We start from the raw sequence: 57,671 nt of genomic DNA, 5'->3' as shown, positions 1-57,671 counted from the left end.
AAAACGGCGGGCTGGCAGCTTTTCTAAAGATTTTTTGACTATTGCTTGCAAAGGTTCGGGGATGGCGTCGGGAAATTGCAAGCGTTGATTCAGGTGTGCCCACCTCAAGTCTCCGGGGGTTCCCCCGAAAGGGCGGTAGCCCATTAGCAATTCAAACAGCAGAATGCCTACTGCATATATATCTGACATCGGGGAAAAAAGACCGTAAAACCGCTCAGGGGCCATGTAAGCGGGGGAACCTACGGTAGCGTCGGGAGAAAGTTCTTGGTGGAGGCGAGTGGTACCAATTTCTGGCAGCCGACGCGCGATGCCAAAGTCAGAAAGCCGGGGCGACCAACCTTTTGCTCCTAAAGTTAGGAGGATATTTTCGGGTTTGATGTCGCAGTGAACTACGCCTCGGCGGTGGGCGTAGTCTAAGCCGGCTAAAACTTCCATGACTAGCTGTAAACCTTCGAGCAGACGCAAGGGGCGGTCTTGTTTGAGTAGGTTGCGGAGGGTTCCTCCCTCGCAGTAGTCCATAACCAAGTACCTGCCTGTAGCTGTGTGTTCTAGAGCTCGGCAGGTAACAATGTTCGGGTGCTGCAAGGTGATCAGAAACCACAATTCTCGCAAGAATTCGCTAGTTGGGGCTTTTTGATGACTAAGTTCTTTGAGAGCGACCAGTTGGCTGGTGAGGCGGGAGTCCTGGGCTGGAGCTTCTCGAACGCTGGCACAAAAGACTCGACCAAATTGTCCTTGTCCGACTAGCCCTAAAATGCGGTACTTAGAATGTTGCATCGGTCTAATTATAGAAAAAGCTTGAGCTAGTATTAAAATATGTAAATAATTCTGACAAAAATTCAAATTTTTGAATCGGTCGCCAGGTACAGCCTATGTTATCTCAGGTTCATTCTCAGCCTCCTTGAGAGCGATCGCACACTCGCACCTACTAAAATCCTTGAGCTTCGGAATCACTATCAATCTTGCCGGATGCCGGTATCTGATCGGGAACTACCTGTGGCTGCTATTTTAGTCGATCGCGACTATTACAGTTTTTTCAATGCCATCCAGAAAGTATCTAAGGTTTTAGCTTTTCAAGGCTAAGCTGGGGAATCGGGGCGAGGGAACAGCGATATGACCAAAACAGAAGTGCGGTTATGCCATAGGGGTTAGAGAGCCAGAAGCCGATGCTTTCGTCAAGGCATCTTAACCTTTTTGAGTGTTAGCCAAATTTTTTTGCGCTTTGAATAAGTTGATCGTAACTTGCTAAATACTGAAGTTGACAGGAGTAAACATCAATATGGTTAAAATTATTAAACTAGATCCCATTGCGGAGGAAATAGCAGTCGAAACCCGATCAAATATCCTGTCTGCCTTACTTTCCAAAGACTTAGACGTTCTCAAGGAATGCGGGGGGCGGGGAATGTGCGCTACCTGCCATGTTTACATTAAAGAAGGCATGGAAGGCTTGTCGGACATGAACCGCCGCGAGAGAAGAACGTTGGAAGTCATTACTACGGCTAAAGCCAATTCGCGACTTGCTTGTCAGGCTCAAATTATGGGTGAGGGTGTGGTTGTACAGTTGCCTGCGGGGATGTACATTAATGCGATTGAAAATGTCGAAGCTTTGATCGGTCGCCGGGCCCAGCAAGATTTATTACACCCAATTACGGGTCAAGTAGTTGTAGAATCGGGAAAGTTAATTACTCGTTCTATCGTTACACAGCTTAATGAAACCCGCTTTCAAGTAGGACAGTATTTAGTTCGGACTAAAGAAGCTTAAAACTGATATGTTTGTATTTTAGTAGTAGAGAAAAATCTATGTTGAGCCAACTTGCGCGTTTGAGCACGGAAACAGATGGACGCTACGCCAGTGCAGAAGAACTCCAATTTTTGAAAGACTACTTTCAGTCTTTGAATCACCGGATGAGTGCTTATAAAAAAATTCAAGCCTCTGAAACAGAAATTATGCGGCAAGTGGAAGCACAAATGCTGTCTCTAGACCCTAATTTATTTCGCCGGGGGGCTAACGATATGACTGAAAAGTGCCGTGGAGATATTGTGCGGGTGTTGAGGCATTCGGCTGCAGCACTGTTGATTAATGATACTGAACGGTTGCGCGATCGGCTACTACTTTGGTTGCAAACTATTTTAGGCGCTGTTCAAGTTAGAAATAGTGCAACCGTGACCTATGATGTGATGAAAAAAGTCCTTAAACAATATCTCACGGTGGAAGAAAGGAACCTATTTTTTCCGATTCTGGACATTAACCGCACATTGCTGGGCAAATAATCAAGGGGGTTGACCAGTTAACGCCAATAAACTGTGCCGTTAGGAAGAGTGGCTCCAATCAACTTCGCTCCCGTCAAATCCGCCTCAGTGAGAATCGCTCCCCGGAGGTTGGCTCCTGTCAAGTCAGCTTTCTGCAAGTTGGCTTTACTCAGGTTAGCTTTGGTCAAGTTAATTTCATGCAGGCAAGAATTAGACAGGTCGGCATTGATCAGGTAGGCTAGACTCAAGTTGGCTTTGCTGAGGTTTGCCCCGCTTAAGTTAGCTTCCATTAGATAAGCACCGCTCAAGTTGGCTTCGTTCAAGAATGCCTCTGCCATATTAATTCCAGTTAAAAGTTTGCCGCTCAAGTTTACACCGCTGAGGTCTGCCCCGCTGAGGTTAATACCGCTTAAATGGCTGCCATTTAAAGTGATGTTTCTCAGGTAGGTTTTGCTGAGGTCTGCTTTGCACAAATTGGCTCTATCCAAGCAAGCTTCGCTAAGGTCTGATCCGATCAAGCACGCGCCGTTTAAATAGGCTTGAGTGAGGTTAGTTCGCCTAAGATTTGCTTTCAACAGGTTGGCTTTGCTGAGGTTAGCACGGGTTAAGTTGGCTCCGGCTAGGTTGGCTTTGGATAATTCGGCTCCGGTGAGCTGTGCTTCGGTCAAGTCTGCCTCTTTCAAACTCGCTAGACTTAAGTAAGCATCTTTGAAGTTGGCTCCGTTGAGATTGGCTTTAATCAGATAGGCTTTACTGAGATTGGCCTCGGTGAGAACGGCTTTGGTGAGGTTAGCGGCGCTCATATCTGCACCTATGAGATTAGCATTGGGAAGATTTGCTCCGGTCAGGTTTGCCCAATTCAGATGAGAGCCGGCTAGGTTGGCGCCGGTGAGATTAGCACCGATGAGATTAGCTCCGCTCAGACTGGCTGCCATGAGGTTGGCGCCGGTGAGATTGGCTCCGCTGAGGTCAGCTTTGCTGAGATTGGCTCGGCTCAGATGGGCTTTGGTGAGGTCGGCCCCGCTGAGGTTAGCGCCGATTAAGTAGGGTCGTTGCTGGTGTTGGTTGAGGTTTGCCAAAATTAGAGTTGGGGCATCGCTGGAACGGTATAAATCGATCGGACTCAACACAATGCCGCGCAGATTTGCCAGTCTAAAATCTCTTTCGCCGGCTGCATATCGAGTTAGAAGTTCATTGGCGTCCATTAAGTTCTAGCAAAATGTTTGAGGTTTTGATGGCTTTTAAATTTTATGAGTTTCTAGAGTAAGTTATGAAGTTTCTAGCTGCTAGTTCTCATCAGGTTTTATTTGAATTGCTAAAACCTTATTTTTTAACTCACGAGCTTTTTTATAATTTAACTCACAGTTTTGATGATACGGTCGATAATATGGCTGCCCAAAAATCGATTTGACAGCTATTAGCAACAAACTAATAGCTGTCAAATAAGTCAGTTTTTTTGAAAAAGTTGACTGAGAATAGCTTCATGGTCTTTTCCTTCTTCGACCATAGAATCTGCTGGTTGGAGGCGCTCGCGCAGCCCTAAAATAAAGCGGTTGCAGTCCGAACCCAATGATTCGCAGGATGTTTGCAGGCAGTGAAGTTCTCGACCCGTAAGCTGACTAAAGAAAGAACTTAAAATACCTGCTTCTAAAAAACAGGCTGGTCGCTTAGACTTGGGGGCTGTTTTAGCAAAAAGAGAGTTGGCAATTTTTACTATTAAAAATCCCTGTTCGGAATAGCTGGGATCTAGATCAAATGTTCCCCATCCATGAGTTTTCCAACACTGCTGCAAGGACTGAAGAAATTCTACCATTTCCATTTCAGAAACTGGCTGACCGTAGTATTCGCTGACTTCTTCGCAAAAACGCACGTAGAAGTTTTTACCCCACCAGCGACCGCAGTTGAAAAGCACGAGGCGGGAGGCTTGACCTGTTTCTTTTTCTAAGCCAATATAAATAGCTTGAATCAGTGTTTCTGGGAGTGCTAAGAGCCGATCGCCCCGGCGGTTTTCGAGGAGACCGAGTTCGAGGTCGCCTCGGACGTAGGCATCGCTGGCAAAGTAGTTTCCCGGTAGTCGGGGCTGTTTGAGTAAGTCGGCAATATTAATCATCGGGAATTGGGAATTGGGAATCGGGAATTGGAAATTGGAAATTGGGAAGAAAGCTGATTATTTATTACCTTGGTCAATAATAATTGACTGTGCTTGGTCAAAAAATGGTTGCAATATAGCCCGGGCTTGCTCGGAAAGCAATTCTTTTAAACGAGTTTGCAGCAGATTGCAAACAGTTGCTTCGATTTTTTGAGTTTGGTGGGCTGCGACTATGCCGGAAAGCCAGTCTACAAGGCGCTGTTCGAGAAAATTTTGATCGTTTAGCAGCATAGCCATAGCGCAGTACCGCAAGACTAACACCCAATGTTTGAGCGATCGTTCTAAGGTTTCTTGTTTTTCGTCGGGGAATGTTTCTTGTAGTTTGTTGGCTACTGGTTGGAAGATGCTTGCTTCCTTCTCTCGCAAAAATTCGTAAATTTTTAAGCGCTGGACAAGGGTTACAGCTTGACGCTTAAAAGCCATGAGTTCTTCGCCTTTTAAAAAGCGGTTTTCTGCCTGATCCAGCAGCGCCTCAATCTCAGGGTGCATGATTTTAATTAAGTGGTAATCGGTAATTGATAAAAGGAAGGAAGTTCGGCAACGAGCTATGTACGGGATTTAACGGGTTTAACTAATGGATTTTGAGGGATGAGGAAAGATGGGTGAGGGAAGATGGATGAGGGATTGCCCTATTTTTTATTTTCCATTTGGCACACAGATTAAAACAGGTCAAATAGGTCATCAATGGTGACTTCTGCTTGTTCAGAAATAGAAATTACTGGCAAGGGTGGCGGTAGGGGTAGGGCACCTACTTCCGGAATTCCTTCCCAAGAAATAGCTTGAAAAAAGTCTGCTACTGGCTGGGTTAAACTCAGAAGTTGACCGGGAGTCGAGCCATTTGGGGTTTCTAAAGATTTTCCCAGCCAATTATAGTGACCAAAGAATTCTTGGACAGATTGGTCCAACCATGAAGTTTGACTTTTCATCTTTCTTCCTGCCTGGAGAAATCCACCATCGCACTTTCATCGCGAAATTGGTGGGAGGAAAGGCAGGGCAGGGGATGTGCCTTTCCAGGTTGTTTACCGCAATATTTCACCGTGTTGCAGTCGATTTTGAATATCGCGGGCGTTCGCACCTTCGTTGAGCCAGAATGCTGCTGCATCAATTTTATCTGGGTTGCCAAGCAGGAACTTGCAATAGGTTTCTCCCATTGAGTAACATTGGAGTTCTATGCAGCTCAGAGGCTTTTTGACTAAAGAGCCGAAGAAACCGGCGAACAAACCGGCGTATAGGTGACAAACCGGTTTGCCTACGTCGCCCAAAGTGCGAGCAACTGCTGAGTCAAAGAGGTTGATGAAGATGCAGCCGTGTTTGCGATCGCTCATGTCTACTTCCCAGCGACCCCAACCTTGAGCCGTGAAAGGCCACCACCAAGTTTCTAGCAGAAACATGAGATTTGACTGGCGAATGTTCTGGCTGTATTCGGCACTAAACCATTTTTGAAAAAATTCGGAATCTTGGAGTCCCCACTGGCAACCAATAGTATACATGATGACAGAGGACGCGGGGCCGACTTCTTCTTCGAGCCCCTCCACCAAACCGATAATGAAGTCTTCGCTGGTAAAAATGTTGCGTGACTCATTCCAGTCGTCAATTGTACCCATCTGGCGATCGAAGGCAAAAAAATCCTGAAACCTATAGTGGCTGTGAGTTTTAGGATGATTTTGCTTCAGTAACGATTCGCTGTGGGGGGAGATTTCTTTTTTGGCGGTAGAGACCATTGGCGGGTTATTCCTTTTTGGTGTAGTTTGGTGAAATTAGAGTCAAATAGAAGGGCCTGTGTATCCAATTTAACTTTATTTTTCTAAAGGCAGGCAGAGGATATAATTTTTTACTGCAATATAAAAATTAAAAATTCTAGGATGCTAAATTGGGGGGCTTGTTGGGAGTTCTGCCTGCGGTCAACTGCTCTCTGAGTGCTGACGAAAGTGGGTATAACCTTAAACGGGTATGTGTTATCGTTTTGTGCAAGCTGTCCACTATATATATAGGGCATATGGGGATGAAAAATCACGCTTGTATTGCAATAGGCATCAATCAATATCAGTTACTCCAGCCTTTGAGTTATGCCCAAGAGGATGCAGAGGCGCTGTACGGTTTTTTGACTGAGGAGGCGGGTTTTGCACCGGATGGATGTCTGCTGATGACCGATAGCTCGCCGTCGCTGTGGGGTCAATCTACCTATCCAAATCGGGAAAATATTCTGAGATTGACCCAAAGCCTGTGCGCGGAACATGTGCAACAGGGAGATTTACTCTGGTGTTTTTTTAGCGGCTACGGTGTCAGCTATGAAGGTAAGGATTATTTGATGCCGGTTGACGGCAATCCGGCTGACATTCAGGGTACAGGGATTCCGGTAGAGTTGCTGTTGAATACTCTGAAAAACGCTCCTACGGAAACGGTGTTGGTGCTGGTTGATATGAACCGCAGCCAGATTGTGAAAGCGGGGGAAACGATCGGCTCTCAAACGGTCGAGCTGGCGCGGGAACTGGAAATCCCGACGGTGCTTTCTTGCCGCCCTAATCAAGTTTCGCGGGAAACTTCGGCTTTGCGTCAGGGGTTTTTTACGACGGCGCTTTTGGAGGGGCTACGCTCGGGACAGTGCATGACTATTAAGGGTTTAGACCGTTTTTTGAGCGATCGACTGCCGGAGCTGTGTGACCACCATTTGCGTCCGAAACAAGAACCTTTGATGGTGGTGAATCCTCCAGGAAAGGCTAATTTGGTGATTTTGCCCGATGCTTCAGGGGTACCAACTGCTGCGTTGGCAGGACGCAACGGCAATATGGCGGTTGGTACGGCTGATGGGTTCGATCGCCCGCAAATGGCGATGGCTACGGCTCGAATGGATGTGCCTCCGGCAGTTCGTAACGCTCAGGATTCGTCGGTTGAGATGCCACCTGTGTCGCCACCAAATGCTGTGGGCCCGGCTGATGGGGGGGGCGATCGACCGAACTTGCAAAAGCCGGAGGATGAGCATAACGGGGGGTCGGATAAGTCATTTTTGCAGCAGCTAGTTTTATGGAGTTCAGCTACGGCTTTGGTGCTGCTGTTGGGTGTTTTTGTGACGAACAAATCAATTTTTGTTGGTCAGCAGGAAGGAGATCCTCGATCGCCTGCTAAAAATGCCGAAAACTCTGGATCTCAAAAATTTACTGGTACTGGGGGATCGCAGAACCAACCGCGGGCGCTGCAAGCGGGGACTGGAACCAAGCAGCCACCATCCAGCCAGCAGGTGTGGGCTGAGGCGAAAACTTTCCTCAAAGATGGTTCGGCTTCTAGTTTTAATAGAGCGGTGGTTAAGGCTCGAACGATTCCGGCTAGCGATCCGCTCTACCCGCAGGCTCAGCAGGATATTGAGCGCTGGAGTTTAACGATTTTGGATATAGCTAACGGGCGGGCTGCTCGGGGCGATTTCCAGGGGGCGATCGGCGCGGCTAAATTGATGCCGGATGTCAATCAGCCTGTTTACAATCAGTCGAAACAGGCGATCGCTCAGTGGGAGGAGCTATCCAAAGACCAGGATGTAAATATTGCTTTGCTATCGGCTGCTAAGCGTCAAATTAAGCGGGGGGTTGCCTCTTCTTACAGTAAAGGCATCCAGCAAGCTAATAAAATTGAACCCGGTCAGCCGAAGTATGCAGAAGCTCAACAGTTAATTGGAGAGTGGAGCGAAAGTATTCTCAAAATTGCTCAGTTGCGCGGCTCTCAAGGAAAGCTGAAAGAGGCAGTTGAAGCTGCTTCGCTGGTGCCGTCGGGTACTAAGAGTTATCAGCCGGCTCAGAAGGAGATCGCCAATTGGAAAACTAAGCTCCAACGCCAGCAGAAAAAAGGTTGATTTAGTTGATAATTTCTCGGTTTCCCACCGGGAAATTATTTTAGCGACTGGCCGAAGTAGGTCGATCGATCGCTCGATACCTTTTGATACTGCCAAAAGAGATCTACACATCGATAATTTAAAACCAATAATTTTATTCACCATTTCCCCTCCGCAGCTTCTGCGCTAGGGGATTTTATATGCTGCCTGGTAGGTTAGTTTTTGTAGAGCAAAAGATATTGTATGAGCTGTTAATGGGGGGTTGCATAATAGCGTGATGATTTTAAGTTTTTTTGCGATCAACCCATGATCCCGAAGGCGTGTATTTTCAGAGCAGGCGAGACGCCTAACCCTAGTCCCCACAAGGTCTCAAATTGTGCAACCAGGTTAATTAATATTTTAAATTCACGTCCAAAGTTCCCTAAATCTGCACCTGCACCGTCACAAATGAGTTGTCATTAACAATAAGCATTGGTGTTAAAATGTTTACTAAGAATCATGAATAAAGCCTAAATAAGTTAAGTTAAAATTAACTAAAACAGTTAATTTTTGAATTCTATTCGGTATGTTTATTACCTAAGTTTATAGTTTATTTTAACTTAAATCATCATCAAATTTAACTATATCGAATTGCTATCTCAGGCAAGTGGCTAAGGCAAAATCGCTTTAAACAATTGGGTATGCAGAGTTAAAAATTTTTATCCCTCTTCGTGGGCTATTAGGAGCGATCGACGGATGGAAGACTGTTTAAACTTGTACTGTTTTTAAATTATGAACAGTGACATATCTGTTATGAAATATACAAAAGGAGCCGTTACTGGCAATTCTGGCGGAGGAGCGATCGCCCCCAATGAATTCAGGAAACAGATTCACCGCCACAGAGTACAAATTATCTGGATTCGCAAGCTGCGAGTCTTCGTTAGCCCGGAGATGATAAAGCTGCCTTAATTAACACAAATAAGGGCTTTGCACGAAAATCAAAAAAATATTTTCTTGAGAAACAAGAATAAAAACTTGCTCGCTTATTGTAGCCGCGGTAACAACACGTATGCCTGAAGTTATAGTCCACAGCCAAGTCTACGGGATGATCTAAATCAATAGGGTGATGTGGCAGTGTGGGGGTGTTAAGAGGGGCGCTCGAAGAGGAATGTTCCCGGAGCGATCGCTTCCCAATCGGGGAGTCTAAAACCTAGGAAGGCAAGGAGTTGGAGACAATGCTGAACTTTTTGAGTTCAGGAAAGTAGCGTTAGCACTAAACTCTGCCGTATTGTGGAAATCGAGCCAAATTTGTAACAGTTCTTAACTATAAATAATTCTGCCAAAACTGCTAGCATAGTGACACTTTTGCTAGCAAAAACAGATAAAGTAAATAAAGTTGGCTAGCTCTAGACCCCGCGATCCCCAGGATGGGGATGTTGAATCAATTTGATTCATACCAACTGGTTTTAGAGTTACAATCGGAATCAAAGCTTCGCTATTTAACTGAGTTCTTTACTTACTTTTACTTTCAGCTATGAACGTGGATTTTATCAAAGCCCAAGTCAGGTTGCTACAGGGTGCAAGTTCATCGGAGCGAGAAACCCTTATTAAAAACATCGGCGTCTGTGCTGGCGTGATCCGACCGGGAGAGTACGTGACGCCGCAACGGAAGCACGCTATCACTCTCTGGCTGCAAACAAATGCGGTTCGCCTCCGGCTTCCCCAACTTCCTCTGGACTTATCAGGCCAAAAGCCTTAACAGGGAAGTCATCAAGAGGTAGGGACAGAATCAAAGAAATTAGTCAATCTTACCTAAAAGTGCGTTTTTATTGAGCTGTACAGGATCAATGAAACACGATTAAGATTGAAAAAATGTTTGTAGGGAAAGTTGGGCTCGAAAACACGCCTGTGGAAAAGAAGCGGCCGACCGCCTTGCTAGAAACAGGAAGTGAACGTCAAACCTGCTCTAAAAGTAGATTTGAGTAAGTTTCACAGAAAGGATTATTCTGCACAACTATAACCTGGGTTATTTGCTTTTAGATTTGAGATTCACGATTTAGCTCGTACTGGATAAATTTGCTATTTGTGGATCGCCTGAAAAATTATCCTATTCAATAGGTATAACTAATTACAGGGGCAGTCATTGAACTGCCCTTACTTTTGAACCCCGATGCGAAACTGCTGGAAGTTACAATAAAAACATCTACTTGCAGATAGAGTTTAGGCGAACTCTCATGTAAGCTGCTGCGGATCTATATTATTTGGTATGTTCGAGAGAAGCGGAGAGGGGGAGAGGAGTTGACGAGCTTTAATAGGGAATTAATATCATCAAACAGAACGAGTTATAGCAATCCTTGCAGGAGTCGTACAAAGATGTAGGGATAGTGCCTTTCTTTGCCTACCCCGGCCTCATGGGGGCAACCATGGGGGGGTTGGCCCCTACAAGAATTACATAAAGGATTTAGGATGGCTATATTACAATTCACTTGCTTTCTAATATATTTTTCCACAAAAATACTGTGAGCAAAAAACAAAAATTTCCTTATTTAGTTGGTTCCCGATGGACTTCACACCAAAAAACTTGGGGGTGGCGACACTTTCAAGTCGTCAACCGAAAAAACGAAGGTAAATGGGTATTTGCAGAAATGGTGGCGGCTTGCGATCCAAATGTCCGTTTTTGGCTGAACGCCGCACAGCTCAAAGACAGATCCCTGTGGCAAGCTGGATGGCAGTCTACGCAAGAATTAGAGGAACTAGAAACTGCCGACTAAAAGACAGGGTTGTGGGGTAGAGTGAGGGGAACTTCCGCCGCCTCCTGCTATCGTTCCGATCCAAACCAATACGGAGTGAAACTTTGCAGGTTTTGAAAAATCTTTTACATGACTACAAGTTCGGAAACCCTTATGTGGCAGCGTTTTTGCTTAAGTAAGTCGGTTGAATGCGTTTTGTAGGGTAGTGTACTTTTTTCTCTACTAAGGCGATAAGTTAAATTGACTAAGGTCGATCGTCCCATATTTCCAGCGGCACAGGGCGCAACCTTCCCGCTACTTCTACACTCGGCCAATTCGGATCGAAAGTCAAATTTTCCAACGTTCCATCGCTGTGAATTACAAATGTATCCTCAATTTTTGCTCCCGACAAACTCGGATTCCAAGCCACAGCCATATTTTCTGCCAAAATATCTGAAGTTGCCGGATTCGCCACAATTTCCCGCGCCAAATATCCGGTAGTTCCGCCTTGATGATGTTCCGCAATTGCTTGAGGATATCCGTGTTCTTCGTAAGCAGTTTTAAGCGTATCATAAACCGCATTCAGCGTTACTCCCGGTCGGCAAAAATTTAGCGCGGCTGCTTCAATTTCTCTGACTTTTCGGTGTAACTCGGAATGCTTTTCTCCAAGAAAATCGAAACAGACAAATCTGGTTAAATTTGCATACAAACCCCATCCCCTAGCGCAAAATACTAACATTGCTTGTCGTCCAATTTGTTCGGCGGTTGCTGTGGCGTGGCGGTACAGTGGCAAACGCCTTTCTCCAGCAACTAAGGTAAGTGCTGGATGCAAACCTCTCGCCCACAAAGCCTCTGCACCGGCTCCCGCTAGCTGATATTCTGTCCATGTTGGTTTGGCTGCGGAAAGTACCTCTGTCATCGCTTCGCTGGCTAAACGCCCGACTCGCCGGTATCGCTCTAATTCGCTTGACATCATTGTGTGTTTGCGGGATTGTAAAGATGCGATTATTGGTGTTTCTTGGGAAGAAGGTCGATCGCTCATGACGTTACCGCCACCAGTAATTTCTTTAACAAAAGCTTCGCGCTGTGCAACATCAGCCCAAGGATATATGTACATTTTAAAGTTGGCTGGCAACTCCTCGTCCTGCAAGCGTTGAGCTTCGATTTCGTCAGTGAGAACCCAAGCTGTTTCAGCGGTGATTAAAAGTTCTGCCACTCCGGTTTCTGCGGTTAGCAATACTGTATGGGAACCGCCGGCTGTGGCCCAGGCAAACCAATCAGTGCCTCGCAAGCGAAGGGATCTCGCTTTTGTTTCGGTTAAGGCTTTGCGGATGAATTCGAGTTTTAGATCGACTTCTTGATTTAATGAGTTTATCATTAGCTTTATTGCATATAAATTGTATTTTTTGGGCGGGCGGGACGCCCACCCCACAATAATTGAATCAAACTTTACTTGAAAATTTAAATGCGTTTCAGCTTATATTGACAGATACGGCTTGCAGTTCTTTAGCTTTTTCTTCGGGTAAAGCGTCGTTGGCAAACATTCCGGCGGCGAGTTCGGTTCCTGCGAGGTATTTTAGGCGATCGCTCGATCGATAGGGCGGATAAAATTGGGCGTGCAAATGCGCTTCTGGATGGGGTTTCCCATCTGTGGGCCCTTGAAACCAAGCCATCAAATAAGGGAACGGGCGATGCCACAAACCGTCATATTTGAGGGTGACTGTTTTTAAGGCTTTTGCGAGTGATTGACGCTGTTTTTGGGTCAAATCGATAAATGTAGCAGCGGGGGCGATCGGGGCAATCCACACTTCGTAAGGGTAGCGAGCACAAGCGGGGACAAAGGCGATCGCCTCTTCGTCTAAATAAATAATTCGCTGTTTGTCGGAAATCTCTTTTTGAATCAAATCTTGCAGCAAACCGCTACTATTTTTTTGATAGTAAACCGATTGACATTCTAACATCCGTGCCGGCACCGGTGGCACGAACGGATAAGCGTAAATTTGACCGTGGGGATGGTGCAAAGTTACTCCGACTTCGACGCCGCGATTTTCAAAGGGCAAGACGTATTCAATTTCGGGATTGCTGCCGATAACTGAAGTGCGATCTGCCCATACTTCTAACAGCAATTCTAAGTGAGATAATTCTAAAGAGCCGAGGGAAGCTAGCGGATCTTGAGTAAAAACAACGACTTCGCAAATGCCTTTAGCTGGCAAAGTTTCTACAATATTTGCCGGTGCGTTTTTGGCTTGCAAAGTCATCGAGGGAAAGCGGTTGTCAAACACTGCTACATCGTAATCTCCCGGCGGCAATTCTGTCGGAAACTTAGGGTTAATTGTAGCTGCCAGCGGGTTGTATTCCGGCGGCGGCATGAAAGTTCTTCCCTGACGGTGGCTGGCGTATGCTACCCATTCCCCCCGCAAAGGATGCCAGCGAAAGTGGGGGTTGGCCTCTACGGGTTCATTGCTGGGACTTACGGCCGCGATACCTTCTGGGATTGGGTAGCGGCTGTACAGTGTGAGTGGGCGGCCGTCTGGTTTTAGCAATGTTTGGGCGTACATTTTTTGTAGGGGCGGGCGATCGCGTTTAATATATGTTAGGAGTATAACTTCGTGCTTTGAGAATCCGCCCCTATCTAAAGTCGCAAATTATGTTAACAAGTTTAGTTTGCAGTACCAATGTCAGCCTACCCTGTGCTATTGTGGAACCGGCCGGAGAGCCAGGATCTGGATTCAATTTAAATGCGTAGCAGCTTACGATCGCAATTCTCAATTACCCAGTATATTTATTGATCGACTATTCGATCGAGCTTTTCCTTAACCAACAAGTCTAACAACGATCGCAACACAAACAAGCCACCGAATCCCGAAACCGCAAAAGCTGCGATCGCCCCCGTTTGATATCCGCCCACCAACAGCACTGCACCCGACAAAAACACAAAACCAGTCAGACAAGCGAAAATTAGAGCTTTTAGGGCTAAATTCATGCGTTTCAAGGCTCTTTCGCTCTCGATATTTCGAACTCTTATTTGCAACTCGCCATCTTCTATCCGTTTCTCTAAACGTTTGAAAAAAACTTCCGCTTTACTTGGCTGCTGCAACTTATATTTAATAAAACTTCGCGCTTGCCTTGCCAATTCTCCGATCGCATTTCCTCGCCCCTTGCTCACCGCAATACTTTTGACAAAAGGCTGAGCGGATGCTAGGAAATTATAGTCAGGGTCGAGAGTTCTAGCAATGCCGTCGAGAGTCGTCACCGACTTGATAATAAACATCATTTCTGCAGGCAAGCGAAACGGTTGCTGCTCGAACATGATATAAAGTTCGTTCTTAATTTCATTAAAAGCTTGAAAGTCGATCGGCTTATCAATAAACTTATCCAACAGAAAAGCAATCAACCTGCGTACCGGCATCATATCCGGCATCGGCTCAACCAAGCCGATCTTAATTAAAGTATTGATTACCTCGTCAGTATCCTTTCTCATCACAGCAAAAAAAGTCTTAACCATTTGGTCTTTAGCCAGAGACTTCACCTCAGCCATCATCCCAAAATCGTAAAAAATCAAGCTACCATCTTCTGTCACCGCCAAATTTCCCGGATGCGGGTCAGCTTGAAAAAAACCGTCAATTAACAACTGTTTCAAATAACAGCAAATTCCAAGTTGATTGAGCTTCACAATATCGACTCCAATCGCCTCTAAACTAATGCGGTCGTCCACCTTAATCCCTGGTGCATATTCTAGAGTTAGCACTTTTTTAGTAGTGTATTGCCAGTAGACTTTCGGGACAATAATCTGAGGATATTCTCGAAAATTATGGCTAAAGCGATCGGAATTTTTACCTTCTTGCAGGTAGTCAATTTCTTGATATAAAATCTTAAAAAACTCGTGATAAATAGATTCTAGGTCATATTTGCGCGTCGCAGGCAGATAGCGATCGCAAAAACGCATCACTTGGCGCACCGCCTTTACATCCAAATCAAATAAACTTTCCAAACCCGGACGCTGCACCTTTACAATCACATCTTCCCCGGTGTGCAGCCTTGCTTTGTGCACCTGTCCCAGACTCGCAGCAGCGATGGGCGACGGGTCAAAATCGCGGTACAAAGCATAAATATCCTTGCCTAACTCTGATTCTACAAGAGCGATCGCCTCTTCCGAACTAAACTGAGGAACCCGATCCTGCAACTGTTCGAGTTCCTTCACATACTCGAGCGGCAACAAATCCGCCCGAGTCGAGAGAGACTGCCCGATTTTAATAAAAGTCGGGCCTAAATTCAGCAAAGTATTGACCAACCAATGAGCGCGAATTCTTCTTGTATGAGGCGAATTATTTTGCAGCAGTGCGTCCCACCACAAAAAAAACATAAACTTTCCCGCCGCTGCAAAAATGTCTATTTGCCGTGCCAGTGGCGAATATTTAGAACGTTGCCAACGCAGGGTTTTAGGTGCTGCTTTTGTGAGCATAATATTGGCGATCAAATTCCATGCACCATGACAATTTTTAGGGAACAATCCAGGACGCAGAAACCCGCTGGTACGAAAATACGGGTTGCAGGCTTTTGAAACAGTTAAAAAACTCAGTTTTTTTGGTCTATCTTGCGTAATATCATATCCGACTATACAATTATAATTAAGTTCCTAGTAAGTAATACAAGTCCTGATTAATTCATAAATATAGGACAGTCGTACTCACTACAAACAGGCGCTAATTACGGGCCAATAACCAGACATAATATAAGTCCTGTGGAAAATCAGCAATCGAGAACCGGCAATTTAGACGGCAACTAGATCAACAATTCAAAACAGAGGACTTGGTAGTGTTTACGACATTTCCAAATCTCTCTTTTCTGGCAAGTCTTCTAATTTTGCCTGTTCGCTGCCAATTCCCAACAACTTCTCAACCGAACTATTCTTCTACATTACAGAGTGCCACTGCAAATTGCGGCAGAGTCAAAGTAAAAGATGTGCGCCACAAAGTGTCAGCTTCTGAACTTTCGACCGGACAGCTTGATACATCAATAGTACCATTCAAGTGCTGCACTAAACACTTTACCAGCGCCAGACCCAAACCCGTACCGGCGATAGCTTGGTCAGTAATGCCAGTGCCACGGCGGAACTTATCAAAGATGTGGGGCAAATCAGCAGCAGAAATGCCACGCCCGAAATTAGAAATGCTCAGGACAATATAGCCGGCTGCCTCAGACGCCTCCAAAACTACCGCCGTTCCAGAAGCAGAGTATTTTCCAGCATTCGTCAGCAGTTCCAGCAGTACCCGATTGAGAATGTCCAGATCAGTTTCCCAGCAAGGGGTCAACTTGGGCAAATCCACCTTAAGAGTCAATTGCTTATCCGCCCACTGTTTTTCAAAATCCCCAGCTAAATCTTGAAACAAACGGTTGAGATCGATTTTGATTAGAGAAATCGGGACTTGCTGAGGCTCAAACTGCTTGAGGGCCAGCAAATCGTTAACCAGAGCAGTTTCCTTAGAACACTGCTGTTCTAGAATGTCGAGATACTTAGTCCGATTCGCTGACGGCTGTTCAGCTTGTTTGAGCATCAGAATCGCCAGCTTCATGATTGTTAAAGGGGTACGCAACTCGTGACTCAGAGTGCTGAGAAACTCGTCTTTAATCAGCTTCAATTTCCGCATTTGCTCTAGCTGATTGGCAGATTGTTCGTACAGTTTCCCCTGCACGTCGAGGCTTTGCTGCAACTGAGAGGTTCTGTCGAAGACTAAGGTTTGCAATTCCTTAAGCGTTTGAGTTTGGATAATCATCTTGCTCACTTGAGCGCTGATTGATTCGAGAACTTCTAATTCTTCCGGGTTCCAATTGCGCGGCTTCGAGTGCTGCAAAACCAAGAAACCCAAAACAGTTTCCTGGTAGCTACGGCCCGTGAGGGGAACCAGCAGCAAGCCGCGAATGTCTTGGAGTTTCAAAATTTCTGTGGCCGCTTCTTGTTCTTTGCCGATTAATGCGCCTGCATCAGCGAGGGCGAGGGGTTTGGGTGCGCTGTGGAATGCTTGGTGGCACAAATTAGATTCTGACAGCCAAAAAGCGGGATAGTTATTTGGTTGTGAGTTGGGGATTTTGGATGGGGGATTAGCAGTTTTATCTTTGTTTTTTGTTTTGGATGTTGAGCTTTTTTTTCCGGTAGCGCTTTTTGCTATTGGCTGTTTCTTTGGATTTTTTTTTGCAACGGATTCGCAAACTAATTCGATTTTCGCTTTGGGAGTTTGATTGGGGGAGCGAGTTGTAAATAGAGGATCTGTATATTTCAATAGCAGGATTTGGCCTCTATCTACTTCCAGGGTATCGACGGTATTTTCAATAACTTGCTGCAATATTCGATCGACTTCTGAATTTGTGTCGATCGAGGCAGCAACTGACCTGAGTAGATTTTTGTATTTAGCTTGTCGCTGTAACTGTTTGTTTAAGCTGGCAATTTCTTGAGTTTTTTGAATGTGAGAAATCGCGCTGCCGATCGCGTCTGATGCTGCTTCAAGGCGCTGCCGATCGGCTACCGACCACTCGTGAGGTTGCGACTTACCAACAATCATCATCCCATTTACAGCCCCTCCAAATCGCGCAGGCCCTGCCAGAATTGCCCGAAAAGGCAGCGCAGTCACAGGGGAATTGGGCGATGAAGCTGCCGGAATATCAAGATAGTCGGATATCGCCACTATCTCGCCGTCTGCTAGGACGTTTGCCCAAACAGGATGTTCGAGTGATATGCTAGGCGGTTTTAATCTAGGGGTTTTGGGGTGTTCCGGTGTTTCGGTGGAATCGGCAACACCGGCAACATAGGGGAAATCGCTGCTATTTTGCCAGTAAGCATTCGGATGTACTACTTTTTGGTCAACCACAGCAGTAACTAAACAGAAATCTGCCCCCCATGCAACCCCCAAAGTATTGGCTATTTGCAGCAGGAGGAGTTCTCGATCAAAGCTGGTGGCGAGAATTTGGCAAATTTGTCGCCCAAGAAGGGCAGGATCGACCTGGAACTGCATAAGACGATCCAGAAATTTTTGGACTGATACTGGTTCTGCGATTTGCGGAAAATACAAAGTGCAAGACTCTGACGGCGATCGGTCGATCGAAGTAAAGTCTTGATTTCCCTGGCGATCGATCATGGCAACCAAGCCTTTATTCTAAGATGTTTGAGCCGGCTCCCGCTGCCAATCTAGAACCTTTCCATAACTGTCGGCTTGACCGTTGTTATGAGCCTGCTTTCTGTGTTTGTGCAGCCGGTCGGCGGGTCGCTCGATATGTAAAAATATACCCAGATCTGACCGAGTTCTATTTTCCTGTTTTCTACCCTTTGATCTGTACGGGAGGAACTTTAGCATCCTTTACCGGATGATTATCAACCCCATTCCCGCTAATTTTGACGGCTATTAGTAGTATGAAGGTTTTCTAGAGACCGCTTAGTGACACCCATCTCCTCACCCTGTGATGTTTCCTCTTTAAGTTTGTGATCTTAACAAATTTTTATTTTGATACAAATCGGCCGATCGAGTAATGCCGATCGCAAAAATTCAAAATCCCCAAATTATCACTCATAACTATAGCTGAGAGTTTCCGAGTTTTGACTCAAAAACTCATTTTTCACAACACCGAGAGCAGCGCGGCAAACTCTAGGCTTAAATTTATCAGACTTACCTGCTTACTTATTTTGTGCTTCCTGTTGGGCTTTATCGCTATTTTGGCGGTAAAGTGCCGTCCGGTTCTGAGCCGTTGTGTAGCGGGGATGCTTGGAAGGCACGGCGGCCATCAAATCGGAAGCTTGCTGCCACTTAGCAGCTACGACTAACCAATCCTGGCGAGATTGAGCGGTTTTGCCTTGGGTGGCTGCTTGTTCGGCTACTCGCACTGCTTGGGCAAAAGAGTCAACAGCAGAATTAACAGTCTCCTTAGAAATTTTCAAAGCAGGTTTTGCCTCCGAGGAAGGGGCAGTTGCTACGGCTTGGGTGGTGGCTTGTTTGCTGTTTGGCACTTGGGAATTAAGTCCTTTGTAGATGGCAGTTGCTGCTGCAAGCAACAGCACGGTCAAGCTGATGCCGCCGACGATACCGCGCTGAAATTGCCGCGGTTGCTGCATCGATCGAGGTATAGCCATTCTCGGCAAACCCCGCTTGCCTGCCACAGCTTGTCGTTCGTGATGCTTGCTCAGAGCTAAACGCTTGAACAAATTCGGCTTTCGGAGTTTAATTTCTTGAGACCACAAAAGTTGATTATCTGGATCGCGGCTAATTTCTTCCAGCCACAGCAGTTGGTGTTCTCGGACAAGCCGGCTGTTGATGTTGACTCGGCGAATATTGTGGGGCGAAATGCGTTCCAAAATTTCTCGGACTCGATCGACCAAACTAGACTCTTCGAGCAGTTGGGGCGTTGCAGCTTCGCACAGCAGTTGCAGCACGCCGTCTGCAAACACGGCTCTGGCCCTCACCCCTACCTGTGCCAGTTCGTCATTAAGGATTTGAATAATCGATGCAACCGAGCCCTCGCGAGCTTGTCGAGCAATGTCATCTATTGGATTTGCCATAAAACTATCTTGACGCTTAGCAATTGTTAATTGTTAACCCAAAGTCTCGGATCTAATTTTTACTCATACAGGTTATCACTGACACTGCCAGGTTAAAATAAACAGATGCAAATCTTGCATACCGATCCACTTAAAATTATCACCACAGCATCGAGCGAGGCTAACAGGAAATAAACTATGGGTAAAGTAATTAGCGGTCAAATTTTTGTTGTAGACGACAACATCGATACAGATCAAATTATCCCGGCAGAATACCTGACCCTGGTTCCCTCGAAGCCGGACGAGTACGAGAAACTAGGCAGTTACGCGATGATTGGCTTGCCCGATCGCTACGGTAAGTTTATCGAATCCGGTGAACAAAAAACCCGGTATCCGATTATCATAGCGGGCGAAAATTTTGGCTGCGGTTCTTCGCGGGAGCACGCTCCGATAGCTCTGGGGGCTGCTGGCGTCACAGCGGTGGTAGCTTTGTCTTACGCACGCATTTTCTTTCGCAATTGCTCGGCTACTGGCGAATTGTACCCGATCGAATCAGTCGAGCGACTCTGCGACTTGTTTGTAACAGGCCAAGAAGTGACGATCGACTTTACAGCAGAGGTAATTGTCAACCACACTCTCGATCGAACTTTCTCACTCAAACCTTTAGGAGAAGTAGGCCCGGTAATAGATGCCGGAGGGTTATTTGACTACGCGCGCCAAACGGGAATGATTGCGGCTCGCTCTTAACTGTTAAAATCCCTGCAATGTAGGGTGCGCGGCTCTGCCGTCCACCTTACGAATATCTCTTTGCTCAAACCCCTCCCATCTAGGGTGCGTGGCACTTTTCTCACATCGAGTCAATAAAATTCAATAAAATACGCTGGTGAGCAATGCCAAAAGGTCGCACATCTCCTGACTGCTCAGAAAAGCATTTTCCCGCCCGAATCTGCTCCGGTGTCAACAACTTCATATCCCAACCTTCAAGCAAAACTAAATCGTTGACATCCGCACTAAGTTGTGCATGAAAAACGTGGCGAACCACATCTTTTTCGACATCACAACAGAAAAAAGAAACACTTGCAGGAGCATAACTAATTTCTTCTTTCAATTCCCGCAATACAGCCACTTGGGCAGTTTCTCCCGGTTCCAAGTGTCCGCCAAACAAAGCCCAATGTCCGGGATACCTGATATGAGGAATATCGTCTCGCAACTGACAGAGAAACTTGCCGTCTTGGTACAAAATCGCGATCGCAACGTGAATTTTAGTCATGTGTTAGAAAGAAGAGAGAAGGCAGAAATTGCTGTAGAAGCGGGTTCACCAACATCTGTAAAATTAACTAAAAATATAGGTAAACCCGCCCAGACCCTAATATTATGATTAATGAACTTTTAAGATAAATAAACAGCTCCCAATAGCCCAATCACAACTATAAACCTTTGATTTTTATGAAATAGACTTACTTATGGAAATAAATTAGCATCTTCGTATTGTTATTTATTAGCTGCTGGAGTGCGCTTTAATTGTTCCATTTCCTCAACATAAACTTCACCTAAATCTTTTCCGGCCAATTCCTTCAGAGTAATACTCTTGTAGCGGACTTCTCCCTTCAGCAACACTTCATCCCCAAGCTGGGGCAAATCTTGCTTGGTTAAAATCCAAATACTGCCCGTACCATCCTCAAGTTGATAAGCCGCATTCCCCACAAACGGAGCGCGATTTTCTACCTTTCCCCGAAGATAAACTTCAGCATCCACTTGCCGCTTTTGTTGAACGTCGCCAATGCTAGCAACATTAAAGCCAAGATTAAGTTGAGACAGAGGTAAATTGCCACAACTGAAAAAACCGCTGGCGAGGATTAGCGATAAAGAGCCGGTGCAGAATCTTTGAACCCAAACTTGCTTAATTGCAGTAGTCATTGGTCAACTGAGTTGAGATTTGAGATACGACTTACTTTAACAGAATCCCAAGAATCGATCGCAAGTAAGAAATTTCTCTAGTGTAGTCCTTGGCGGGGATTAAGCTAAAATCTAAAATCGTCAGCCCCTAACCCAGAGTCTACAATGGATGCCAAAACTGCTCAAATACTAGATGGCAAAGCTTTAGCGACAAAGATTCAAACCGAGCTGAGCGATCGAGTCCGCACCCTACAACCCCAAAAGGGGCGTCCTCCCGGACTTGCGGTGCTGATGGTGGGCGACAACCCAGCTAGCGCAGCCTATGTTCGCAACAAAGAGCGAGCCTGCGCTAAAGTTGGCATAGCTTCCTTCGGCCAGCATTACCCAGCCAACGCTACTCAAGCCGAACTAGAACTTGCAATTGGGGCACTCAACGAGGACGATCGAGTAGATGGCATTTTAGTTCAATTACCGCTACCAGAACACTTAGATGCCATTTCGCTGCTGTACCAAATTGCCCCCGACAAAGATGCTGACGGACTTCACCCTGTAAATTTAGGCCGTCTCGTGCGCGGGGAGCAAGGCTTGCGGAGTTGTACTCCCGCCGGAGTGATGCGGTTATTGCAAGAATACCAGATTGATTTGAAAGGAAAAAACGCCGTTGTTTTGGGCCGCAGTATTTTGGTAGGTAAACCGATGGCGCTGATGCTGTTAGAAGCCGATTGTACTGTTACAGTAGCTCATTCGCGGACGAAAAACCTAGAATCGATTACCAGCCAAGCCGATATTCTAATCGCCGCCGTCGGCCGCACAGAAATGATTACAGCTAATATGGTCAAACCTGGATCAGTAGTAATTGATGTCGGTATTAACCGCGTTGTCAATCCAGACGGTACGAGTCGTTTGGCCGGAGATGTGGACTTTGATGCTGTTAAAACAGTAGCGGAATTTATCACGCCGGTGCCGGGAGGAATCGGGCCGATGACTGTTGCTATGCTGTTGGAAAATACCGTTTCGACCTACAGTATTAAGTAGTAATTAGTCCTTATAAATACACCTAACGTAGGGTGCATCGCTGTCGAAAATTCTGGTGAAAAATCGATCAAGTTTTCAGGAAGCCACGCACCCTACAACTACACCTAATGTAGGGTGCGTCGCTGCTGAAACTTTTGATCCTATTGGAATATCTAAGGGTGGCGACGCACCTGACTTTACCGTAGGGTGCGTCGCTGTGATATTGTCTATCGGATTTGCAGATTTAAGGGTGGCGATGCACCCTACTGCTTGACCGCAACAACGCGAATTCGGCGATAATCTGCACTCCAATTACCATCGCGGTACAGCGTCGGCCGCAAACGTTCTTCAACTGCGTTAATTACCTGCGATCGCACATCATCAGACAACCCCGACAAAAACCCGCCAGCAAACATCTCAATCCAATTTACCATACCCGCGCTGCCGCCTTCTAGGGGAGTCGGGCGATCGAACAAAACGGCATAACCCACCTCAAATCCCTGCTTTTCCAAAAGCCCAGCATACTCGCCAATACTCGGAAAATACCAAGGATTAAGCGCTTCAGGCTCCTGACAGCCAATTTCTGACAAAACACTCAAAAGTGCGCGGACGATCGCCCCCACGTTCCCCTTACCCCCAAACTCAGCCACAAAACGCCCTCCCGGCTTCAGCGCTTTTTCCACACAATTAATCACAGCATCCGGCTGTTTAATCCAGTGCAAAACCGCATTAGAAAACACAGCATCTAACGGCTCTTCTACTTGAAAATTCATCGCATCCGCTGCATCGAAGTTGATGTGAGGGTAGTTTACTTTTGCCGTGGAAATCATCGACAAAGATGAATCAATACCTTGCACAAAAGCACCACTTTGAGCAATTTTTTCAGTTAACTGCCCCGTACCGCAGCCCAAATCCAGAATTTGTTCACCAGCCTTCGGATCTAGTAACTCCAAAAGCGATTCACCGTACCGCCAAACAAAAGCATGATTTCCCTCATAAAGAGCGGTATTCCAAGAATTTTGTGCCATGATAACTACCCTAAATCTGTCTTCTCTTTCTCTGTGTTCTCTGTGTTCTCGGCGGTTAACAAAAAACCTTCTTCACAAAACAAATCAAATTATTTGTTAGCGAGTTGGGCGATCGCACTTCCATCAATACGGCAAACCCTAATATTTTCCAAAATCCGCGCTCCCTGCTTTTGATAAAAAGCAATTCCCGGCGCATTGCCAGTATTAACAGTCCATTCCATTCGCCCGCAATTTGTGGACTCAGCAATTCGTGCCAAAGACTTTGACAGTGCTGTACCGACTCCCATACCGCGCATAGGAGCTAGGACAAATAAATCATCAAGCCAAAGACAAGGCTGCGCCAAAAGACTTGAATAGGAAGCATAAAACATCGCAAACCCTACCGCTGTGTCGCCAACTTCCGCCAACAATACTCGCACTAGGGGAGACTCGACAAATAGTGTTTGCTTCAATTTGTCTGCTGTTGCTTCTAAAAGATGTGGAACTCCATCGAATTCTGATTTCTGCGAAATAAAAGCCAGAATTAGTTCCAAATCTACCAGCTCTGCTTCTCTAATTTTGATATCCAAATTTGCCATTTTTTGATTCTGAATTTCGCCTATTAATCACTGTATGAAATATCATCATTAATGTCCAATATATGTTTGACTAACAACTTATACTTTTAAAGTATCAATCATTGGGACTTATGGAACTTCGGCATTTGCGTTATTTCATTGCAGTTGCAGAGGAACTGAATTTCACTCGCGCAGCCGAAAAACTGCATATTGCCCAACCACCGCTGAGTCAACAAATCCAGCATTTGGAGGCAGAGTTGGGGTTTCAATTGTTTCGCCGCACCAAGCGGACGGTGCATTTAACTGCAGCGGGACAGGTTTTTTTCGAGGAGGCCGGGAAAATTCTGCAGCAAGTCGATCGAGCAATTCAACTCGGCCGACAAACCAGTCGGGGCGAACTCGGCCAACTGACGATCGGCTTTGTGAGTTCTGCAGCACACAACGTGGTTCCAGCGATTTTGCAGGCGTTTCGCACTCGGTGTCCCGCCGTCAAACTGGAACTGCACGAACTGACGACAAACGAACAGTTGCAGCGGCTGCGGTTCGGGCAAATTGATATCGGCTTCGTGCGCCCTCCGGTTGAGGAAGATGGGATAAATTCTGAAATCGTTTTTCGAGAACCGCTGATCGTGGCACTGCCAGAAACGCATCCGGCGGCCGATCGCACGAATGTTGAATTACGCGAACTTTCCACGGAACAGTTCATTTTATTTCCGCGTTCCCAGGCTCCGGGATTGTACGATGCGATCGTCAGTCTTTGTCAGCAAGCAGGTTTTAGCCCGATCGCAGCTCAAGAAGCAATTCAAATGCAAACCATTGTGAGTCTGGTAGCTGCCGAGATGGGCGTGGCGATCGTCCCGGCGTCGATGCAAAATTTCCAGCGCAGCGGGGTTGTTTACAAATCTTTGCCAGAATCAACCTGCATTGTGGCGATCGCTCTGATTTGGCGCAGCGATCCAACGGCGGCGGTGCAGCGGTTTTTGGAAGTCGCCAGACACATCAGCGGATTTAAGATTTGAGATTGTAAATTTTAGATTGACTGGCAATTTGACAAAGTTATCAAAACTCAAAGATTTTCTGTGCAACAACACCCGTAGAATGATTAATTGATGCTCGGAGTTCGAGCAACTACTGCCGTAAACGTCGGCACCATGCGACCCGAACGGCTCACAATATCCCACATAACTATTCAGTACAAGAGAGCAAGGGATGGTATTGGCAACAGAAATGGGTTCGTCCCAACCGGAATCCTCTTTCGACCTATCTACTTATCTAGTCAATCGAAAAGAGGCGATCGAGGTAGCTCTCGACAGTGCACTGCCGGTCATCTACCCAGAGAAAATTTACGAAGCAATGCGCTACTCGCTGCTAGCGGGGGGCAAGCGCCTGCGTCCGATCCTGTGTCTGGCTAGCTGCGAACTGGCCGGCGGCACTACATCTATGGCAATTCCGACAGCTTGCGCTTTGGAAATGATCCACACGATGTCGCTGATTCACGACGATTTGCCGGCAATGGACAATGACGACTACCGACGCGGCAAACTGACGAACCACAAAGTTTACGGCGAAGATATCGCCATTTTGGCTGGCGATGGTTTGCTGACCTATGCTTTTGAATTTATCGCTACTAAAACTGAGAACGTACCCCCCCAACAGGTGTTGCAGACGATCGCCCATTTAGCGCGGGCATCGGGTGCTGCTGGATTGGTAGGCGGTCAGGTGGTTGATTTGGAATCGGAAGGAAAGACAGATGTTTCTCTGGAAACTTTGAATTACATTCACGCTCACAAAACAGGCGCGCTGTTAGAGGCCTGCGTAGTTTGTGGGGCAATTCTGGCTGGGGCGTCTGCTGCAGATTTGCAGCGGCTGTCTCGTTTCGCTCAAAATATTGGGCTGGCTTTCCAGATAATTGACGACATTCTGGATATTACTGCTACCCAAGAAGAACTGGGCAAAACTGCTGGCAAAGATGTTCAAGCAGGGAAAGTCACTTATCCGAGTTTGTGGGGAATTGAGGAGTCTCGGCGCCAAGCTTCGCAGCTTGTTGCTGATGCTAAGGCTCAATTGGCAGTGTTTGGGAGCAAAGCTCTACCGCTGCTGGCTATCGCCGATTTTATTACCAGCCGCAGTAACTAGAAATACTAAACACTATGCAGGAAATTTGCAGCGGCATATTCAACAATCATGTACTCGTGGTTGCTTTGCTCGCTTGTCTGGCGGCTCAGATCATGAAGTTGCCGATCGAGTTGGTCAAAAATCGCAAGTTTAATCTTCAGTATTTGGTAACAACGGGGGGAATGCCCAGCGCTCACTCGTCTTTTGTGGGCGCTTTGGCTGCTGGAGTCGGACAAACGATGGGATGGGAAAGCCCGGATTTTGCGATCGCTGCGATCTTTGCAATTATTGTGATGTATGACGCAGCAGGCGTCCGCCAAGCAGCAGGCAAGCAAGCTCGCATCCTCAACCAAATTATTGACGAGTTTTTTGAGGAAGATCACAACCTTAATGAGGCTCGCCTGAAAGAGTTGCTGGGACACACTCCTTTTCAAGTGCTTGTAGGTTTGGGGCTGGGAATCACGATTGCTTGGATCGCAGGGCCTGCATATTAGTTAACTGTTAACTGTTAACTTTTAACTGTTAGTTGTTGACTGTTAACTGTTAACTAATCACTACTGACCGAATTCTGCTTGCAGAATATCGTCATTGTCATCGGCGATCGTGGCGACAATAGTAATAACCCGAGAAATTTCCCCGGCCGAGATTTCGGCGATCGTCCGAGTCGATATTACCGCAACTTGATTGTCAACAATGGCAAAATGAGATTCCAAAGTAGACAGCCAATTCATTTCTAGAAGTTTCCGCATTAATTGAGCTTCATTCTTCGCTGGCAACTGTAGTACAAAAGCCCAAACAGTCAAAGTATCCTCTTCGGTTTCGCCGGTGAGTTGCACGAACACTTCAACACTGCCGTACTTAAACTTCCAAAGATGTCCGCCAGCTTCACTTTGACCGACCATCACTTTTTGGTCTACAGCCATGCTGGCGATGACAGTTTCAATTTCTTCTGCATAGGTGACGGCTGTGGCTTTTTCGACCTGCTCGGAGGCGATCGCGCTTTCACTCGATTGGCTTTCTGTGGAAGCTGTTTGTAGGTTCGGCTCGCTGGTAGTCATGATTATATTTAGATGGAAAACTATTCCAATAATCAGTTTACTTGCTATGTTCTTCAGATTGTAAATTTTAAATCTTAAAGCTCCGTCCAGAGTAACTTCTTCCTAGGCTCTGCCTGGGAACCGATGTCCAGAGGCTCCGCTTTGCTTAACTACGAAAACTTGAGGCAGAGCATCTGGATCTGCGTTACCAGGCAGAGCCTGGTAACGAGTACAAATTATGACTTTAAATAACTGGTTCCCCGGCTATGCCTGGGAACCAGTATATCTCGCTTGTTTGCGGAGGCAGACGCAAGTTTGACTTGCAAAGCGGTTTCAACCAGGTTCGCGATCGTTTTTAAGCCTTGGGCTTAGTCGCCGGCTTCTTCTCAATGGTATTCAAGCCGTTGAGGAACATGGGGACTAATTTCTCCATAAATGCCTGCGGGTCGCGGTTCCAGGCGCGCTGAGCTACATCTACTCTGGTCATTTGCAGGTCGGGGGCTAGCAGGGTTGCGGGCAAGCGTTCCATCAGGTATTGCGGGCGTTCCCACATCGGCATGGTGTTGGCTATATCTACTAGGCGGGTGACGCGGCGGAGTTCTGCCCCCAACATGATATCCATTCCCGATTCAAAAGCTGCTTGTTCGATCGCCACATACTTGCGCTTTGCCTGTTCCACCTTCTGGCGGTGTTCCGGGCTTTTGGCAGCTATGGAGGCGAGCCAGCGGTTGCCCCAGCGGACGTGACCAGCTTCTTCGGGAAAAATCTTTTCGATTGTTTCGCGGATTTTGATGTTTTCTGCGCTTTGGGGAGCCTGTTTGAGGGCGTGGATGTGGGCTGAGAAATACTCGCATCCTCGCTTTTCGGTGACATTGATTGCGGCTAAGGCTGCAATTATACCGTCATCGAGGTTGCGGTATTGCTCTTTGTCCAGCAGGCGCTCAAATTCGTCAATGTAGGAGACTCCTGGCGGCGTTCCCACCTTTTGGCCCAAGTCTACCAGCAAGTCGGTGAGCCACATCGCGTGTCGCGCTTCGTCGGAAATGTGCCGGGAGAGGTCGCGCACGAGTTCGGCCGGTTCGCCGTCTAGCCGTTCGATCAAGTCGGTGAGGTCTTTGCAACTGCGCTGTTCGCTAAACCGATAGCGATTGAGGGTGATCAAGTGAATTTCGCGATCGCGCACTACATTAGCTAAAATTTCGCGCGCTCCCATAGCGTTGCGAAGCTTGCGGGGATAGGCAACAGTCATGCTTTTATGTTGTTTTGTAAAGATACTTGTATAAGTGTAACGCAGTTTTTCGGCTTCCTAATTCACTCGCAAGGCAGAAAGTTATTGTTTAGCACGGATATTCAATTTTATACAGACAATTTTTTTACTAGCTCAACCAACGAAAATAATTTGGAGTTGCGAGCCATACCATTTTAGATGTTAGATTTTAGATTAAAAATGACTGATGACTATCAGGGTTGGGAGCTTTTATACAGTTAGATTATTTTTTTAAACTGCTATCACGCAAGGGTGGCGCGGATCGCAGAAAGCAATCTCACGCACTCAAAACTCTTCAGGTTCCGTCGAGTCTGAAGCCTCAACACTAGCAGACTCTTGTTGAAATTTTCGCGCCTCTTCTACTTCTAACCTAGCCAAAGTTGTCGCCACATCGGCTAACTGTAAAGCCAGATTCATCCGACAAACCGGGTTTTTTTCCCTCCAGAGGTCTTTTGCCAAGAAATGTACTCGATAACGAAACATTTTAATTGAATTTGGCGGAGTAACTTTCACGGTCATAGTCTTTCTTCGGTTGAAGTTTGAATGCGGAGCAGCACCCGTTCTAGCTCCAAGTAAACAAATGTCAGCATGATTACTTTATCTTCATCGGTGATTGTAACACTACAGGTTGCCGATCGAGGTTCAACGCCTTCGTGCCTGACAACTACAGTATATTTTCCCGGCTTCAGGTTATCAAAATTCACATCAGCTTCAAACAGGTCAACTGTCTCCTCGGCCAGCACTCGTCCTTCTTGAGTCAGTAAAGTGACAAACGCAATGCCGTCAACTGAAGTCATGGCGACGTTACTCTGATTGCGGATCATCACAAAAATATCGGACATCGTTTGGTCATTGTTAATTGCTAATTGCTAATTTAGAATGAGTGCAGAATCTCACAAAAGAAGGAGCATAAATACAGTGAATCCTTTCAAGTTTTTGCTAATTTTGACTGTTAGTGCAGCGGTTCTCGGTTGGGGAAAAAGTGGGGCCGTAGCTGCTATCTCAAATATCTCTGAGATTGAGCCTCGTTTGCAGCTTCACGGCGTGCGGGTTGCTCAAAGGGACGATCGCAATTTAAGCAACTCGAAAGGTACATTAAAAGAAGGCAGTGCCCTCTCTATCGATCCTGATGAAGTTACGGGCATACCAAAAGCTGAGGCGCGACAGCGTTTCATTTTGAATAAGATATATCGGGTTCAGGAAGGCACTACCGCTGACGATTTGTTTATTGTTGATGAGAAAGCAAATAAATGGGCTGTAGAGGATGTCTCTGAGGCTACAATGGGCCCTACTACTAACAGCGTTGCCCAGATAGTGTCGGGTAACGGGAGAGTCTGGGCGTTGATCCAGAAGTTCTAAACTTCAAAAAAACGCCGCTTTTAAGGGCGGCGTTCTTATTAATTAAAAATCACAGGTTAAAAATGGTATAATTACCAGTTTTAACTTTTAATTTTTAATTGTTAATTTTCTAACAGTCGTAGTAGAGAGCAAACTCGTAGGGGTGAGGACGCAGCCGCATCGGGTTGACTTCATTGTCGAGTTTGTAGGAAATCCAAGTTTGGATGAAGTCTTCGGTAAATACGCCGGTTTCAGTTAAGAAACTGTGGTCTTTTTCTAAAGCTTCTAAAGCGCCTTCCAAGGAACCGGGAGTCGAAGGAATTTTGCTCAATTCTTCAGGGGAAAGGTCGTAGATATCCACGTCCAAAGGTTCGCCCGGATCGATTTGATTCTTGATGCCGTCAATGCCGGCGCACAGCATGGCTGCAAATGCTAAATAGGGGTTGGATGTAGCATCGGGACAGCGGAATTCTAACCGCTTGGCTTTGGGGTTGGTTCCCGACAACGGAATCCGCACTGATGCCGATCGATTTCCTTGAGAGTAAGCTAAGTTTACAGGCGCTTCAAAGCCTGGAACTAAACGCTTGTAGGAATTGGTGGTGGGATTGGTGAGTGCCAAAAGTGCCGGTGCGTGCTTGAGAATGCCACCAATGTAATGCAGTCCCATTTGACTGAAACCAGCATATTGATCGCCTGCAAATAAAGGTTGGCCGTCTTTCCAAATCGACTGGTGAACGTGCATCCCGGAACCGTTATCGTTAAATAGCGGTTTGGGCATGAAGGTGATGGTTTTGCCGTATTTTTTGCCGACGTTTTTGATTACGTATTTGTAAGTCAGCAAGTAGTCGGCGGCTTTTACCAAAGTGTCAAAGCGGAAGCCGAGTTCGCATTGACCGCCGGTGGCGACTTCGTGGTGGTGCTTTTCGATTGGTACGCCGCATTTTGCCATTGTCAGCAGCATTTCCGTTCTCATGTCTTGTGAGGTATCGGTTGGTGCTACTGGGAAATAACCTTCTTTGTAACGCGGTTTATAGCCGAGGTTGCCACCTGCTTCTTCTTTGCCGGAATTCCAGCGACCTTCGATCGAATCTACGTAATAGTAGCCGGAATTTTGGGTTTGGTCGAAGCGAACGTCGTCAAAAATAAAGAATTCTGCTTCCGGGCCAAAGAATGCTGTATCGCCAAGACCGGTGGAAAGCAAGTAGTCTATGGCTTTTTGGGCAATGGTGCGCGGACAGCGACTGTACGGTTGGCCGGTGCGAGGTTCTTTGATGCTGCAAATGAAGCTGATGGTAGGTTCTGCCATGAACGGGTCCATCCAAGCGGTGGTCGGATCGATGACCATCGTCATGTCTGATTCGTTGATGGCTTTCCAGCCCCTAATGCTGGAACCGTCGAAGGGTACGCCGTCTGTGAATGCAGTTTCGTCGATTTGGTCGTGGTACAGGGAAAGGTGTTGCCAGATCCCCGGCATATCGATGAATTTGAGGTCAACGATCTGGATCTTATTTTCTTTTATGTAGTTTAAGGCTTCTTGGGGTGTCTGGAACATGACTTACTCCTGATATTGGTTGTTTCTTGGCGATCGGCCGATTTCAGACTGTTTGGGCGATCGTAGGCCTTCAGTATCCACTATTTTGTATCTAGGGCTACAAAATTCTGAAATAGGGGCCCAGTGCGGCCGGGCAGTTTGAAATTCTTGCCCTGTGGATTTTTCGACTGAAGATACAAGGCAAACGGCTGAATTTTACGACAGTTTGCCACGGATAGACTACCCTTCGTGAAAATCCTATCTCAAATCTTAATCAAACGCCGATTTGTAGTAGTCTACAATAGGCGGTCTGTCTCAGATAGCAAAGTATTGATAAAGATTTTTGGGAGAGAAACTTATGCGCGATGCAGTGACGAGCCTGATTGAAAATTATGATGTTGCTGGTAGGTATTTAGACCGAGATGGTATCGATCGGTTGAAATCTTATTTTGCAACGGGCACGGCACGGGTACAGGCGGCGGCTGCGATTAACAGCAATGCTGCGGCAATTGTTAAGCAAGCTGGTATCCAGCTATTTGCTGAACAGCCAGAACTGATCCGTCCCGGTGGAAATGCCTACACGACTCGTCGCTACGCGGCTTGTCTGCGGGATATGGACTACTACTTGCGCTATGCTACTTACGCCCTGGTGGCTGGAAGTACCGACGTGCTCGACGAGCGCGTGCTGCAAGGTTTGCGAGAAACTTACAATTCTCTCAGCGTTCCCATTGGCCCGACGGTGATGGGGATTAGCATTATGAAGGAGATGGTTAAGGCTCAGGTGGAAGCTGCTGGCTTGTCTGTGGGGCCTTTTTTGGATCAGCCTTTTGATTACATGATTCGCGAATTGAGCGAACAAGATATTTAAGTCAATTTGCTAATTCTTTTAGCAGCAAATTGCACTTGTGGCTGGCAGTTAGCAGCAGTTGGATCGATCGCTTTTTTTGGCCTCACCGCCTCCAAGCGATCTTTTTTTATGGGTTATACAATTTTAGATTAAAGATTTCAGATTAAAAATAATAGATTAAAAATAATAGATTAAAAATTTAAATAATTGGGAATGACTGATGAATTAAGGGTTTGGAGCTCCCCTACAATTGCATTCTTGTTTGAAACTGGTGCTAAAAATCGTCAACACATCCCCAGACGAGGCATTTGTCCAGGGGATTTTTAGTTTGACCCAGATCCACTTGTGCGACGGTTGTTGCTTCTACTTCGCCATTGGGGTAAAGAATGTGGATGATGTCACCGCTGACGAATGCGAGGGGATTTTCTTGACAATTGCCGGGATTTCTGATAGGAAAGTTCATTGTTTTCATGGTCGCTCGCCCTGATGGTATTTGTAGCGCTTTTAGCTGCATATAAATCATCCGCTAGTAACAAAAATTATTGTGTGATTCTATGAATGTTTATCTGTGATAAAACTACACACTCAGAGCGATCTCAGTCACATCATGTAAGCTGGGGGCGATCGCCCCGCGACAATCGCCAAACCAAAATAATCGCCAAAAATTAGCAGTGGGGCTTGTGCGTAAGTGCTAATCTGGTACTGTTCTTAACCCTATCCGTACAGATTAAAAACCTTGGCTAAACAGCGACTAGACACTTTATTGGTCAGCCTAGATTTGTGCAGTTCCAGACAGCAAGCTCAGGCATTGATTCGGACTGGAAAAGTCTCTATCAACCAGCAGGTAGTTGACAAACCGGGCACTGAGGTTGACATTGCAGCAAAAATTCAGATAAAAGAGCGATCGCGCTATGTTTCCAGAGGCGGTGACAAATTAGCCAAAGCTTTAGAAGTTTTTGCGATTCCCGTTGCAGGCAGAATTTGTCTCGACGGCGGCATCTCCACAGGCGGTTTTACCGACTGTTTGCTGCAAGCCGGCGCGGCCTTAGTCTACGGCGTAGATGTTGGCTACGGTCAAGCAGATTGGGGCTTGAGGAATGATCCGAGGGTAATTTTGAAAGAACGCACCAATTTGCGGTACATGACTGCTGCTGAGCTTTACGGCGACTCTGAGCGAGCAGATTTGGCGGTAGTAGATGTGTCGTTTATTTCCCTGGATAAGATTTTACCGGCGCTGTGGGAATTGTTGGCACCACCGCGAGAAGCCGTGTTGCTGGTAAAGCCGCAGTTTGAGGTAGGGCGGGAGAGAGTCGGGAAAAAAGGCGTAGTGCGAGACTCAGCAACTCAAGCTGATGCGATTTTTCAAGTGTGGAAGGCAGCCACAGCTTTAGGATGGCAGCAACGCGGCTTAACGTGGTCGCCTTTACTTGGCCCGGCCGGTAATATCGAGTATCTTTTATGGTTGGGGATCGATCGCGAACAAGAAACAGACCAGAGGGCGATCGAAGAGGATGTTGTGAAAGAACGGATCGCACAAGTCACCAAAGCGGCCGCGCGGGAACTTGTCGATCGATTGTAGATTGTAGATTTTAGCTTGATTTCAAGATGTCAAACTAATCAATTTAAAAAATCAAATTTGGAACTTCAGATTGCTCTAAATTTTCAAAAATTTTGTCAATCAGACTCCTAAACTTTCACAAGAGTGAATAATTCCATGCAATCATTCAAACAAGCCGGTTCCATTTTCCTGTACGTTCTAGGTGCCATCGGGTATGTGGCGATTGTAGCTACTATTATAGGCGTTTCAATGCTGATCAAGTGGGCAGCTCTACTACTTGCTGACAAATTATTATATACAATTCTGATTATCGGTGACTTGTTGAGGGGCATCGAAATTATTGAACTGTTAAATATATTGATATTTGCATTTATCGGTATGGGAGTGGGTGTGGCGACAAGGCTTCTACACCCTCAATACGGTCGCAAAATTAGTGCTGCTTTGTTGATAGTTATAGTTCCCTTAGTTTTCATGATTACGCCAGCCATTCGATATAATTCTTGGCTCGAAAAAGTGGAAGAATCGGATAAATTATCGCCTCCGCAAACTGCAACCTTAACTAACTCATTTTTGAATAGAAAAGTAGGATTGCCTGGTTTTATCGGTTATTACGTATATACTGGTCAGTTTCCCGTTATTCCGACGAAACAATCGGAGATGAAAGACCTTGACAGCTTTGAAAAAAAAGTTAATTCCAGATTTGTACAGTTCACAGGTATTGCTCCGACTATTGTTTCTTGGTCAATGCGGGTTTGTTTTTGGCTGATTAGAATATTTTACTTTTCTATAGCGGTAATTGCGACTATCGCGCATTTCAGGGAAGGTGTGAGAATCGCGAGACGGTAAGACGATTTTCGATTTTCGATTAAAGAATTGGGAATCACTGATGAAGGTCGTGGTTTGGAGCTTACCTACAGTTGCATTGTTTTTTGACAAAAGTATTAGTAGCGATCGCTTGCCACTCAATTTAGCCGTTAAGCCGCTAATTAGTTAAAAATTATTAGGTTTTTTACAAAGGGTTAATAAGGAATGCATGAGCAACTTTTCCAGACATTCAATCAGATCATACCTCTATCTCCACAGCAACGGGAAGAACTTCGTAGAGTTACATACCTCCTCGATTTGCCTCAAGGCTCTTTATTGCTAGAACGGGGTCAGATTTGCAACCATCTTCATTTCATTTTGGAAGGAGTAGTTAGAGCAGTCCACTATGATAATTGGAAAGAAGTTATACCTTGGTTTGGGTTTGAGGGCGATATTGTAAATTCACACCTCAGTTTTACCTATCGCCAACCCAGTCTAGAAAGTATTATTCTGAGTTCAGATTGTAAATTCCTCTCGATAACCTACGAGAGTCTCCAATATCTCTACAGTAAAGATCCGATCTGGCAAAATCTGAGCCGCGTCTTTATTGAACGCTACTATATTGATGTTCAAGACCGGTTGATATCTTTCCTTTCTTTGACAGCATATGAGCGCTACGAGCAATTACTACAGAAATATCCAGACATTGAAGACAGGGTTAATCTTGGTCATATTGCTTCTTACTTAGGAATCCGACAAGAAACTCTCAGCAATCTCCGTAAGAGGCGCAGAAGGCATCAACGCAACCATGGCAAGCCTAATTGAATGGAATAGCTTGAAATTTGATCTAGATCAAATTTGATCTAGATCAAAAAAAACTACTATTCATCATTCCTTTTGGCATTCTAATATTATTCTTGGATTGCCAATAGAGAACACGTCATGGGTAAGGAGATAGTAATGAGATTTTTTCTGACTCGGCTCTGTCCGGCAGTAATTGTATTCTTCATTATTTTCTCTGTGACTGCTCAAGCAGTAAATGTGAATCAGGAAAGAAAATACGATCGAGCTGTTAATTCATTTTCGCTTTCAGCTTTTGCTAGATCTTTGCGCTCTTTTTAAAGTTTGCAAAAGAGCGACAATATTATGAGACCCAGCCCGCCTTTATTCCTCATTGTTATACTTAAATTTAATCATATGTTCACCAATCAGAATAAGTTATTAATTTTGACAGTGGCTTCGATCAGTATAGTATGTGTTTCTTTATTTTCTGTTTGGCAACTCTATTTTTCTCCCAAGCTATCTTTGTTTGACCCTAACAAGCGAGCAGCCAACTTTCGCAACATGGGAAAAATTTTTCCAAGCAAACAAATTTACTCTTCTAATAACCCATATCATTTCAAAGAAAATCTGCATCTTTTAGATGTTTCTTATAAGTTTGAAGACCAATATTATCAAATGTCTGAACTGCTGAAAAAGACAGAGACCACTGGTATTTTAGTGGTAAAGGACGGCACCATTGTTTATGAAAAGTATTTTCAAGGGAATAGTGCTTTATATAAGAATACTTCTTGGTCGATGGCAAAATCATTTACATCAGCATTAGTGGGAATTGCGATCGCGGATGGATACATCGATAGTATCAATGACTCAATCACAAAATATATTCCAGAACTAGCAGAATCAGGCTATCGCAACGTTCCTATTAAACATATTCTTCAAATGTCTTCTGGAGTGAAATTTAGCGAAAACTATGACGATGAATCCTCTGATATAAACAATTTACTTCCCCAGCTTTTTCTCTATATGCAGCCAATTAAAAAAGTTGTTCTCAACTTTCCATCAGATTATCCATCGGGAAAGAGATTTAACTACATCAGTTTAGACACACAGGTATTGGGTTTGCTTATTGAGCGAGTAACTGGACAGAGTATTTCGTCATATTTTCAAACCAAACTATGGCAACCGCTAGGTGCTGAATCAGATGCTTTATGGTTGACAGATAATCACCATACAGAACTGACATTTTGCTGCTTGAATGCGACCTTGCGCGATTACGCCAAGTTTGGGCTACTCTACCTCCACGAGGGCTACTTTAACGGAAAACAAATCATCCCCCAAGCCTGGGTTAAAAAGTCTGTTGCCCCAGATAGTCCCTATCTGCAAGTTGGATCTACAGCGGAGGAATATGGTAAATGGGGATATCAATACCAATGGTGGATTCCTACAGATTCTAATGGAGACTACAGTGCTGTAGGTGTTTGGGGGCAGTATATCTATATTAATCCGAAGGAAAATCTGGTGATTGTAAAAACAAGTTCTGACTTAACAAAACCTAAAGATGATGATGAGGTGATGGCACTTTTTCGGGCTATTGCAAAGGAGTTAAAATAGTCTGGATCATTTCACTTACCACTGAAATCGGGGGTAAATGACCAGTCGTACAGAAACTTACGGGCATAGAACCCAGATCAGAATGAAAACGGAAATAGTGGCTAAAAGGCTTGCTTGATTTTCCTTGCCTATAGATGCCCTTGGTGCATTTGTAATCACAAAACCCTTTGGATTCAAGACTGGTGGCATTGAATGCCAGAAGACGGTTGAGTAGAGAGGCAAGTCTTTGAAAAAATCACAACAACTACAGCCGTTTTTGAGCTGATAAAAGCTCCCATCCAAGATTGGCTTTTTACTCCAACGAGGAGGTGTAGTTTTCTTCTTTTGTGAGAGTAAGAGTTCGATAAGTTCCCCCTATGAGTCGGTTAAGCTGCTGGAGTGTGACTTTTATTTCTGTGATTCTAGACTCCAGTGATCTTAGCTTGTTACGAAATATCCCAAATGGGTTCTATAAGATTACAAGCAGTAGGGTGCGTCAGATCCTAGATCTTCGATTATTAAGAAATAACCCTCTGCTGACGTACCCTACTCAACTACTAGGGCAATTTTTAATTGCCAATTTTAAACTCTTGCTGCAAGCGATCGATAATTGTATTACGCTCGATGGTGGCGAGAATTTCTTGAATTACCGTATCTTGTCCCAGGGGGCCCCAGGTGCAGCCTTTTTCTAAATAAACTTGGGCGGCACGACCGACAGCGTAGGTTCCGTAAGCTGCTAAACTAGCTTGAGTGACAGCGACTCCGGCAAAAGTAGAAAAGCCGATGTGCGGGGCCGCTGCGGCTGCACTTTTGCCAAATCCCAACAGAAAACTGCTACCCAATTCTCCCAAAAGTACGCCGCCAGCGCTGGAGAAAATAGTCTGCCAAAGTTTCCCGGCTTCGTAACCAGTCATGGGTAAGCCGTAAAGTCTGGATAAAGAGCGAATTAAGGCTAAATCTGCGACACTTGCTCCCATTACATCCAAGAATGCCACTGGATTTAAACCGACAGCCAAAGCTTTATATTTGGCAAATTGCCAGATTAAATCTTCGGCTTCTGTTTGTCGCAATTTGAGAACGTGACGGGCAATATTGGCTTCGGCATCTCTAGCTTCAACTAACGCATTTAGAGCGAGGAGCGATCGACCTTCTCTGTTAAGAATTGTGAGAATTTTATGTTTTAGTTCGTCTATCTGCGCGGGCGGCGACTCCCATTCGTTAGTTACTCTTCCGTCAGACCATTCCACCCGCACTTGCACCGGCGCGGGTTCGGCGGCTACCATGACTATTTCTAAAGATTTGGCAATTTTAGGCGGTGATTTTGCGGTAGATTTATCGGAGGAGTTGTTTGGGCGATCGGACAAATTTTCGCTATCTGTTTGCTCTGTTACCGCAGCCGCTGCTAACTCTTCTGAATTTCCCAGCGCTTGCAAACTTTGGTAAATAGCTTTTCTGTCTAATTCTGGATAAAGGTCAATTTTATTAAAAACTAAAATTACTGGTTTTTGAGCTGTTTGCAATTCGCACAGTGCTTGATATTCAGTTCGGGTGATATCCCCTGCAACGACAAACAAAATTAAGTCAGCTTGGCGAGTTACTTGTTTCGCCATTTCGCCGCGCACTTCGCCGCCAACTTCATCAAGTCCGGGAGTATCGATTAATTCTACTTGCACTCCTCCTTTCCCCCCTTTGCCAAGGGGGGATTGGGGGGATTCCTCGCTGTCAAGAAAGGATAAAGGCACACTCCAGCGCACGGAACGCGGCCACTGAGTCACGCCGTTGAGAGGGCCTGTTTGCAGAATTTTGTGACCTAAAAGCGCGTTTAATACGGCTGACTTGCCGCGGCTGACTAGGCCGAAAGTAGCAATGCGGATTATGTTGTGGTCTAGTTTTTCTGAGGTGGAAGTTAAGATATCTAGCTGATATTGCAGCGCCGCTTCTAATTCTGTATTATTCGAGTTTTTTTTCCCTTGGCGCAGGTGGGAATAGCGCGCCAGGGCTTCGCGCAAACTGGCGCGGGCAAGAGATAAGCGATTTTCTTGAAGGGAATTGTCAGCCATTGGCGCTCGGCTTTTTTAAGCAGGTATAATTGATCGTCGAATTATAAATCCTATTTCTTATTTTAATACAATTTTTCATAAATTTATAATTTTTTAGTTTTGAGTTTTCCAAAAAATATTGAACGGGATATCCCGCCCGTTCCACAATAACAAAAAATTTTTGTGGAACAGCCATCTTGCCTGTTCTTTTCCCTAACACTAGGCTCCGCCTCGGAAAATTTGATCGACGTTCAGCTCCATATTGGGAAATGTAGGTGAAATAATGCGATCGCTCCCTCTGAACTGTCTAATCCTATACTCTCCGTCCACGAGCTGACAAACCGAAAGCGTGGGTTCTTTGGGGTCGCCAATATGACGTATTCCGCCGAATGCAGCATAATCCGCAATCCAATATTCGAGGATTCCCATCAATTCGTAATCTGCTAACTTTTTGAGATAATCGTCGCGCCAGTTGGTACTGACAACTTCAACAAGTAGCGGGATAGATGTTCCTTGGGTGAGTGTTGCTGACTTCAACCATAAGGGTTCCGACGCTAAAGCCTGACGGTTTAATAGCAAAACATCAGGAATATATCCTGTATCTTTAGCTGGGGGCTTAACTAGCGCTTTCGAGGGAATGCGGTATGGAAGTTGCAGTTGGGTGTAGAGCAGCGTAAATTCTTGAACAAGGTATGCTGTGATATCTTCGTGTTCTCCTGTTGGCTGCATTTCAACCATTACCCCGTCGTGAAGTTCGTAGCATCTGTTCTCGGCTTTGTCTTCTAGAAATTCTTCAAAGTTTAGTATTTTGGGTTGAGTTTGTATCATCGTGCAAACTTTATTTGATTATATAACAGAAGGCAGAAGGAAGAAGGAAAATATTAACTGGTTGCCTGCTTCTGCTAGGGAACAAGCAAGAGGCCTGTTCCACAACAGAAAAACTGTCTTGTGGAACAGGCCGAAAAGCCTGTTCCTTTATTTTACTTAATTGGCCGCCGACTTAACGGTTTCGGGCCCAGATACCTGAGATGAAAGGCGACTCGCCACTTGGTTGACGAAAGATTGCAAGAAGGAAACTTGCTGATTTTGCGTAAATACTGCTTGCAAAGTTTTAGTCAACTGTTCGAGATTGAAAATGCCTTTTGGAGCATTTTCCAGTTCTTGACTTTGGAAATATTCAATTAAACTCAGTCCTGCTATTCTGGTAAAATATGCTGCACTAATTCCCTGCACCGCGCCTCCTGCTACATAGGTAACGGCATTGCTTTTCAGCAGTCCAGTAATAGTTTGGGTAGACAGTTCTACTAATCCCAATTTGAACATTTGATTAGCTAAAGTACCCGCTACTGTCTTGGCTTGGTCTAAGGAAAACTGTTGCTGGTAGATGGCACCGAGGTCGATGACGAGTTGGGTGCTGATGGCGGTTGTTGCTAGCAAGTCTAAAGCGGGAACCGGGTTAGTAAAGACGGCGGCGGCGGCGATGTACTGATATTGTTCGATAATGGGAAGTGCCCGATCGCGCCTGACTGCATTTAAGAAGGTTTTCGCCTCTAATTTGATACTTGCAGCCTCGCGCACTGCACTCGCCCAGACCAACTGTTGCCGTTCTTCCGTTAAGATTTTAGTCAATCTGTCCGTCAGCCCGTCGAGTTGAGAGACTTGATGCTCAATGCGTTCTTTAAATGTGCCGTCCGCTTGGTGCTGGCGCACTTTAATAGATTTGGGAGAAGCTGCGATCGCAATTATCTCTTCTGTACCCAATATTCCTTGCATTTTCTGCTGCAAAGAGTTCAAAACCTGCGACTGCTGTTCTGGCAAATATTGGTCTTGTTTGTTCCAGACTAGCAGCACGCGCTGACCTGCAGAAGCTAGCTGAGATAATGTTTTAAATTCGGAATCTGTGATGTCGCCCGCTGTCACAAACAGCACTAAATCACCGCCGATTTGGGCATCGGCATTTGTATTAGCAAACAGCGCTGCTGTTTCTTGTAAACTAAGCTTTTGCGGGTGTTGAGATGCCCAATTAGAATTTAAAACTTGAATTAAGGCTGTTTTACCGACAGCTTTGCCGCCCGTGACGGTAATCCGCAAATCTTGTCTGTCTAATTCGCTTCTGAGGCGATCGAGCTTTGCTGTTAGATTAGCAGGATCGGCGGAGTTTTGAGCTTCTGAAGCCAGCAATTTAATTGCGGTTTCTGAAGTCGCGATCGCTTTTTCGGCTGCTTCCCGGTTCGCCAGGGGTTCCGGGAGTGCGAGTTCGAGTTTGGGGGATTGTTGCTTCCACCACCAATACCCCGCACCGGCAGCCGCCAAGCCGATGAGTGCCGTTTCGCCCATTTCTGAACCCGAATGCTGTAGAGTTTCCAGCAGCCACAGCGCTGCTGAAAGTCCTATTCCGCCTATCAAAATCGGTCGCCGCAAGTTAAGTGTCATTTTTCCCTTCCTGTGGGTATTGTCGCCAAGCTTAACCTTACCGGGCTTGGCCTCCCTCCCTCTATTCCATCGTACCTCTGTGGCATCCAAACTGGCAGGCGGGCGAGCCGACTTTTTGCGATCGGGATTTGCGGCCCCGGCAACAATCAAATTTTTGCACTTCTACAAACGGGGAATAGGGGACTGAAGTCCTCACTACAAACCAATAGATTTTTACATGATTTTGCAAATATAATAGTTGATTTTTTCTCTAGGTTGGTAATGCTTGAGATTGTGATTCAAAAATATCAATTATTTGTTTGGGAATTGCTCGCGGGCGCATAGTGGTAACTTCAACCCACACCCAAAGCGCCTCTGCTTTTAACAAGATTTCGTCACTTCCAAGTAAGCGAATTTCGTAGCGGCGGACGGCGCGCGGGCCGCGCAGTTGTTCGATCCAAGTGGATATCTCCAATCGATCGCCCGCAGCGGCCGATCGCAAATAGTCAATCTCTATCCGCCGCATTACAAAGACGCCGCCCAGTTCCCGGTAGCGATCGAGGGTAAATCCCAAGTGTTCTAAATGTTCGATTGCAGCGTGTTCTAAATAATGCTGGTAGACAGCATTATTGACATGACCGAGGGCGTCCATTTCGTAATGGCGTACTCTAATTTGTGTAGTAAATGGTGTCAATTTCTCACCTTTCCACTTGTTGCGGTATTTTGTAGTTCCGAGTGCGATCGCACTCTGGGTCGATACTCGCTCGGAACTGATTGCAAGTTACACTAAATAGTTGAAACGTCACTGCTTCCAAGTTAATCTTAGTCCTGGAAGCACGGACGGTCATCAGCTTGGTTTTTTTACGACAATACACTGGCTTAAAACCCTCATTCTCGATTGAAAAACCGGGTTTCTTGGTTCTGAGTGCGTCCCCGACTAAATCTTGGAGAAATCGGACGGGTAATTGTTTAGTCTCCCAGACAAATCCCTAAACCGCGAGCCGTTTTAACCAGAGTACCATCGAAGTCTACAGGTCTGTATTTGGCGATCGCATCTTCCAGAGGAACGCTCACAACTTCCCGCTTTTGCCAAGATACCATGCAGTCGTATTTCTCTTCGGCAATTAAATCAACTGCTGCGATGCCAAAAGCAGAAGCAACTAATCTTTCTAACGATGAAGGAGTTCCTCCGCGTTGAATATGTCCCAAAACAGTGACGCGAGTTTCTGCACCGCTGCACTCAGAAATTGTATCAGCTAAATACTGACCTATTCCGCCTAATCGACTTTGACTTAAGCGATTTGTGTGCATTACTAACTCGCCTTCTTCAGTGCGAACTGCCTCCGCTACTATAATTAAACAGTAGTTTTTTCCCCGGTCTTGGCGTTCTTGGATTTGGGCACAGATTTTGGAAATTGTGTAAGGGATTTCTGGAATCAGAATTATATCAGCTCCTCCCGAAATTCCGGCACTGATCGCAATATGTCCAGCGTCGCGTCCCATGACTTCAACAATCATGACGCGACTGTGACTTGCCGCAGTAAAATGCAAGCGATCGAGTGCTTCAGTGGCAATATTGACAGCAGTATCAAAACCGATGGAACGCTCGGTAATGCCAACATCATTATCAATAGTTTTAGGAATAGCAACTAAATTCAAATTACCTTGTTGAGCAATCTTCCTGAGAATGGCAAGACTGCCATCGCCACCAATGCCAATTAAGGCATCCAAACCTAGTTGGTGATAGCCTTCGATAATGTCCTCAGAACGATCGCGTAGAGTGCCGTCAGGCATTGGGAAAGCAAAAGGGTCGCCCTTATTTGTCGTGCCTAGCATCGTACCGCCAATGGTGAGCCACGAGTCTACTTTCTCAATATCCAACCGAATTGCTTGAGGGGGACGACTCATCAATCCGTTGGTGGCTTGACGAATCCCCATGACTTTCCAATTGTAAGTTCCCGTTGCGCGGTAGACAACGGCTCGAATAACTGCGTTTAAGCCTGCACAGTCACCCCCGCTAGTGAGGATACCGATACATTTTTGTTCTCCCATAATTAAGACCCGACTTTTGTTCTTCAGAACATGAGTTGATATTTTTAGATCCCGATCGTCCAATCCTGATTTTCGACGTAAATATGTAGGCGAAAATAAACCTTACTCTGTAACAGAATGTAAAGCTATCATAACTTTTGTGATGGCTTTCATAAGAGCTCGCTCATTCAGGGAGCTTTTCACTACTTATGTATTTTCCAGCTTCATCGACCTAATGGAGTGCCTCATCTCTGACGCATCCCACAAGTTCGATCGCCAACAATCGTAGCATCGCCAATCACCGTCTCCAACAAAACATCAATTTTACTTGGGATTGAGGCGTTTAGAAACTTGGTTAATTATACCGCTGAGAATAGCACCGCCCATAAGAATTCCCAGGGCGGGATTAAATACGGGCTGCCAGAGACTGTACCACAAATCAAAACCGAGATTCACCCCGGTCGATCGACCTGCTACTGCGATCACAAACCACCCAAAAATGGCAAAGACGAAAAACACATCAGCTACTAAAATCAAGTTGAGAAAGTTAAGAAATTTATCTTTCATTGTCGAGGGTTCCTTTTGAGTGTATATGTGCCAAGTTTGGGCAAGCGGTTGGTAATGGAGCGGATCGATAGCTGCAACTGGCGATCGAATAAAGATAAAATATCATTCAATTGTTTTCGCGCACAGGCTGTCAAAATATGGTTCGCTATACACTTCCTCAAAGCCCCGAAATTATTTTAACTGTCAAGGGGAAAGATTCAGCCAAAGCCCGGGAAGAAGCGATGGATCGGCTGATGGATCTCATGGATGAGGGCAAGCTGCCTACGGAACTCGTGGAGGGATTTGGGCCCAAGCAGTTTGTTGAAGTTAAAGATATCGAAGATGCTGCGTCTGACGGCGAGGATGCGATTACTGAAGCCGTCCAGATTTTGAGCAATTTGGCAAGTCTCAAATTGAAAGTCATGGAATCCCGCGAAGAAGCACTCAAAATCCGGGCGGCGATCGACATTTTGTTTACAGATGAGGCTGTGACTGCCGAGGAAATTGGTCGTTTGAAAGATGGTTTCAAAGTTCTCAAAAACTTCGCTCAAGCTAATGTCCGCTATCGAGAAGCTAGAAGTAAAGCCGAAGAAGCACGGGCAATTCTCGACGAAGCTTTGCAATCTGTAGAACCGGAAAACAAGGCACAAAAATCCGCTAAATAGTAGCAGGTTGGGTTGAAACTCACATCTTGCACCATTCTCAATAACAGGCTTTCCGCCCTGTTCCACAAGAAAATTTACTCGTGGAACAGGCAAGATGCCTGTTCCTAAAAAACTGATTGAGAATGGTGCAATATCTCAGTTGAAACCTATTTCAGTCATTGCGATCCGCAGGGAAGCAATCGCGGAGGTTTGCGATTGCTTCGTTTCTTTATTCGGACATACAATAACTCTGCTGCCCGACATAATATTAACCTTATCCACCTTGAAATCTGGAAAAAATTGTGAGCCAACAACAAACAGGCATTCTCCGAAACTCGATGTCAGGCAGCTTGCTGCTGGCTAAAAAGTTAGGTTTTCAACCAAGAACTGTGATTGATGTCGGTGCGGCATTGGGAACTTTTAACCTTTACGAAACTTTCCCCGATGCGCGACATTTGCTAATTGAACCCATCGCCGAAAATGAACCTTATCTCGCCAAAATTTGCCGCAAGCTCAAAAGTGCAGAATACATTATTGCAGCCGCGAGCAAAGAATCGGGAGTTTTCACCCTCAACGTCAGTCCCGGTATGGTGCATTCTTCACTTTCTGAAAATCGCGTTACTGACAGCAGCGATCCTTATTTGAGAAAAATACCAGCAATTACGCTGGATGGAATATGCAGGGAAAGAAATTTGCCAGGCCCGTATTTAATTAAAGTTGATGTAGACGGACAGGAATTAAATGTTTTAGCGGGAGCAACTGAGATTTTGCAGCAGACTGAATATGTAATTGTAGAAGTTACTTTGTTTGGTCAGATGTATGAGGTAATGAGTTTTATGAAGTCTCAAGGATTTGCAGCTTACGATATTGTTGATTTGTCCTATCGCCCGATTGATTCAGCTTTGTGGCAAGTTGACATGGCTTTTGTTAAGGAATCCGGTCACTTCCGAAGAGAGAGGGGTTACGCGACAGGAGAGCAGGATATCGAAGCACTTAACTCGCATCTCAAAGCTTATCGGGAAAGTTTCATCCAGCACATTGAGACTCATTACAGCGACCCAGTAGAGCAGGAACCACAGGTCAGTCAAGCTGTTTTGGGCGAAGATTGTGTCATCATTTAACTCAAGTTGCTTCCATCTGGTACCAAATCCGGGTAGCACTTGGCACGCTTATTTAATTAATCCTCAACATCTAAAAAACTGGTTTTCTAAATGCTGCTATTGCCGTCTCTAAACTGGCAATCTGCTGTCAATTGGCTTTCACTGCATATCAGAAAGTGGGAATGCCCTAATGCGGCAGGGCGGTTTCATTTTCTTGTAGGGGCAAACCCCCCGTGGTTGCCCCGATGCCTGAAATGCCCATGACATCATCTGTGGGTGAGGGCGGGCACTCTTGGCACCGCCCCTACAAAAGTCTGATTTTCCCTAGGGGCAAACCCCCCGTGGTTGCCCCGAAACAGCCCTACGCTGTGACGGCGGAGTGTCAACTACCACAATTAATCCCAAGGCGCTTTTATTGTGAATTGTTGAGTTGCTGGCGGCCTAAGCTGTCAACCATCAACCAGTGGAAGCGGGCAATTCTATTTCTTGAGCCCAAGGTATTGCTGCCAAAATATAGTAGATGTCATCTCCTTGGAAGCACTTTTCCATTTTTCACTTAAGGATGACCATTCATTAATACCTTCAGCAGCAACTTTAAACCACCTAGTCAAAAGGTTAGTACCAGCTAATTTATCTACCTCATTTTGGTTATTATAGCTTTTACTAAGCTTTACAATGCTCATGTGAAAGCTTTCTGGGTCAGAGTTTTTGATAAAATCTGGGCCTTTTAGATAGTCTTCAAAAGCTTTTACAACCATCTCTACATGATTATAATCAAATTTTGCTAAAGCCTGAAGTATTACTTTTGTCAAATGCTCAACTGCCGCCATATATTCTGGATAATAATGGATGGAATAAGCTATTAAATCATTGCGGATATAATAATAATTTTCCCAATTTACATTCTTGGCCGCCGCTGGTTGATGCCACACCGCCATTGATGGAAAAGCTACAATGTTATTACCCAACTCTTTTATTCTTAAACCAAACTCTACATCATCTATTTTGATAAATAAAGGCAGCGGTAATTTAGTTTGTTCAACAAGTTCCTTAGAAAAAGAGAAAAACCAAAATCCGCCATAGTCTACATCTTCTTCCTTGAGCAACCTGTTGAGAGAATTAGAATCTCGTAAATCGATATTATAATTTAAAGCAATTAATGCCCCAGGCCCAAATCCTCTAGTTTTAGAATAGGCGTTGTACGATGCTCCTGCTTCATACAACATATGCTTTTTCTGTAAATTTAGCAGTCCACCCGCTACAGCAAAATCCGAATTGGCGTATTCATACAAAGGAAATAATTTATAAATACATTCACTTTCTAACTCTATATCATCATCCATAAGCAAAAAGTGAGAATATTTTTCTTCCCCTAAAGCTTCGACTAACCCTCTGGTAAAGCCACCGCTTCCACCCGCATTTATATTAGGAACTAGCCTCAGTTTTGGCTTTCCGAAATCAGCTTCATCTAAAGTTTTACCATTATCAACAACGAATACTTTAAAGTCCTTGGTTTCTAGCAATTCATCTTGAAAAATTGCAGTTAATGTATTTTGTATGAAGTCCTCTTTTTTAAAGGTGCAAATTACAATCCCCAATGATACTTCTCTAGTTTTACTTTCATCAGTTGCTATCCATGCCCCTTTAAATTCGCCCTGTTCACTAGAACAAGTTATTTCAAAATATATTCTGCCCGCTTTTTTGCCTTGAAGGAGATTTATTGGTGAGATTTTTACAGGCTCCGAGAATTGACATTTCTCAAAGCTCTCTTCAGAAATTATTTCTTTGTTTTTTTGTCCATCAAATTCTCGGTAAATAGAAACTTTAAAATCGCCTTCAAGTTTCAGCACATAGTAGATAGAGCTAAGAGTTGTATATTGAGTATAATATCTCTCGTAAAACGAATTAAAGTAAGAATTTGAGGAGACAACACCACCCCGATATAAAACAACTTTTTTGTCATTTTCCTGATAGTTTATAGATGCAGATTCATTACACCGTATATATACATCCGCGGCCTCGGCTGATTTTGGTAGCTTAATTCCAGCTAATATATTCATGTAATATCTACCTCTTTTTGTACTAAACTTAGTTATTTTATTTGACTGATGTTAAACAGTCTTAGCTTAAGAGTAAATTGTGGATAGGTTCTAGTACCTCCTCCTTTAGACATAACTCATATCACATTTTTTTAAGCCGTGGATAAAGAGATTGATATCGAAACCAAGCCTCTTCTAGGATTGGATCAACTGATTGGGGAGTGGCAGCAAGCATTGGTGTGGTTGCCAGTTTGATGGTGTCATTAGCATCTGCGTATACGCCAATTCCGATACCCGCCAGTAGAGCAGCACCACGTCCAGAAGCCGCAGCAACTGTAGTTGAATAGAGGGGTATTCTCAATACATCGGTCAGTAATTGTTTCCATGGCATTTCTGCTGTTCCACCGCCTGCTAAACGCAGTTCTGTCGCTTTAAAACCTGTTGCTTCAAGGGCCTCAAAACCTTGTCGTAAGGCAAAAGCAACTCCCTCTAAAGCTGCCCTCATCAGGTGCGCCTGTGTGTGATGAAGTCCAAGCCCTACCCATGCGCCGCGTACATAGGGGTCGAGGTGTGGAGTTCGCTCACCTGTGAGGTATGGCAAAAATGTCAATCCTTCACATCCTGGGGGAACAGAAAACGCTTTAGTATAGACTTCCTGCCAGCTCAAACCGAGGATACCTCGCACCCACTCCAGCGCTAACCCCGCATTTTGCATTGCAGCAAGGGTGTACCACTGGTTAGGTAGGGCCGATCGATAGAGATGGGTACGACCATGACGATCGATAATTGGTTGCGATCGAGGTGTAATGATTTGAGCGCCTGTGCCGATCGTTAGTTGAACCAATCCAGGCTCTAGTAGTCCGTTACCAAGCGCCGCCGCAGCGGTATCCGCAGCACCAGCAATAACGGGTAAGCCAACAGGTAAGCCGAGATGCTCTGAAGCAATAGTTGTTAGGTAGCCGGAGATCGCACTTGAGGGGATAATTTTTGGTAACAAATCACTACGTAGATTCAGCCCTGAGATGGCATCCTCTGCCCAGTTGTCCGACACAACATCGTAAAGCAAAGTACCGCTAGCATCAGATGGTTCTGTTGCAACTTCTCCAGTCATCCGTAACCGCAGCCAATCTTTTGGCTGAAGTGCCCAACGCGCTTCGGTGTAGACAGTAGCCTCGTGTTCTCGTAGCCACAACAAAGTGGGGCCCGCCATTCCAGCCGTAATCGGGTTGCCCAAGCGCTCTAGAATAGCGGCATCGAGCGAATGATAAGTGTTAAGCGTGGCACTAGAGCGAGTATCTGCCCAAAGGATAGCAGGGCGCAGAGGCTGACCCGACTCCGAAGCTAGGACAACGCCGTGCATTTGTCCTGAAAGTGCAATCGCCTGTACTTGGTTAGCGTGATTTCCCACTGCCTTCCTAACAGCCGAGGCAACAGCTAACCACCAATCTTCTGGCTCCGACTCAGCCCATCCAGGTTGGGGTGCATGAACAGGATAGGATGTTGATGCTTCACCTATAGTGGTTCCGTCTATCGCTAGGAGCAATGCCTTAGCAGAGCCTGTTCCTAAATCTATACCCAGCAGCATGATAGCTAATCCTCAAATCATTCAGTGTCTTAGCAAACGGGCGATCGCTTTTACCAATTCATCGGGTTCAACAGGCTTGGAGATATGGATCTGAAATCCGGCAGCTAAGGCTTGCTGCTGATTGATCTCTCCAGCATAGGCAGTAAGTGCGATCGCAGGAATCGTGCCTCCCTGTTGGGGTGACCACTTTCTAATTTGCCGAATTAGGGCATAACCATCCATCTCTGGCATCCCAATGTCACATAAGAGTACATCGGGGAGAGATTGATTCAGAAGGGTCAACGCCTGTGCCCCCGAAGCTGCTGTGGCAACTTGTGCGCCAGATTGCATCAGGGTGAATGCTGCCAACTCCCGCATATCTGCATCGTCGTCCACAACCAAGACCTGAATACCTGCTAAGTCTGCCGCACTTTCTGGATGCCTGTCATCAGAATAGGGTTCCGGCTCTACGATGTTTAACGGTAGCCGGATGGTAAATGTAGCCCCTAAGTTCTGTCCTAAGCTGTCTGCTTGAACGGTTCCTCCATGCAGTTCGGTAAAATGACGGACGAGCGCTAGTCCCAATCCCAATCCGCCGAATTGTCGGGTTATGGTGCCATCTTCTTGACGGAAGTAGTCAAACACATGGGGTAAGAACTCTCGTTTGATGCCTTTTCCAGTATCTTTGACTTGAATCTGAGCGTACATACCAACCTGCTCTAGTTGCACGTCGATGCGTCCTCCGGTTGGGGTGAACTTCACAGCATTGGAGAGGAGGTTCCAGACTACTTGTTGGAGGCGATTGCTATCGCCTGAAACCGTTCCTGAAATAGGATTAAATGTAGTCTGGATTTGAATGTGTTTGGCTTCGGCTGCTAGTCGTACCGTTTCCCGTGCAGCCTCAATCATTGCCGCTAGATTCACAGGAGCGACGTTTAACGTCATTTTTCCTTGCAGAATGCGCGAGACATCCAACAAGTCCTCAATTAATTGGGCTTGCAGCTTGGCGTTGCGTTCGATCGTTTCCAGCGCTTGCTGGGTTTTTGTGGTATCTAGTCGCCCTGTTCGTAGCAATTTTGTCCAGCCCAGAATCGGATTGAGGGGCGATCGCAACTCGTGGGACAATACTGCTAAAAATTCGTCTTTAATCCGGTTAGCCGCTTCTGCTTTTGCGCGATCGCGTTGAGCTAACCGATATAACTGAGCATTGTCGATCGCCAAGGAAGCACGACGCGCCAATTCCTCTGCCAGTTGCAAATCTGCTGAGGTATACCGTCGTCCAGATTCGGCTGAGATAAAGGAAATGGCCCCTAGAATTCGTGCCTGAGTTCGTAGTGGCACCGTCATTACCGATTTGAATCCAACCTGCCGCAGTATTTCCAAATGCTTTGAATCACGCGCTGCCTGTACCAGCAGTTCATCGGGAATATCCGGCACAAAATCAGATTGCCCAGTTCGCAAGGTGTATGCAGCACCGCGAGGGTCATCCGGATTCATAGGATACTTGTCTCTAATCTGATATGCCCAATCCAGTTTGGCAGGGTCGATGTGAGCCACTGCAATCTGCTCGATCGAACCATCCTCTTCTATCATGTGAACCGTACACCAGTCCGCTAATTCCGGCACTGTAAGCTGTGCGACTCGCTCTAGAGTCGTTTGATAATCGAGTGAGGATGCCAGCACCGTACTTGCCTCAGAGAGAAAGCGTTGGGCAAGCTCTAACCTGACGCGCTCAGTCACATCGACTACATAAACTAAAACCCCTTCAACCTGAGCATTTGAGTTAACAGTCGGAAGATAGTAAACGTTGTAGTAACCGGGACGGCGATCGCTGCGTCCGGGAACATTCACCGCAAAGTTGGGTGAAGTGAAGGGATTTCCTGTGGTGTATATCTGATGAAAGACTTTAACTACTTGGGGATCGAATTGACCAAAAAGTTCTGAAATGGAATGTCCTAAGTGTTGCTCGCGGGTTAATCCATTAATTTCTGCCAAGGCTTCGTTGATGGAAATAAATCGCTGCTTTTCATCTAACAGGCCAAGTCCAATCGGAGACGTGTCAAAAATATTTGCCAGTTGGCGCTGTGCGGCTTCTGCCTGAGAACGGGAAATACGTTCGCGCTCTAACAGTTGTTCTCGTTCTTGTTCGGCATACTTGCGCTCCGTCACATCCAGCACCAGCGATAACACCGAAATCATCCGTCCCGATTCGTCCCTGAGACTGGAGTTATACCACTCGCAATGCACAAGGTTGCGATCTTTCGTGTAATTGCGGTTGTATGAAAAAATATGGGGTTCTTCACCATAGACCAGCCGTTGGCAGACTTCAGCAACCGGTTCCACGTCTTCCTCAAAAACAAAAGGTATCTCTGTTAAAGATTTGCCCAGAATTTCTGCGGCTTTCCAGCCCAAAATCCGCTCTGCACCAGCAGACCACCGAATGATTTGAAAGTCTCGATTCCATTCAACTACTGCCATTGGAGAGTTTTCCACATGGAAGTTGAGCTTTTGTAGAGCTTGACGCAACGCCTCTTCTGCTTGCTTGCGTTGTGTGATATCGATGACGACGCCGATCGAGTGCTTGGGATTTCCCTGAGAATCATAAGTAAACTGTCCTCTCGCTTCAACCCAGTGAATGGAGCCATCTGGCCAACGCAGGCGATGTTCATGGTGATACTCCTTCTTTTCAGCTATAGCTAGCTGAAGTTTCACATCAGCTTCTGCTAAGTCATCAGGATGAACCCGACTCGCCCAAACTTCATAGTTGGGTTCGCACTCATTAGGTTGCAGACCGAGTACCATGAAGTGCCCTTCTGACCAATGCCTTGCTTTGGTCTGCATATCCCAGTCCCAGGTTCCCATGCGTCCAACCTTCAGAGCGAGTTGCAGGTGAGCTTCACTTTCTCGCAATTCCTCTTCTGCCCGCGAGCGCTCCACGGCTAGCCAGGTTTTTTCAGCAATTCGCTCCATCAGCACCACATCTTCCTTCGTCCAGTGGCGAGGAGAGACATGATGCAACACAAACACGGCAACAAATCGTCCTGCTTTCACTAACGGGACACACAGAATCGATTTTGTCTGGATTGCGTCAAAGCTAGCCGTTTCCACTCCGGCAGTTCGAGGATCGCGCTCGACATCATCAACGATTAAGGTTTTGCCCTGCCTGAGTACAGCAATAATTTCGGGTCCATAGGAATCGAGGTGGTGTTTACCCACCACGCTGATTACACCATTGCAATAGTCGCGATCGATAATGACATATTCCTGCGTTGAGTCAATTTCACCGTAGCTACAGCGAGTGACACCAAAGTGTTGTCCTGTGGCACAAACAACCTGCCACATAATTTCCTTTGAGTCTTGAATGGCACGAATCGCATCATTCAATTCAATCAAAAACTGCTGCTGTCGTTCTTTGTGCTGAAGCTCTTCGAGCAGTTGTTCAATTTGTTGCCTTGCCCGCACCTGGGCTGTCACTTCAATGTTATAAATCAACACACCCTGAATGGTTCCCTCAGCATCCCGCCAAGCTGTAAAGATGCAGTGGAAAAATGCTTCTTCCAACACCCCATCGCCGTTCCGATCCCAGTAAGTAGGTGACTCCTCCCGAATAAATGTTTCTCCCGTCCGGTAAACCTGTTCAAACGCTTCAAAGTAAATTTGCCCCTCTATCTCTGGGAAAACATCCCGTATTGATTTCCCGATCAGGTCGGGAGTGCGCCCAGTCGCTTGCAGGTAGGTGGGATTGGCAAATTCATACACAAGATCGGCACCTTTAACAATGGCAATCATGGCAGGCAATTGCATCAGGATGTCATGCAACCGCTTGCGTTCGGTTTCGGCTTCGAGTCGGGCAGATTGTTCTCGTTTTAAAAGACGATCGCGTTCTGCTTCGATCTGTTTGCGTTCTGTAATATCAACCGAAACGCCAATCATGCGAACTCCTTGCCCCGTCTCATCCCGATAGACTTGTCCCTGACTGTTGAGCCAGCGCACAACGCCGTCTGGACAAATTACCCGATACTCCGGTGCGTAGGGCTGTTCCCCAGCCATTGCCCCTACCGTCGCTTGGAGCACCTGTTGTCGATCGTCTGCATGAATGAGTGCAAAAAAGTCTTCTCCTGTGCCTTCATGAAAACCCCAAACGTCTAGAGCATTAGCAGAACACACTACCTGATTGGTCGACAAATCCATATCCCAGACCACCATCTGAGCCGCCGTTAATGCCAATCGCAAGCGTTCTTCGCTCTCTCGTAATGCCTGTTCAACCTGTTTGTAATCCGTAACATCTTGGAAGATAACAACGGCTGCAACAATCTCTCCCTGACTATCTAAAATTGGTGCTGAGTTGATGTTAATGAAGACGCGGCTACCATCATCTCTATGAATTTCCATCTCTTCGTTGGTAACGACCTCACCGGTTTTTAGCGATCGCGCCAGGGGATACTCATGAGGGGCATAGAGCTGACCCTCTGAGCCAAAAAAGGCTTTAAATGGAGCAATGGGTGCATATTCCTCAATCTCAAGCGACTGTTCATAGTCATACCCAACAACTTGCTTGGTTTGTTCGTTCGCTAGAACTAACTTACCGGATGCCGCATCGGCAATTATTACACCCGCAGGCATCTGTCGCAAAACGGCTTCAAATCGGGCGCGTTCGATTTCCAGCTCGTGCAATAACCGTTCTCGTTCTGCCTCTGCTTGCTTGCGTTCTGTAATATCGCGAAAATAAACTGCTACTCCTGCAGTCGAGGGATAGGCCTTCGCCTCTATCCAACGCTGGACAGATTCCCCAAATTCTTCCCAGGAAACAGGAACCTGTTCCGTCATTGCCCGATGGAGTTCTCGATAGGGAATTGCACCAACCAGCTCAGGAAAAACCTCATTCCAAACGTGCTTTCCTAGTAGATATTCTGGTGTTTTGTGCAGGATTTGAGCCGCCGCCCCATTCACGTAGGTGTAGCGCCAGTCGCGATCGAAGGCGACAAAAGCATCCGTAATGCTTTCCAGAATCGTTGCTACCTTGCCCTCAGTTTCTTGGGCAGGGAACAACTGTTCGCCTTCAAGAGTGCGGGCAAAGCGTTCAATGACTTCAGAGCGAGAAATTCCTCGCCTGTGAGCCTCTTTATCGAGCGATCGCCATGCTGTATTAGTGAGAGATACGCTCACTCGTTCTTTCGTCTCCGAGTTCCAATTGCTAAGAAACTTGCCTGTGGCGTCGCGCTTCATTAAGATTCATCCGTATACATACACGGTCTTCTCTATTGAACTTGAGTTACTCACTCAGGAGAATCCACCTTAAGATAGATGCTGTGGCCAGAGGCAATACGGATGCAGATGGTACTTACGACAATCGGCCTAGTGTTCCTTTAGCACCAAACTCATGCAAACTACGCAACTGGTCAGCAACAGTCTCGACGAAACGTGGCGACTGTACTAAATCTCCAAAAATCTCAAATATGCTGAGAAATGGAGTGGGATCTGTTTTACCTGAGCGGGCTTGTTGAGTGAGGATATCAGCTAAAGGGTCATCAATGACGATAGGACGGTTTTGGTAGTCGTAACCATTGAGATAGTGACACCAAGCAGCGATCGTCAAACTTAGGTAATCGATCGCACCTTCAATTTGTAATTTATCGCGGATCGATCCCAAAACAAACTTAGGAATTTTGGCCGATCCATTCAGGCAAAGGCGCGGAAGCTGATCGCGAATTTTGGGATTGGAAAACCGTTCAATTAAAGTTTTTTTATAATCGTCTAAATCAATCCCAGGAACGGGTTGGAGTGTTGGTGTCACCTCATCCATCAGGTTAGCGACTGCTTGCTGAAACAAGGGATCGGCCATGACTTCATAAACGTAGGTATAACCTGCCAGAGAGCCGAGATAGCCAATCAGCATATGGCTGGCATTGAGCAGCCGAATTTTCATCATTTCATAGGGATGAACATCCTTAGTCATCTGTACGCCAACGGATTCCCAATCGGGTCTGCCTGCACAAAATGTATCTTCGATTACCCACTGAATGAAAGGCTCCGCGACGCAGGGAAACGCATCATCAATACCAAACTGTTGGCCCACCATATTGATATCTGCTGGGGTTGTCAGCGGAGTAATGCGATCGACCATGCAGTTGGGAAACGCAACGTGTTCAGCAATCCAACTTCCTAAATCTGGATCGCGCATTTCGGCAAATGTTGTTAGCATTTTCCGCACCATGTTGCCGTTGCCCTGGATATTGTCGCAGGACAAGACTGTAAAGGGTGCCAACCCCTGTTTACGCCGCTTTTCGAGTGCGGCTGTCAAAAAACCGTATGTCCCAATTGGTTGCTCAGGATGTTGCAAATCGTGCTGCATCGTCGGGTGGTTTACATCGAAATTGCCACTTCCTTCAATGTAGTAGTAGCCGCTTTCTGTGATTGTTAGAGTAACAATTCGGCATTTGGGATCTGCTAATGCTTCAATAACTGCTTGACGATTGTCTGGTGCAAAGAGGTATCGAGTGATTGAGCCAATGATCCGAGCGCGATCTCCTTCTAGCGATCGCTCAACTAAGGTATACAAACAATCTTGGGACAGAAGCGCATCCCGCATACGCCTGTCATATTCATTGTCAAGCAATCCAACACCACAGATTCCCCAATCACTACCAGGATTCTGATGGAAATAATCATCGAGATAGAGCGCTTGGTGCGATCGATGAAATCCACCAACTCCAATATGCAAAATTCCATTAGTAATTGGATGGCGATCGTAATTGGGTACGCGCACGTTTCCAGGTAAACGAGATAGGGATGCTTGATTCAGCTTGATTGTTGAGTCTGTGCTGGTATTGCTGTTCATTTTATTTATACTAGGTGGTGACGACGGCTTTTTAAAACTGCTTCACCCTGTAAGTCAAACAGATGGCTCATATCGCCGCTAATGTGAATAGGAACAATATCGCGCAACTGGCTGGAATTATCTCCGTCTGTTTGCACGACTCCGTAAGGAATCTGAAAATATGCGGAAAGATTCCGCATATTCAGCTTAAGCCGCGTATTCTGCAGAAAGAATCTGCTTAAGTAGTAAACTTGGGGTGTTATGCCGAATCATTCTGCCTATCTACCCACTATGGGATCTTAAGCGGAAAGTTTCAGTCAATTATATAGTTAGGCGAGCGATTTCTGCTTTGAGTTTTAATTCAATATCAACATATCGGTTAAATACTAGATATTCATGGCTAATACTTCTCCCCTTCCTCCAGCCACGGCAACACCTGCTCCTCTGTCCCCTGATCTAACTTCCCAGAGCCAGCCCCCAAGCCAAACCACTCGAGAGGGGATTATGTTGAAAGAGCAATCTGACTCCCGAAATAGGGAGAGGATTGCCTTGGGGGTTCTTCTCGCTTCGATAATAGCTGTCTTCAGTATATCAGTCGTGGTAATTGCCACTGCGGAAAATGGTGAAAAAAGAGGGGTTGTTTCAGGACGAGTAATGGATTCAACCCTCCCTCTGTACGGAACTTGGGTAGGCACTATTCTGGCATTTTATTTTTCGCGCAATGCTTTTGAGGCTGCTTCAAGGGCCACGGATCGGACTACTGCTGCTGTATTGCAGCAAGCTAACAGTGGCCTTGTTTCGGCACCCCCGCTGCCAGACAACACGTTGGCAAAGATCCCCTTGAAGGCTCTCGCAAACGATCTTGTCTTCAGTCAGGATGATATGAACAAGCCATTGCAAGATGTTGTTAACGAGCTAGAGTCTAGAAATCGATATAGAGTCATTGTGGTTGACGCCGACAAAAAATATGTCAACATGGTCTACAGGATCAATGCATCAGCGTTTTTAGTGCAGTCTCAGCCTGAAGGTTCAAATCCGCAGAGGGATCAAGGGGGTGATCCAGTCTCGCCACCGCCAACACTAAAGAACTACCTTGACTGGCGACATGAACAGGGAGAAAAAGCTCAGCCTATAGTAATCTTCCTGTCCGAGAGCGCAACCCTCGCTGATGCCGATGCCAAGATCAAAGAAACAATAGGGTGCAGAGATGCGATCGTAACAACCGACGGGAAAGATACAAGTCCAGTGGTGATTTATGTTACGGATACCGACATCAATGAATATAAGCAGTGACCGCACATAACACCAGTAATCGCTCTTGTAGGTTAGGTTTCTTTACGTCAACCCAACATCTTTTACTAACAGACCTAACCAGTTCTGTTATCTCAAGGCTTTAGCGACCTAACAACACCCATGCACACCGACCGCCGAGAGGTTATCTGCAAGTATCAAAGATGGTCGCGGCGGGTGATGGGCACCGTTATCCTGCAAGGCGTTGGCTTGTAAAGCGCACTCTGGGTTGGCTCTCGAAGTGTAAAGCTATCTGAGTGCGCTATGACAAGAAAGCTTGTAACTATCTCGGTATGATTAAGTAGGGTTTGCTGAATAATTGATCGCAGACCACTAGCAGGAGCGATCGATATATTCAAGGTGAGTTAAATATAAGTTT

52 protein-coding genes (1 of these 52 running past the window's edge) are annotated in these 57,671 nt (G+C 45.9%); 20 read left to right on the top strand and 32 right to left on the bottom strand.

The genetic code is table 11. The features are described from left to right. Nucleotides 1–777 carry the 5' portion of a serine/threonine-protein kinase gene (locus tag QUA90_RS22315; protein WP_333447771.1) on the bottom strand. Its footprint begins 1,161 nt before the window's first position, so only the first 777 of its 1,938 coding nucleotides appear in the window; it begins with the start codon at nt 775–777; its stop codon lies beyond the left edge, outside the window. Nucleotides 778–1,279: 502 nt separating this feature from the next. Between QUA90_RS22315 and QUA90_RS22310 the strand changes: the two genes are divergently transcribed. Next, nucleotides 1,280–1,762 carry a 2Fe-2S iron-sulfur cluster-binding protein gene (locus tag QUA90_RS22310; protein ID WP_006635922.1) on the top strand — a complete coding sequence of 161 codons (483 nt, stop codon included), beginning with the start codon at nt 1,280–1,282 and terminating at the stop codon, nt 1,760–1,762. A gap of 38 nt (nt 1,763–1,800) precedes the next feature. Further along, entirely contained in the window at nt 1,801–2,271 is a 471-nt protein-coding gene (locus tag QUA90_RS22305; RefSeq protein WP_333329561.1) for a phycobilisome protein, read from the top strand. A gap of 17 nt (nt 2,272–2,288) precedes the next feature. Here the strand turns inward: QUA90_RS22305 and QUA90_RS22300 are convergent, their stop codons facing one another. The 5 genes from QUA90_RS22300 to QUA90_RS22280 all read right to left on the bottom strand — a co-directional run bounded on the left by QUA90_RS22300 (nt 2,289) and on the right by QUA90_RS22280 (nt 6,120). Next, on the bottom strand, nt 2,289–3,455 hold the full coding sequence (locus QUA90_RS22300; RefSeq protein WP_333447769.1) for a pentapeptide repeat-containing protein: 1,167 nt from the start codon (nt 3,453–3,455) through the stop codon (nt 2,289–2,291). A 242-nt stretch (nt 3,456–3,697) separates the two neighbouring features. Continuing rightward, on the bottom strand, nt 3,698–4,360 hold the full coding sequence (locus QUA90_RS22295; protein ID WP_333329567.1) for a V4R domain-containing protein: 663 nt from the start codon (nt 4,358–4,360) through the stop codon (nt 3,698–3,700). Nucleotides 4,361–4,417: 57 nt separating this feature from the next. Beyond that, complete coding sequence (locus tag QUA90_RS22290) at nt 4,418–4,888, bottom strand: phycobilisome protein (protein WP_333211707.1); 471 nt, start codon at nt 4,886–4,888, stop codon at nt 4,418–4,420. 170 nt (nt 4,889–5,058) lie between these two features. Beyond that, nucleotides 5,059–5,325 (bottom strand): hypothetical protein, encoded by a 267-nt coding sequence (locus QUA90_RS22285; protein WP_333042386.1) that lies wholly within the window; start codon nt 5,323–5,325, stop codon nt 5,059–5,061. Between the two features lie 93 nt (nt 5,326–5,418). After that, nucleotides 5,419–6,120, bottom strand: a complete 702-nt coding sequence (locus tag QUA90_RS22280) for a V4R domain-containing protein (protein WP_333084954.1) — start codon at nt 6,118–6,120, stop codon at nt 5,419–5,421. Nucleotides 6,121–6,401: 281 nt separating this feature from the next. Between QUA90_RS22280 and QUA90_RS22275 the strand changes: the two genes are divergently transcribed. From QUA90_RS22275 to QUA90_RS22260, 4 genes are all read left to right on the top strand, one after another. Continuing rightward, complete coding sequence (locus QUA90_RS22275) at nt 6,402–8,237, top strand: caspase family protein (RefSeq protein WP_333447767.1); 1,836 nt, start codon at nt 6,402–6,404, stop codon at nt 8,235–8,237. A 771-nt stretch (nt 8,238–9,008) separates the two neighbouring features. After that, nucleotides 9,009–9,164: a hypothetical protein gene (locus QUA90_RS22270; protein WP_333329573.1), complete on the top strand. Its 156-nt coding sequence runs from the start codon at nt 9,009–9,011 to the stop codon at nt 9,162–9,164. 565 nt (nt 9,165–9,729) lie between these two features. Further along, nucleotides 9,730–9,954 (top strand): hypothetical protein, encoded by a 225-nt coding sequence (locus QUA90_RS22265; RefSeq protein WP_006635912.1) that lies wholly within the window; start codon nt 9,730–9,732, stop codon nt 9,952–9,954. Between the two features lie 760 nt (nt 9,955–10,714). Next, nucleotides 10,715–10,966 (top strand): TIGR02450 family Trp-rich protein, encoded by a 252-nt coding sequence (locus QUA90_RS22260; protein ID WP_242725377.1) that lies wholly within the window; start codon nt 10,715–10,717, stop codon nt 10,964–10,966. 223 nt (nt 10,967–11,189) lie between these two features. On the opposite strand, the gene QUA90_RS22255 is transcribed toward QUA90_RS22260, so the two are convergent. The 5 genes from QUA90_RS22255 to QUA90_RS22235 form a co-directional block, all read right to left on the bottom strand. Next, a complete protein-coding gene (locus tag QUA90_RS22255) occupies nt 11,190–12,302 on the bottom strand; it encodes a M24 family metallopeptidase (protein WP_333447765.1) in 1,113 nt (370 codons plus the stop codon). Between the two features lie 94 nt (nt 12,303–12,396). Next, nucleotides 12,397–13,482, bottom strand: coding sequence for a galactose-1-phosphate uridylyltransferase (gene galT, locus QUA90_RS22250; protein ID WP_333447763.1), 1,086 nt, complete (start codon nt 13,480–13,482; stop codon nt 12,397–12,399). A 224-nt stretch (nt 13,483–13,706) separates the two neighbouring features. Beyond that, entirely contained in the window at nt 13,707–15,386 is a 1,680-nt protein-coding gene (locus tag QUA90_RS22245) for an AarF/ABC1/UbiB kinase family protein (protein WP_333447761.1), read from the bottom strand. 442 nt (nt 15,387–15,828) lie between these two features. Further along, on the bottom strand, nt 15,829–18,054 hold the full coding sequence (locus QUA90_RS22240; protein ID WP_333329585.1) for a GAF domain-containing sensor histidine kinase: 2,226 nt from the start codon (nt 18,052–18,054) through the stop codon (nt 15,829–15,831). A gap of 533 nt (nt 18,055–18,587) precedes the next feature. After that, the gene (locus tag QUA90_RS22235) at nt 18,588–19,466 is read right to left on the bottom strand and encodes a hypothetical protein (protein ID WP_333447759.1); all 879 of its coding nucleotides are present in this window, start codon (nt 19,464–19,466) and stop codon (nt 18,588–18,590) included. A gap of 177 nt (nt 19,467–19,643) precedes the next feature. Here QUA90_RS22235 and QUA90_RS22230 point away from each other — a divergent pair, with 177 nt between their 5' ends. Beyond that, the gene (locus QUA90_RS22230) at nt 19,644–20,192 is read left to right on the top strand and encodes a LeuD/DmdB family oxidoreductase small subunit (RefSeq protein WP_333042404.1); all 549 of its coding nucleotides are present in this window, start codon (nt 19,644–19,646) and stop codon (nt 20,190–20,192) included. Between the two features lie 100 nt (nt 20,193–20,292). Here QUA90_RS22230 and QUA90_RS22225 read toward each other — a convergent pair whose 3' ends face one another. Together QUA90_RS22225 and QUA90_RS22220 are read right to left on the bottom strand one after the other, a co-directional pair. Further along, entirely contained in the window at nt 20,293–20,715 is a 423-nt protein-coding gene (locus tag QUA90_RS22225; protein WP_333329594.1) for an NUDIX hydrolase, read from the bottom strand. Between the two features lie 221 nt (nt 20,716–20,936). Continuing rightward, complete coding sequence (locus QUA90_RS22220; RefSeq protein WP_333329598.1) at nt 20,937–21,362, bottom strand: DNA-binding protein; 426 nt, start codon at nt 21,360–21,362, stop codon at nt 20,937–20,939. Between the two features lie 144 nt (nt 21,363–21,506). Between QUA90_RS22220 and folD the strand changes: the two genes are divergently transcribed. After that, nucleotides 21,507–22,376, top strand: coding sequence for a bifunctional methylenetetrahydrofolate dehydrogenase/methenyltetrahydrofolate cyclohydrolase FolD (gene folD, locus QUA90_RS22215; RefSeq protein WP_333447757.1), 870 nt, complete (start codon nt 21,507–21,509; stop codon nt 22,374–22,376). Between the two features lie 242 nt (nt 22,377–22,618). On the opposite strand, the gene QUA90_RS22210 is transcribed toward folD, so the two are convergent. Both QUA90_RS22210 and QUA90_RS22205 read right to left on the bottom strand, forming a co-directional pair. Further along, nucleotides 22,619–23,383 (bottom strand): methyltransferase domain-containing protein, encoded by a 765-nt coding sequence (locus QUA90_RS22210; protein ID WP_333447755.1) that lies wholly within the window; start codon nt 23,381–23,383, stop codon nt 22,619–22,621. Between the two features lie 89 nt (nt 23,384–23,472). Then, nucleotides 23,473–23,961 (bottom strand): GNAT family N-acetyltransferase, encoded by a 489-nt coding sequence (locus QUA90_RS22205; protein ID WP_333329604.1) that lies wholly within the window; start codon nt 23,959–23,961, stop codon nt 23,473–23,475. Nucleotides 23,962–24,071: 110 nt separating this feature from the next. On the opposite strand from QUA90_RS22205, the gene QUA90_RS22200 reads away from it, so the two are divergent. The 3 genes from QUA90_RS22200 to QUA90_RS22190 all read left to right on the top strand — a co-directional run bounded on the left by QUA90_RS22200 (nt 24,072) and on the right by QUA90_RS22190 (nt 26,549). Next, nucleotides 24,072–24,959, top strand: a complete 888-nt coding sequence (locus tag QUA90_RS22200) for a LysR family transcriptional regulator (RefSeq protein ID WP_333447753.1) — start codon at nt 24,072–24,074, stop codon at nt 24,957–24,959. A gap of 190 nt (nt 24,960–25,149) precedes the next feature. Continuing rightward, on the top strand, nt 25,150–26,076 hold the full coding sequence (gene crtE / locus QUA90_RS22195; protein WP_333179856.1) for a geranylgeranyl diphosphate synthase CrtE: 927 nt from the start codon (nt 25,150–25,152) through the stop codon (nt 26,074–26,076). 14 nt (nt 26,077–26,090) lie between these two features. After that, the gene (locus QUA90_RS22190; RefSeq protein WP_190658220.1) at nt 26,091–26,549 is read left to right on the top strand and encodes a divergent PAP2 family protein; all 459 of its coding nucleotides are present in this window, start codon (nt 26,091–26,093) and stop codon (nt 26,547–26,549) included. 60 nt (nt 26,550–26,609) lie between these two features. On the opposite strand, the gene QUA90_RS22185 is transcribed toward QUA90_RS22190, so the two are convergent. From QUA90_RS22185 to QUA90_RS22170, 4 genes are all read right to left on the bottom strand, one after another. Continuing rightward, nucleotides 26,610–27,113 (bottom strand): YbjN domain-containing protein, encoded by a 504-nt coding sequence (locus QUA90_RS22185; RefSeq protein WP_333447751.1) that lies wholly within the window; start codon nt 27,111–27,113, stop codon nt 26,610–26,612. 334 nt (nt 27,114–27,447) lie between these two features. Then, nucleotides 27,448–28,341, bottom strand: coding sequence for a ferritin-like domain-containing protein (locus QUA90_RS22180; protein WP_333447749.1), 894 nt, complete (start codon nt 28,339–28,341; stop codon nt 27,448–27,450). A 303-nt stretch (nt 28,342–28,644) separates the two neighbouring features. Next, nucleotides 28,645–28,878 carry a hypothetical protein gene (locus tag QUA90_RS22175; protein ID WP_333084936.1) on the bottom strand — a complete coding sequence of 78 codons (234 nt, stop codon included), beginning with the start codon at nt 28,876–28,878 and terminating at the stop codon, nt 28,645–28,647. Then, a complete protein-coding gene (locus QUA90_RS22170) occupies nt 28,875–29,201 on the bottom strand; it encodes a hypothetical protein (protein ID WP_333084935.1) in 327 nt (108 codons plus the stop codon). The genes QUA90_RS22175 and QUA90_RS22170 overlap by 4 nt, the downstream gene beginning before the upstream one ends. Before the next feature lie 37 nt (nt 29,202–29,238). Here QUA90_RS22170 and QUA90_RS22165 point away from each other — a divergent pair, with 37 nt between their 5' ends. Beyond that, complete coding sequence (locus QUA90_RS22165) at nt 29,239–29,718, top strand: hypothetical protein (protein WP_333389113.1); 480 nt, start codon at nt 29,239–29,241, stop codon at nt 29,716–29,718. A gap of 109 nt (nt 29,719–29,827) precedes the next feature. Here the strand turns inward: QUA90_RS22165 and glnA are convergent, their stop codons facing one another. Continuing rightward, nucleotides 29,828–31,249 carry a type I glutamate--ammonia ligase gene (gene glnA, locus QUA90_RS22160; protein WP_333329618.1) on the bottom strand — a complete coding sequence of 474 codons (1,422 nt, stop codon included), beginning with the start codon at nt 31,247–31,249 and terminating at the stop codon, nt 29,828–29,830. 337 nt (nt 31,250–31,586) lie between these two features. Here glnA and apcB point away from each other — a divergent pair, with 337 nt between their 5' ends. Next, nucleotides 31,587–32,096, top strand: coding sequence for an allophycocyanin subunit beta (apcB, locus tag QUA90_RS22155; RefSeq protein WP_293258696.1), 510 nt, complete (start codon nt 31,587–31,589; stop codon nt 32,094–32,096). A gap of 253 nt (nt 32,097–32,349) precedes the next feature. On the opposite strand, the gene QUA90_RS22150 is transcribed toward apcB, so the two are convergent. Beyond that, the gene (locus tag QUA90_RS22150) at nt 32,350–32,547 is read right to left on the bottom strand and encodes a hypothetical protein (protein WP_333329621.1); all 198 of its coding nucleotides are present in this window, start codon (nt 32,545–32,547) and stop codon (nt 32,350–32,352) included. A gap of 264 nt (nt 32,548–32,811) precedes the next feature. Here QUA90_RS22150 and QUA90_RS22145 point away from each other — a divergent pair, with 264 nt between their 5' ends. The 4 genes from QUA90_RS22145 to QUA90_RS22130 all read left to right on the top strand — a co-directional run bounded on the left by QUA90_RS22145 (nt 32,812) and on the right by QUA90_RS22130 (nt 36,831). After that, the gene (locus tag QUA90_RS22145; RefSeq protein ID WP_333329624.1) at nt 32,812–33,654 is read left to right on the top strand and encodes a TlyA family RNA methyltransferase; all 843 of its coding nucleotides are present in this window, start codon (nt 32,812–32,814) and stop codon (nt 33,652–33,654) included. A 135-nt stretch (nt 33,655–33,789) separates the two neighbouring features. Then, a complete protein-coding gene (locus QUA90_RS22140; RefSeq protein WP_333329627.1) occupies nt 33,790–34,479 on the top strand; it encodes a hypothetical protein in 690 nt (229 codons plus the stop codon). 183 nt (nt 34,480–34,662) lie between these two features. Continuing rightward, a complete protein-coding gene (locus QUA90_RS22135) occupies nt 34,663–35,262 on the top strand; it encodes a Crp/Fnr family transcriptional regulator (RefSeq protein WP_333329630.1) in 600 nt (199 codons plus the stop codon). A gap of 372 nt (nt 35,263–35,634) precedes the next feature. Further along, nucleotides 35,635–36,831: a serine hydrolase gene (locus QUA90_RS22130; RefSeq protein ID WP_333447747.1), complete on the top strand. Its 1,197-nt coding sequence runs from the start codon at nt 35,635–35,637 to the stop codon at nt 36,829–36,831. A gap of 548 nt (nt 36,832–37,379) precedes the next feature. Here QUA90_RS22130 and QUA90_RS22125 read toward each other — a convergent pair. The 6 genes from QUA90_RS22125 to QUA90_RS22100 all read right to left on the bottom strand — a co-directional run bounded on the left by QUA90_RS22125 (nt 37,380) and on the right by QUA90_RS22100 (nt 43,859). After that, nucleotides 37,380–38,870: a DUF697 domain-containing protein gene (locus QUA90_RS22125; protein WP_333447745.1), complete on the bottom strand. Its 1,491-nt coding sequence runs from the start codon at nt 38,868–38,870 to the stop codon at nt 37,380–37,382. A 198-nt stretch (nt 38,871–39,068) separates the two neighbouring features. After that, a complete protein-coding gene (locus QUA90_RS22120) occupies nt 39,069–39,677 on the bottom strand; it encodes a Uma2 family endonuclease (protein WP_333389109.1) in 609 nt (202 codons plus the stop codon). A gap of 156 nt (nt 39,678–39,833) precedes the next feature. After that, nucleotides 39,834–41,432, bottom strand: coding sequence for a slr1306 family protein (locus tag QUA90_RS22115; RefSeq protein WP_333447743.1), 1,599 nt, complete (start codon nt 41,430–41,432; stop codon nt 39,834–39,836). Nucleotides 41,433–41,532: 100 nt separating this feature from the next. Then, entirely contained in the window at nt 41,533–41,955 is a 423-nt protein-coding gene (locus tag QUA90_RS22110; protein ID WP_333048862.1) for a thioesterase family protein, read from the bottom strand. A gap of 275 nt (nt 41,956–42,230) precedes the next feature. Then, nucleotides 42,231–43,313 carry an ATP-dependent 6-phosphofructokinase gene (locus tag QUA90_RS22105; RefSeq protein WP_333447741.1) on the bottom strand — a complete coding sequence of 361 codons (1,083 nt, stop codon included), beginning with the start codon at nt 43,311–43,313 and terminating at the stop codon, nt 42,231–42,233. A 303-nt stretch (nt 43,314–43,616) separates the two neighbouring features. After that, nucleotides 43,617–43,859, bottom strand: coding sequence for a hypothetical protein (locus QUA90_RS22100; protein WP_333052315.1), 243 nt, complete (start codon nt 43,857–43,859; stop codon nt 43,617–43,619). A 137-nt stretch (nt 43,860–43,996) separates the two neighbouring features. Between QUA90_RS22100 and QUA90_RS22095 the strand changes: the two genes are divergently transcribed. Beyond that, nucleotides 43,997–44,503, top strand: a complete 507-nt coding sequence (locus QUA90_RS22095) for a hypothetical protein (RefSeq protein ID WP_333048859.1) — start codon at nt 43,997–43,999, stop codon at nt 44,501–44,503. Between the two features lie 281 nt (nt 44,504–44,784). Continuing rightward, complete coding sequence (locus tag QUA90_RS22090; protein ID WP_333447739.1) at nt 44,785–45,603, top strand: FkbM family methyltransferase; 819 nt, start codon at nt 44,785–44,787, stop codon at nt 45,601–45,603. 458 nt (nt 45,604–46,061) lie between these two features. On the opposite strand, the gene QUA90_RS22085 is transcribed toward QUA90_RS22090, so the two are convergent. The 5 genes from QUA90_RS22085 to QUA90_RS22065 form a co-directional block, all read right to left on the bottom strand. Next, nucleotides 46,062–47,642 carry a glycosyltransferase gene (locus QUA90_RS22085; protein ID WP_333447738.1) on the bottom strand — a complete coding sequence of 527 codons (1,581 nt, stop codon included), beginning with the start codon at nt 47,640–47,642 and terminating at the stop codon, nt 46,062–46,064. Nucleotides 47,643–47,763: 121 nt separating this feature from the next. Further along, nucleotides 47,764–49,206 (bottom strand): xylulokinase, encoded by a 1,443-nt coding sequence (gene xylB, locus QUA90_RS22080; protein ID WP_333447736.1) that lies wholly within the window; start codon nt 49,204–49,206, stop codon nt 47,764–47,766. A 21-nt stretch (nt 49,207–49,227) separates the two neighbouring features. Continuing rightward, nucleotides 49,228–54,411, bottom strand: a complete 5,184-nt coding sequence (locus QUA90_RS22075) for a PAS domain S-box protein (RefSeq protein WP_333447734.1) — start codon at nt 54,409–54,411, stop codon at nt 49,228–49,230. 115 nt (nt 54,412–54,526) lie between these two features. Continuing rightward, nucleotides 54,527–56,023: a mannitol dehydrogenase family protein gene (locus tag QUA90_RS22070; RefSeq protein ID WP_333447732.1), complete on the bottom strand. Its 1,497-nt coding sequence runs from the start codon at nt 56,021–56,023 to the stop codon at nt 54,527–54,529. A 5-nt stretch (nt 56,024–56,028) separates the two neighbouring features. Beyond that, nucleotides 56,029–56,202: a hypothetical protein gene (locus QUA90_RS22065; RefSeq protein ID WP_333050745.1), complete on the bottom strand. Its 174-nt coding sequence runs from the start codon at nt 56,200–56,202 to the stop codon at nt 56,029–56,031. Nucleotides 56,203–56,506: 304 nt separating this feature from the next. Between QUA90_RS22065 and QUA90_RS22060 the strand changes: the two genes are divergently transcribed. Continuing rightward, on the top strand, nt 56,507–57,295 hold the full coding sequence (locus QUA90_RS22060; protein ID WP_333108065.1) for a hypothetical protein: 789 nt from the start codon (nt 56,507–56,509) through the stop codon (nt 57,293–57,295). Nucleotides 57,296–57,671 lie beyond the last annotated feature (376 nt).

The sequence above is a fragment of the Microcoleus sp. D3_18_C4 genome (genome assembly GCF_036702355.1).
Lineage (GTDB): Bacteria > Cyanobacteriota > Cyanobacteriia > Cyanobacteriales > Microcoleaceae > Microcoleus.
The sequence above is the reverse complement of the archived record's forward strand: the minus strand, read 5'-3'. Positions and strand labels throughout refer to the sequence as shown.

Excerpts from the sequence above, each read along its gene's own strand:
- QUA90_RS22310 (WP_006635922.1), top strand. The coding sequence starts at position 1,280 with ATGGTTAAAATTATTAAACTAGATCCCATTGCGGAGGAAATAGCAGTC.
- QUA90_RS22305 (WP_333329561.1), top strand. The coding sequence starts at position 1,801 with ATGTTGAGCCAACTTGCGCGTTTGAGCACGGAAACAGATGGACGCTAC.
- QUA90_RS22300 (WP_333447769.1), bottom strand. The coding sequence starts at position 3,455 with ATGGACGCCAATGAACTTCTAACTCGATATGCAGCCGGCGAAAGAGAT.
- QUA90_RS22295 (WP_333329567.1), bottom strand. The coding sequence starts at position 4,360 with ATGATTAATATTGCCGACTTACTCAAACAGCCCCGACTACCGGGAAAC.
- QUA90_RS22290 (WP_333211707.1), bottom strand. The coding sequence starts at position 4,888 with ATGCACCCTGAGATTGAGGCGCTGCTGGATCAGGCAGAAAACCGCTTT.
- QUA90_RS22285 (WP_333042386.1), bottom strand. The coding sequence starts at position 5,325 with ATGAAAAGTCAAACTTCATGGTTGGACCAATCTGTCCAAGAATTCTTT.
- QUA90_RS22280 (WP_333084954.1), bottom strand. The coding sequence starts at position 6,120 with ATGGTCTCTACCGCCAAAAAAGAAATCTCCCCCCACAGCGAATCGTTA.
- QUA90_RS22275 (WP_333447767.1), top strand. The coding sequence starts at position 6,402 with ATGAAAAATCACGCTTGTATTGCAATAGGCATCAATCAATATCAGTTA.
- QUA90_RS22270 (WP_333329573.1), top strand. The coding sequence starts at position 9,009 with ATGAAATATACAAAAGGAGCCGTTACTGGCAATTCTGGCGGAGGAGCG.
- QUA90_RS22265 (WP_006635912.1), top strand. The coding sequence starts at position 9,730 with ATGAACGTGGATTTTATCAAAGCCCAAGTCAGGTTGCTACAGGGTGCA.
- QUA90_RS22255 (WP_333447765.1), bottom strand. The coding sequence starts at position 12,302 with ATGATAAACTCATTAAATCAAGAAGTCGATCTAAAACTCGAATTCATC.
- galT (WP_333447763.1), bottom strand. The coding sequence starts at position 13,482 with ATGTACGCCCAAACATTGCTAAAACCAGACGGCCGCCCACTCACACTG.
- QUA90_RS22245 (WP_333447761.1), bottom strand. The coding sequence starts at position 15,386 with ATGCTCACAAAAGCAGCACCTAAAACCCTGCGTTGGCAACGTTCTAAA.
- QUA90_RS22240 (WP_333329585.1), bottom strand. The coding sequence starts at position 18,054 with ATGATCGATCGCCAGGGAAATCAAGACTTTACTTCGATCGACCGATCG.
- QUA90_RS22235 (WP_333447759.1), bottom strand. The coding sequence starts at position 19,466 with ATGGCAAATCCAATAGATGACATTGCTCGACAAGCTCGCGAGGGCTCG.
- QUA90_RS22230 (WP_333042404.1), top strand. The coding sequence starts at position 19,644 with ATGGGTAAAGTAATTAGCGGTCAAATTTTTGTTGTAGACGACAACATC.
- QUA90_RS22225 (WP_333329594.1), bottom strand. The coding sequence starts at position 20,715 with ATGACTAAAATTCACGTTGCGATCGCGATTTTGTACCAAGACGGCAAG.
- QUA90_RS22220 (WP_333329598.1), bottom strand. The coding sequence starts at position 21,362 with ATGACTACTGCAATTAAGCAAGTTTGGGTTCAAAGATTCTGCACCGGC.
- folD (WP_333447757.1), top strand. The coding sequence starts at position 21,507 with ATGGATGCCAAAACTGCTCAAATACTAGATGGCAAAGCTTTAGCGACA.
- QUA90_RS22210 (WP_333447755.1), bottom strand. The coding sequence starts at position 23,383 with ATGGCACAAAATTCTTGGAATACCGCTCTTTATGAGGGAAATCATGCT.
- QUA90_RS22205 (WP_333329604.1), bottom strand. The coding sequence starts at position 23,961 with ATGGCAAATTTGGATATCAAAATTAGAGAAGCAGAGCTGGTAGATTTG.
- QUA90_RS22200 (WP_333447753.1), top strand. The coding sequence starts at position 24,072 with ATGGAACTTCGGCATTTGCGTTATTTCATTGCAGTTGCAGAGGAACTG.
- crtE (WP_333179856.1), top strand. The coding sequence starts at position 25,150 with ATGGTATTGGCAACAGAAATGGGTTCGTCCCAACCGGAATCCTCTTTC.
- QUA90_RS22190 (WP_190658220.1), top strand. The coding sequence starts at position 26,091 with ATGCAGGAAATTTGCAGCGGCATATTCAACAATCATGTACTCGTGGTT.
- QUA90_RS22185 (WP_333447751.1), bottom strand. The coding sequence starts at position 27,113 with ATGACTACCAGCGAGCCGAACCTACAAACAGCTTCCACAGAAAGCCAA.
- QUA90_RS22180 (WP_333447749.1), bottom strand. The coding sequence starts at position 28,341 with ATGACTGTTGCCTATCCCCGCAAGCTTCGCAACGCTATGGGAGCGCGC.
- QUA90_RS22175 (WP_333084936.1), bottom strand. The coding sequence starts at position 28,878 with ATGACCGTGAAAGTTACTCCGCCAAATTCAATTAAAATGTTTCGTTAT.
- QUA90_RS22170 (WP_333084935.1), bottom strand. The coding sequence starts at position 29,201 with ATGTCCGATATTTTTGTGATGATCCGCAATCAGAGTAACGTCGCCATG.
- QUA90_RS22165 (WP_333389113.1), top strand. The coding sequence starts at position 29,239 with ATGAGTGCAGAATCTCACAAAAGAAGGAGCATAAATACAGTGAATCCT.
- glnA (WP_333329618.1), bottom strand. The coding sequence starts at position 31,249 with ATGTTCCAGACACCCCAAGAAGCCTTAAACTACATAAAAGAAAATAAG.
- apcB (WP_293258696.1), top strand. The coding sequence starts at position 31,587 with ATGCGCGATGCAGTGACGAGCCTGATTGAAAATTATGATGTTGCTGGT.
- QUA90_RS22150 (WP_333329621.1), bottom strand. The coding sequence starts at position 32,547 with ATGAAAACAATGAACTTTCCTATCAGAAATCCCGGCAATTGTCAAGAA.
- QUA90_RS22140 (WP_333329627.1), top strand. The coding sequence starts at position 33,790 with ATGCAATCATTCAAACAAGCCGGTTCCATTTTCCTGTACGTTCTAGGT.
- QUA90_RS22135 (WP_333329630.1), top strand. The coding sequence starts at position 34,663 with ATGCATGAGCAACTTTTCCAGACATTCAATCAGATCATACCTCTATCT.
- QUA90_RS22130 (WP_333447747.1), top strand. The coding sequence starts at position 35,635 with ATGTTCACCAATCAGAATAAGTTATTAATTTTGACAGTGGCTTCGATC.
- QUA90_RS22125 (WP_333447745.1), bottom strand. The coding sequence starts at position 38,870 with ATGGCTGACAATTCCCTTCAAGAAAATCGCTTATCTCTTGCCCGCGCC.
- QUA90_RS22120 (WP_333389109.1), bottom strand. The coding sequence starts at position 39,677 with ATGATACAAACTCAACCCAAAATACTAAACTTTGAAGAATTTCTAGAA.
- QUA90_RS22105 (WP_333447741.1), bottom strand. The coding sequence starts at position 43,313 with ATGGGAGAACAAAAATGTATCGGTATCCTCACTAGCGGGGGTGACTGT.
- QUA90_RS22100 (WP_333052315.1), bottom strand. The coding sequence starts at position 43,859 with ATGAAAGATAAATTTCTTAACTTTCTCAACTTGATTTTAGTAGCTGAT.
- QUA90_RS22095 (WP_333048859.1), top strand. The coding sequence starts at position 43,997 with ATGGTTCGCTATACACTTCCTCAAAGCCCCGAAATTATTTTAACTGTC.
- QUA90_RS22085 (WP_333447738.1), bottom strand. The coding sequence starts at position 47,642 with ATGAATATATTAGCTGGAATTAAGCTACCAAAATCAGCCGAGGCCGCG.
- xylB (WP_333447736.1), bottom strand. The coding sequence starts at position 49,206 with ATGCTGCTGGGTATAGATTTAGGAACAGGCTCTGCTAAGGCATTGCTC.
- QUA90_RS22075 (WP_333447734.1), bottom strand. The coding sequence starts at position 54,411 with ATGAAGCGCGACGCCACAGGCAAGTTTCTTAGCAATTGGAACTCGGAG.
- QUA90_RS22070 (WP_333447732.1), bottom strand. The coding sequence starts at position 56,023 with ATGAACAGCAATACCAGCACAGACTCAACAATCAAGCTGAATCAAGCA.
- QUA90_RS22065 (WP_333050745.1), bottom strand. The coding sequence starts at position 56,202 with ATGCGGAATCTTTCCGCATATTTTCAGATTCCTTACGGAGTCGTGCAA.
- QUA90_RS22060 (WP_333108065.1), top strand. The coding sequence starts at position 56,507 with ATGTTGAAAGAGCAATCTGACTCCCGAAATAGGGAGAGGATTGCCTTG.